This is a genomic window from Reyranella sp., from assembly GCF_004297265.1.
Lineage (GTDB): Bacteria > Pseudomonadota > Alphaproteobacteria > Reyranellales > Reyranellaceae > Reyranella.
In genome coordinates this window covers 55,594-111,251 of sequence record NZ_SCUT01000030.1, presented here as the reverse complement: position 1 = coordinate 111,251, position 55,658 = coordinate 55,594, and the positions used below count along the sequence as shown (strand labels likewise).

Below are 55,658 nucleotides of genomic sequence, written 5' to 3'. Positions count from 1 at the left end.
CCGGTAGCCGGCGATACCGGCCGCCTCCGCCGCCTGCATGTCGATGTCGCGATCGCCGATCATGAATGATCGATCCCAGTCGATGTTCCACTCTCTTCTGATCTTGAGGATCATCCCCGGTCCCGGCTTGCGCATCTCGGAAACCCGTCGATATCGCTCGACGGTACCCTCGGGGTGATAGGGGCAGTACTCGAAGCAATCCACGTGTGCCCCGGCGGCCTGCAGTTGGCCCTGCATCCAGGCATGGAGCGAGTTTACGGCGTCCTCGCCATAGTAGCCGCGCGCGACTCCGGCCTGGTTCGTGACGGCGAACACATAGTATCCGGTATCGTTCAGCCAGCGGACCGCCTCTTTCGCGCCGTCGATCCAGCGTATCTGCTCCGGCCGATGCACATAATTGTCGTCGTGATTGATCACGCCATCCCGGTCGAGGAAGGCCGCCGGCCGGCGCGTGAAGGCCGGCATGGCCTGCTGTGAACGCGCAAAATCGTCGGGAACACCGATGTCGATGAATGTGCCCTCCGCGGCGGTTCCCAGGAGTTCGCCTTCCGAGGCGAGAGGCGGAAGAATATCGTCCTCGAGCGAGCAGGGGATTTCCCGGATCCGGTCGAGGATCCGGCGCCGGACGAGATACACGCCGGCATTTATCGGCAGGTCGCTATCCGCCTTGGGCAGGAACCTCGATATGCGATTGCCCCGGGTTTCCAGGCGACCGTAGCGTCCTCCCCGGACGCCGCGCGCGAGCGCGAGATGGACCGTCCAGTCGTCCCGGTCCAGCGCCGGCACGAGGGACAGCCAGTTGAAGCCGAAGAAGGAATCGCCGTTGGCCAGGAAGAAGGTCGGATCGAGCGAGGCCGCGGCATTGGCCAGAGCACCGGCAGTCCCCGCGGGAGCCGTTTCGACGATCACGTCGATCGACAGTCCGCCGACGACCTTGCCGGCATAGTGCCGCACGACTTCGCCGGCACTATGCCCGGCCAGCAGCAGCAGTCGCTGGAGGCCGAAGCGGTTTGCCTCGTCGATCAGATAGTCGAGGAAGGGGCGGCCGCCGACCTCCAGAAGAGGCTTCGGCATGTTCTGGGTGAGCGGGCCGAGGCGGGTCCCGCGACCGCCGACCAGGCAAACGACCTGCCGGACGGTCATGGCGTGTCCCAGGCGGCGCGAACCACGGTCCGATCGGACAGTGACTCGCGGGCCAAGCCCCAGTCGGCATCGTTCGTGACGAGGGAGGTGTCGTTCTTCGCGTATCGAGCGGCTTTGGCGACGAAGTGGCGTTCGATCGAGGGAGCCAGAATCTCCTCCAGGCCACGGACGCGCCGGCGGGGATAGTTGAGCCACACCCGGAGATTCATCGCCAGCTCCCGCCGGTGGCGCAAGATCAGGTAGTGGTCAAGTTTGAGTTGCCAGTCCTTCCAGATCGTGGCCACGCGTTGCGCGTGGGTGTTTCCATGCACCACCTTGTAGATGCACTCTTCCTGCCAGTGGACCTCGGACGCTCCATGCGCGGCCGCGGCATGGAGCGCGATCGAGTCCGAATCCAGACAGAGGACCGTCGGATCCTTCTGGTACCCACGGATTTCGTGCCACCGCGGCGTGGACATGAGGATGAAGTCACCGCAGGCATTCGTGTGAAGGTCCCGCATCTTCCAGTCGATGCTGTGGGTCAGCCGCCCGTTCCTGAGGACGACATGCCGTGCCAGCGCGGCCAGGAGTTCGTCATCCGCAAGGTCGAGCCAGGACTCGGCCTCCATGCGTGCATCGAGCCTGTCACAGCGATAGACGCGCCGGTCGTCGAGATCGAGCCGGCCGATCGTCGAGACGAGCTTGTCCGAATAGAAGGTATCCAGGGCTTTGGGCGTCACGAAGCGCCCCCGAGCCCGCCGGAAGCCGACATTCGCCGCGTTGTTCACGTGCATCCCGCGCTTCTGCCAGCCTCGCGGGCCACGATGGAATTGCGGGGGCACGACGATGAACCGCACGCTGGCGTGGGATGTGCCGCCGAGGAAACCATTCATCTGGTCTGCGAGAAGAGGACTCCCCGGCGGCGGGTTCCATTCCACGACGATCACCTCGGAGGGGATCCTGTGCCTGTCGAGCTGGCGGACGAGAAAGCCTATGGAGTGTTCGAGGCGTTTTGCGTAATTCGGCGTGTAGCCGTCGTTCCGTGCCCAGCCAACGATGCTGAGATAGGGCGGGGCATTCATTCGTTGACACCTGCTCGGACGGCTGAATCGCCGGTTATGTGGGCCGGTTTGTTATCGGCGCGGTAGAATTCCGTCAATTGCGCCGACGGGGCGACGCACCTTGTGGGCGATCCGGGTGCCTTGACGTTCCCGCGACGCTAAGTTAGCGGACAGGCCGAAATGGCGGTTTTGGCGGGTCATCGGAGCTTTCCGGCAGTTCTGCGTGTGATCTCGGGGCAGAATAGGGCCCCCACCGTCTTGGCGGCTTATTCGGTCCCGTACCGTGCAGGAGCATTTGTGTGAGTAACTCAGGGATGTTGTTGCGCTTGTCGGGAAGCCTGCGAGAGGTGCTGGGGACGCGGCGACGGCAATCGGCCGACGAATGGGTCGCGGGCAGCAACGGCGGCGAAGCGGAACATCTCTTCCTGCGGGCGACCGCGCTTTTTCGCACCGGTGACGCCGAGACGGCCATCCGTCTGCTTCGGCAGGCGATTGCAATCTCCCCTGCTTTTTCGGATGCGATCGAGGCCGAAGGCGAGGCCCTCGACATGAGCGGCGACACGGCTGCGGCTTCGGCGAGATACGAGCAGGCCCGCAAGCTCAGGCAGGCGGGGCGGGCAGGGGCGCCCGACCGGCACTTCGTCCTGCGCCAGCAGGGATCGCACACCGCCGAGATCGTCGCCTACACGAGGGTCCTGAAGTCCCTCAAGAAATTTGCCCTGCCGCACCTCGCGCGCGGGAATGCCTATCTTGCCGACGGGCAGCCCGATCTTGCGCTGGCCGACTATGAACGCACGCTGAAGCTTCATCCCAATTCGCTCGACGCCCTCGCGCTGAAGGGCGAGGCCCTGTCCGCGCTTGGCCAGTACGCGGCCGCCATCGAGGCCCTCGACCGGGTACTCGCCGCGCGGGCGAAGGACGCGGAAGCCTTGAATGCCCGGGGGATTGCGCACATGGCGCTCGGGCACATCGACCAGGCGAACGCCGACTGGCGGCAGCAACTCGGGCTGCTGGGAGGGCGTCCCTCCGCCGCCGCCTATGTCGCCCTGCGCCTGGCCGACTATGATGCCGCGTTGCCCCATCTCGAGATGATGGTGAGGAACGACAGGCGTGATCCCTACTGGACGGTGTACCTGCGCACGGCGTTGCTCCGTCTTGGGCGGCCTCTGTCCTCCGACGGCATCGTCGACGGGGATTCCTGGGTCGCGTCGCTGCTGGCTTTGCAATCCGGAGCGGCTTCTGAATCAGAGCTGCTGGGCCGGGCCGACACCGCCGGTCGTCGTGCCGAAGCGCTGTTCCAGCTCGGCGTCGCCGCCCATGGCAGGGACCGGTCCGCTGCCCGTTCGTATTGGCAGCAGGTGGTGGACATCGGCCTCCCGACGCTCGTGGAGTATGCTGCAGCCCGCAACGAGCTGGCACGTTCCGCTTCCTGACTGATCGCCCGTCACGCGAGGTCCCATGTTTTCCGTCATCATCTACGGCCGCAACGACACGCACGGCTACAACCTGCACAAGCGGGCGGCCATCAGCTTCAATGCCCTCGCCGAAGTGATGTCGGATCCGGACGACGAGATTCTCTTCGTCGACTACAACACGCCCGACGATCATCCGACGTTTCCCGAGGCGATCCACGACACGCTGACCGAGAAGGCCAAGAAGGTCATCCGGATCCTGCGGATTCGCCCCGAGCAGCATGCGCATCTGAAGTCGAAGACCCACCTGGTCGCGCTGGAAGCCCAGTCGCGCAACGTGGCGCTGCGCCGGTCGAATCCGAGGAACCGGTGGGTCCTCTATACCAACACCGACATGCTTCTGGTTTCGCGCACCCCGGGCGAGTCGCTCAGCGATATCCTGGGCTCTGTGCCGGACGGCTTCTACCAGATCCCGCGCTTCGAGTTGCCGGAGATGCTGTGGGAGGCGGCCTTCGATCGCCGCGATCCCGCCGGCAATCTCGAGAAGTTGCGGGACTGGTCGGTCCGCTACCATCTCAATCAGGTCGTCCATAACTTCATGCCCATGAAGTACGACGCGCTGGGTGATTTCCAGGCGGCGCTTCGCGAGGACATGTTCGCCATCCATGGCTTCGACGAATCGATGCTGCTGGGCTGGCATTGCGATTCGAACCTGGCCGCGCGCCTTGCCCTGTATCGCGGACGCGTGGACACGCTGATCGACAAGGTCTTCGGGTATCACTGCGATCACACCCGCGTCGCCGCCGCCAACAACAAGGGCCGGCAGACGCGGATGAACGACCAGGACCAGTACATCTGGAACGTGTCGACGCCCTATGTGCCGGAGCAGGCCGATAACTGGGGCTGGCCGGATGTCGAGATCGAGGAAGTGAGGCTCGACCGCGAGACGTCCTACCAGCGCTTCACGGCAGGGCTCGATGCGGCGCTGAAGCCGGCCAAGGTGCCGTACACGTCGACGAGCCTCGAATGGTTCCTCTACGACGATCTCACCTACGATATCGACCACACGCTGCCCTTCGTGGCCGATCAGATGCTGACCTATCCGCGCTCGACATCGGTGATGATCGTCGCAACGCGCAAGGAGTTCGTCGAGCGGTTCCTGACGGCGTGGCGGGCCATGGGTTTCACCGGTCCGATCCTGGTGCCGAACGAGTGCGAAGGGCTGCCGTCGGATCTGGAAGGACTGGAGAGGGGGGCCTTCGAGGATCTGCTCCCGCGGGCCGAGATGTTCATCTTCGAGTTCGGCCTGGCGACGCAGAGTCCGGAAGAGCCGATCCGGATCGGACGGCAGGCCGGCCCGCTCGACGCCAGGCGCCTCAAGGTCGTGACGAAGCTCTTCAGGCAGGCGACCTCGACCGAGGCGGAAACGCGGCCCCCGGGCCGGCGGACCCCGCGTCGCTTCGTCGGCGTGAACGTGATCTACAACCGGTTCTGGCCGCTGTTCACCGACTATGTCGGGGCCAACATCAACCCGTTCTGCAGCCAGGTGCTTGCCGGCCTGCCGCGCGTCGATCCGAGCCTGCGCGGCAAGGTGCTCCGCTTCCGCGGACGTCGCGCGATCTGACGTATGGGCCGAGCGAAGCTCGGCCCGTTGAGCGACAGGCTGCGGCTTGGCTACAAGCCGCCAAGCTTGCAATGTCCGAGAGCGCCGAAGGACGAACGACCGCCTCATGACCCCTCCGTCGACGTAGGACGTCGACACCTCCCCATCTGAATGGGGAGGCTGACGATTTTGCTTCGCCGCGCTTGTCCGGGAGGGCATGAAAAAGCCCGCACGTGGCGGGCTTCGTCATCCGATGAGGGCTCGGTCCTACCGGCCCGATCCGAGATACAGGAGGTCGGCGACTTCCTCGAACGTATCGGCGGGGAGGGTGCGCCACAGGTCCAGTACGGTCAGGCGCTGGCCGTTGCGCTTGCACCAGGCCGGGTCGAGTTCCTTGTATTGCGGCCAACCGGTCGCGACGATCAGCAGGTCGCATTCGCGGACCGCGCCTTCGATCGAGGAGGCGCCGACCACTTTGTCACCCAGAACGGCCAGCGCCGCATCCTGCGCCAGCGGATCGTGCACGGTGACGACATAGCCCGCGTCGGCAAGCTTGGCGGCGAGCTTCACGCTGTGGCTCTCTTCCACCACCGGCGTCTGCGGCTTGTAGGAAAGGCCGAGTATGGCGATGCGCGTGCCCGCCTTCGCGAACTTCGAAACGAGGGTGGAAAGACGCTCCACCTGGAAGTTGTTGATGCGGTCAGTCGCCTCGGCCACATCGGCGCGGGCGCCGATCTTGCGGGCGAAGGCGGCGAAGGCCACGTTGTCGCGCGGGAAGCAGGGGCCACCGTAGCCCATCGCGCCCTTGAGGTACTTCGCGCCGATGCGGGTGTCGGCGCCCAGCGCCTTGGTCACCGCGTCAACGTCGGCGCCGGGGATGCGGTCGCAGATGTCGGCCAGCATGTTGGCGTAGGAGATCTTGGTGGTGACGTAGGTGTTGACCGAAATCTTGGTGAGTTCGGCGTTCACGAAGTTCATGCGCTGCACCGGCGGCTTCTTTTCACACATCTGCAGGTAGATGGTCTGCAGCATGTCGCCGGCCTTGGTATCGCTCTCGCCGATCAGAATCGAGTCGGGGAAGAGCATGTCGCGCACGACGCTGCCGAGCGCAATGAATTCCGGATTGTAGCAGAGGCCGAGATCCGGCCCGACCTTGCGGCCGGAGGCCGCCTCGAGGGCGTCCTTGATCTCCGTGCCGGTCGTGCCGGGCATCACCGTGCTGGTGATGACGACCATATGATAGCCCTGCTTGTTCTTCAGGGCCTTGCCGAGCGTCTCCATGGCCTGGAGCACGAAACGGTTGGAAAAGAACCCGGTGCTGTCAGACGGGGTCGGGACGATCACGAAGCTGGCGTCGCTCTTCTGGATCGCCTCGTTGGCGTCCATGGTTGCCGACAGACGCTGCTTGTTGGCGGCGATCAGCTCGTTGAGCTGCGGCTCGACGATCGGCATCTTGCCGGCGTTCATCGCGTCGACCAGCGTCTTGTTCACGTCGAGGCCGATCACGTTGAAGCCGCGGCTGGCGAGAACCGCGGCCAGAGGGGCACCGAGCTTGCCGAGACCGACGACCGAGACGCGAGGCAGAGTTGCTGAGGTCATTTCCATGTCCGTTTTGAGGGCCGGTACTGATACTGGTGCCAGCGGCCGGATGCCACTCCGATTTTGCAGGGGCGCGGCGGCCAAACGCAGCTTGCGCGGTCCCGTCGCAGGGGTGAAATATTGGATTAAACGAGGCGCCAGGCGCAGGGGATGTGGATGAAAGTGGAGTTTTCGGCCTTTCCGAAGGCCTTTGCCGGCAATGTTGCGGTGTTTGTTGGCGCGGAGAAGCAGCTTCTGGCGACGGCTGAAGCCGTCGACCAGGCGGCCGGCGGGGCCGTCACCCGCGCCCTGGAGGCGGGGCGCTTCACCGGAGCCAAGGGCCAGACCCAGACCGTCCTGGGCCAGTCCGGCGATATTGCACGCCTGCTGCTGCTTGGCGTCGGCAAGGGGCAGGATCTCGATGCGCGGGCAGCCGAGGAACTGGGCGGCGTGGTCGCCGCCGAGGCCAATGCCGCCGGCCATACCGCCGTGACCGTGGTCGTCGACCCGGTCAAGGGGAGCCGTCTGTCGCCGGCGCAGTTGGCCGCTCATCTCGCGCTGGGTGTCCGCCTGCGCAGCTACCGTTTCGACAAGTACAAGACCAAGGACAAGCCGGATCAGAAGTTGTCGCTCCAGCGCCTCACCGTCGTCCTGGCCACACCCGCCGATGCGCGGAAGGCCTACGGCCAGCTTGAGCCGGTGGTGGATGCGGTGTTCCTGACTCGCGACCTGGTGAGCGAGCCGCCGAACGTTCTCTTTCCGGCGGAATTCGCCCGCCGCGCCAAGGAGCTCACCAAGCTCGGCGTGAAAGTGGAAATCCTGGGTGAGGCCCAGATGAAGAAGCTCGGCATGGAGACGCTGCTGGCCGTTGGGCAGGGCAGCGGCCGCGACTCCCAGCTCCTCGTCATGAAGTGGATGAACGGCCCGAAGGGGCAGGCTCCTGTCGCCCTGATCGGCAAGGGCGTGTGCTTCGATACCGGCGGTATCTCGCTGAAGCCGGCCGCCGGCATGGAAGACATGAAATGGGACATGGGCGGCGCCGGTGCGGTCACCGGTGCGATGCGCCTGATCGCCGGCCGCAAGGCCAAGGCGAATGTCGTGGCGGTGTGCGCGCTCGTCGAGAACATGCCCGACGGCAATGCCCAGCGTCCGGGCGACGTCGTGAAATCGATGTCGGGACAGACGGTTGAGGTCATCAATACCGACGCCGAAGGCCGGCTGATCCTGTGCGACGCCATGTGGTACGCGCAGCAGAAGTTCAAGCCGCAGGCGATGGTCGAGCTGTCGACGCTGACCGGCGCGATCATCGTCGCGCTGGGCCATGAGCGCGCGGGTCTGTTCTGCAACGACACGGAGCTGTCCAACCGGTTGCGCGCGGCCGGTTCCGGAATCGGCGAGAAGCTGTGGCGCATGCCGCTCGGACCGAAGTACGACAAGCTGATCGAGTCCGAAATCGCCGACATGAAGAATGTGGGCGGCGGGCGAGATGGCGGCTCCATCACGGCCGCGCAATTCCTGCAGCGCTTCGTGCAGGAGGGGGTGGCCTGGGCGCATATCGACATCGCGGGCGTCGCCTGGTCGGGCAAGGGCGACACCACCACGCCCAAGGGTGCGACCGCTTTCGGCGTGCGCCTGCTCGACCGGCTGATCGCCGAGAACTACGAGCGCTGATCCGCCGATGGCGACCGAGGTCAACTTCTACCACCTGACCCGATCGTCACTCGAAGACACGCTGCCACGCCTGCTGACCAAGACATTGCAGGCGGGGGAGCGGGCGGTGGTGATGCTCGGATCGCCGGAGCGCGTGGACGCGTTGAACACGCATCTCTGGGTCTACGATCCCAACGGCTTCCTGCCGCACGGTGCCGCGCGCGATGGCGAGGCCGATCGCCAGCCCATCTGGCTGACGCATTTGGACGAGAATCCGAACGGCGCCGCATTTCTCTTCGTCGCCGACCGGGCAAAGTCCGGGAAGGTCGGCGATTACAAGCGCTGCTTCGAATTGTTCGACGGCCGGGACGACACCGCGGTCGCCGATGCGCGCGAGCGCTGGAAGGAATACAAGAGGGCGGGCCACACCGTGGCCTACTGGCAGCAGACCGACACCGGCGGCTGGGAGAAGAAGGCTTGAGCTAACGCCTGTCGCGCGGTCTCAGATAGGCCTGCCAGGCAGCGGCGAGACGCTCGCGCAGGGGTATCGGCCCCTCGGGCCGGTAGAAGTCCGGCGGATCGGATTCGAAGCGGGCCATGTAGCTTCGATAGTCCAGTGGCCGGGCGCGGTCGCCCTGGGCCTGCGCCGCGAGCAGATCGAGACCGCGGTCGACATCGATCACCGGCTTCAGCCTGTCGCGACAACCGAGCAGAATTTCGGCGGCGGCATCGGGCACGTCCCAGGCCGACAGGATCGCCGCCAGCTTGGCCACTTTCTCGGCACTGAGGCTCGCAAGCCTTGCCGGACCGTTCGGACCCAGGAGATCGAGTGCGTAGTAGGCTTCACCCTGGAAGGGTCGGCCGGAATGAGTCTCGGCCGGGGTCGGCCAAATGTACCGGGCAGGCAGCGCGCGCGAGGAGTAGTTGCGAACGTCGAGCCGGAAGAGATCGAAGCCATGACGGCGCATGAAGCGGTCGGTGTTGTGGAAGGAATGCTCGTCGTCGGCGCCGTCACCCACGAAGTTCACTTCCATCTGCACGGCCAGGAGGTTCGCGGGCAAGCGGCCCTCGAAGCTCTGCAGGATCTGCCAGTCGATGCCGTCGGTATCGATCTTCATGTAGTCGAGATCGGTCCAGCCACGTTCCGCCAGAAGGTCGGGCACGACCACCGGCTTGTTCGGATCGGCGAGCCCGGTCAGTTCCCAGGCATTGTGCCGGAGCTGTTCCTCGGTCGACGCGGTTCGTAGCTTGGCGTCGCGGATCTCGCGCGTCCGCATGAAGCTCATGCGATCGCGCATCATCATGATCAGCGGCGCCGCCGGGCCGGCCGACAGGTCGATCGGCTCGTCGGCGCGGGGGCTCACGAAGGCCGCGACGTACGAAACTTCCGGATTGCGCTCGGCGGCGGCGAGACGCTCGCACTCGCTCGCGCTGGCATCGATGCCCAGCGCCTTCAGTTGCTCGCCGAAGGCGCGCCATTTCAGATCGAGGCCGCCGGAGCAGCCGATGTCCAGCAGCGCGAACCGTTCCGCCTTCAGCCCTCGAGCGACGAACGCCGGGAACGACATCGCGATGGCCAAACTCAGACCGTGGCGACCGGGGTCGCAGGCGAGCCGACCGCGCCCGGAAGACGCAGTGGCGGCGCGGTCAGCAGGAAGCGCGAGCGCTTCCGGTCGCGCAGCCACAGGGCAAGGTCCTTCAGCCACCAGATCTCGCCGAGGTTCAGCCCCAGCTTGAACAGGCAGTGATTGTGGATCGGCAGTGAGGGGTGCTCGGAATTCTCGGGACCAGGCTTCGCCGGAACGGCCTCGACGCCGTAATTGTCGGCGATCAGGGCCGAGATCTGGCTGTCGGTGATCCACTGCAGCAGGCGACTGTCGCGGCCGTCGAGGACGCAGCACATCGCATGCGCGCGCGCCGGGTCGACGTTCTTGTTCATCTTCATGATCTCGTCGGTGAAGCCCGTATAGAGCAGCAGCATGTCGCCGGGCTCCACGATCACCTTGTCGGTATCGAGCACGCGCTTGAAGTCGTCGTAGCTCACATACTTATGGTCGCGGCCGTAATGCTTCTCGAGGTCAACGAGAACGGCGCGGCCCTGGATCGCCTTGGCCGCCATGTTCTCCACGCCGAGCTTGTGGGCATAGGAAAGGTGGCCGCAGCCGTCGCGGCCGGCGTCGGGTTGCGGCCCGACCACGTCGGAGCCGGCCTTGAAGCCATTGTAGTAGAGCGGTTCGGGCACACCGTCGCCGTCGGCGTCGAACAGGCCACCGACATGCGCCAGCGTGTCCCACTGCGTCGAATACTGCAGCGTCAGGATCACCCGGTCGTCGCTCGCCACGTCCACGAACTGGGGATTGAGGCTGTTGGTGAGGAAGTTGAAGCGCCAGCCATTCTCGTCACCGGTGGGGGAAAGGACCGGCGGCAGGCGGCGAGGGTTCAGCACGTTGCCGCCCGGAAAGTCGAGCGGCAAGCTCAGGCAGAATGAAATGCCTTCCTTCACCTCGGCGATGCCCTCCATCACCTTCTTAGGCGTGATCAGGTTCAGGCGGCCGAGCTGATCGTCGTCACCCCAGTCGCCCCAGGTCGATCCTTCAGGGCGATGCTTCCAGCGCTTCATGATGCGTTTCTCCCTTTTGCCGGCGGGGACACTACAAGGCCCGCTGCAGCCCGTCATTACATGCGCATGGCTCCCCCGCGCATTTCCGCCAACGTCCGCGATGCGGATCGCCTATGATGGAAACGAGAGGTCTTCATGTCCGCTGCAACCACTGCACCGCTCCAGCATGATTTCAGGGTGATCAGCCTGATCGGCGTCGCCCATGGCGCCAGCCACTTCTACCAGCTCGCCTTCGCGACGATGCTTCTGATCGTTCGCCAGGAGGCGGGACTCACCTATGCCGATGTCGGTCTGCTCGCAGGCACCTTCTACGGTGTCTCCGGTTTGGCGCAGACGGCGGCCGGCTTCGCCGTCGACCGTTTCGGCGCCCGGCCGATCCTGGCCGGTGGTCTCTTCGTGGTCGGTCTCGGCCTTGCGTGCATCTCGGTCGCGCATTCCTTCGTAGGCTTCGTCGGCATTGCGGTGATCGCGGGACTGGGGAACTCGGTCTTTCATCCGGCCGACTTCGCGTTGCTCAATGCCTCGGTGAACCAGAACCGTCTTGGCCGTGCCTTCAGCATCCACGGTCTCGGTGGTTCGCTGGGCTGGGCCGCGGCGCCGGTGATGTACTTCCTCGACAGCCTGTTCGGCTGGGTCGGCGCCGCCCTGATTGGCGCATTGCCCGGACTCATCCTGTCGGGCCTCGTCCTGATCCATCGCGAGCAGCTGGTCGACCATCGCGTCAAGGTGCGGGCCGCGGCCGCGCAGCACGGCGCCAAGCCCGCATTGGCGCTTTTCCTGCAGCCCGCACTTCTGCTCTGCCTTCTCTATTTCGCGCTGATTGCGGCCAATACCATCGGCATCCAGCAGTTCGCGGTTCCGGCCTGGAGCGGCATGTTCGGCGTCACCGAGAACTACGCCGCCTTCTGCCTGATCGTCTTCATCGTCGGTTCTGCAGCCGGCATCCTGGTGGGCGGCTACTTCGCCGACCGCGTGCGTCGGCACGACCTTGTCGCGTCGTTTGGCCTGTTGGCCGCCGCCTGCCTCACGGTGCCGATCGCCACGCAGACCGTGTCGCCGACCTTGCTGCCGTTCCTGCTGGCGCTGGCCGGTGCGGCGGGCGGCGTTACCAATCCGTCGCGCGACATGATCGTGCGCAATGCGACGCCACCGGGCGCTTCCGGCAAGGTCTTCGGCTTCGTCTATTCGGGGCTCGATATCGGCTCGTTCGTGGCGCCGCCGCTGTTCGGCGTGCTGATGAACGTGGGCCTGCCGACGGCGATTTTCTGGATCGCAGTCGGGCTCTATACGGTCAATGCCGGCCTGGTGATGCTGATCCGGCAGAGCGCCGCGCCGAAGGCCTATCCGGCCGTCGCCGAGTAGGATTCAGGCGGCCGCTTCCAGCGCTTCCTGGGCGGTCAGCCAGCGCTTCTCGGCGTTGGCGACCTCGCGCTCGAGGCGGGCCTTTTCCTTCTGCAGGTCCGTGACGACGCTGCCGGGCCCCGCATAGATCGCCGGGTCGGCGAGCTTCGCCAACACGCCGTTCAGCTGGTCGGTGAGGCGGGCCAGCATCTTTTCGGCGCTGTCGACGGCCTTCTTCAGCGGGGCCTTATTGGTGCGGTTGTCCGCGGCGGCCTTGCGCTGGTCCTTCCTGCTGCCTGCATCGGCGGGCTTCTCGGCCTTTGGCGGACGGGCGCCACGCTCCTTCAGCAGCTTGGCCTGATACTCATCGATGTCGCCGTCGAATGGCTTCACCGTGCCGTTCTGGACCACCCACAGCGCGTCGGCGACCATCTTCACCAGATGCGTATCGTGACTCACCAGCACGACCGCACCCTCAAAGTCGTTGATGGCGTCGACCAGCGACGCGCGCGCATCCATGTCGAGATGGTTGGTTGGCTCGTCGAGCAGCAGCAGGTGCGGCGCGGTCCGGGTGGCGAGCGCCAGCAGCAGGCGGGTCTTCTCGCCGCCCGACATCACGCCGACCTTGAGGTTGGCACGGTCACGCGAGAAGCCGAAGCGGCCGAGCTGGGCACGCACCTTGGCCTCGCCGGCGCCGGGCCCGAGCGCGCGGGTCATGTGGTCGAACGGTGTCGCCTCGAAGTCGAGGCTTTCTTCCTGGTCCTGCGAGAAGTAGCCGACCCGAAGCTTCGGCGTCTTCTTGAGCTGGCCCTCGCGCGGCTCGAGCCGCTGCGAGATCAGGCGGATGAAGGTCGACTTGCCGTTGCCGTTCTGGCCGAGCAGCGCGATGCGGTCTTCCATGTCGATGCGCAGGTCGAGGTTGCGCAGCACCAGCGGTCCGTCGGGATATCCCACGGAGACCCCATCCAGCGTCTCGATCGGCGAGGCGAGGATGTCGGGCGAAGGGAAGTTGAACGAGATGCGCTCGTCGATCGGGACCGAGGCGATGGGCCCGAGCTTCTCGATCATCTTCATGCGCGACTGCGCCTGGCGCGCCTTGCTGGCCTTGGCCTTGAAGCGGTCGACGAAGGCCTGCATGTGCTTGCGCTGCGCGGCGACCTTGGCCTGTTGGGCGGCGTCGTTGGCGAGGCGCTCGGCGCGGGTGCGCTCGAAGAAGTCGTAGTTGCCGGTGTAGGCGACGAGCTTCTGCTGGTCGATGTGCACGATGTGGTCGCACACGTCGTTCAGCAGGTCGCGGTCGTGGCTGACCATCAGAACGGTGTTGCGGAAGCGCTTCAGGTACTCGGTGAGCCAGATCATCGCTTCGACGTCGAGGTGGTTCGACGGCTCGTCGAGGATCAGGAGGTCGGGGCTGCTGAACAGCGTGCCTGCCAGGGCCACGCGCATGCGCCAGCCGCCAGAGAACTCGCCGCAGGGACGGGACTGCTTCTCGTTGTCGAAGCCCAGGCCGTTCAGGATCGAGGCTGCGCGCGAGGGCGCAGCCGCCGCGCCGATTTCCTCGAGGCGGGCGTGGATCTCGGCGAGGCGCACGCCATCCTGGCAGGTCGCGTCCTCGGCCAGCAGAGCGCTGCGCTCGACGTCGGCCGCCAGCACGGCATCGATCACCCTGATGTCGCCGCCGGGCGGGTCCTGCGGCACCGAGCCGACGCGGGTGCGGCCCATCAGGTTGATCTCGCCGCTGTCAGCCTCGATCTGGCCCTGGATCAGGCGCAGCAAGGTCGACTTGCCGGCGCCGTTGCGGCCGACGAGACCGACCTTCCAGCCGTCGGAAAGGGCTGCCGAGGCGCGGTCGAAGAGCACCCGCTCGCCGTGGCGAAAGGAGATGTCACTGATGTGGAGCATGGGCGGCGGGCATTTACCATGCGATTTGGCCGCAAACCAAGCGCATTGGCCGCGCTTGCGGGGTCCAAACCCCGCGTCTATAAGGCGCGCCCAAGCGCTGAAATCACTGCCTCCACGAGGGAATTCATGGCCGTCGAACGTACTTTCTCGATCATCAAGCCGGATGCGACCCGCCGGAACCTGACCGGCAAGATCAACGCCCGGTTCGAGGAGAAGGGCCTGCGCATCGTCGCCCAGAAGCGCATCCAGATGAGCCGCCAGCAGGCCGAGCAGTTCTACGGCGTGCACAAGGCCCGTCCGTTCTTCAACGACCTCTGCACTTTCATGACGTCCGGCCCGGTCGTCGTGCAGGTCCTGGAAGGCGAGAATGCCGTCGCGAAGAACCGCGAGATCATGGGCGCCACCAACCCGGCCAACGCCGACGCCGGCACGATCCGCAAGGACTTCGCCGAGTCGATCGAGGCCAATTCGGTGCACGGCTCCGACTCGCCGGAGAACGCGGCCATCGAGATCGCCTACTTCTTCGCGGGCTCCGAGATCGTCGGCTGACGCGAAACGGCCCGGATACGAAAAAAGCGGCCCGAAAGGGCCGCTTTTCTTTTGGTCGATCCGTTTCCGGACGTCAGTTCAGGACGGCAAACGCAATCAGGAGGGCGATCGAGCCGCCGACGCCCAGCAAGAGGCCGAGGAGCGGCAGATGGCCGACCAGGCCGAGGGCCATGGATACCAGCAGGAGGACGATCCAAAGAATCCCGAACGTCACCAGTTTGTTGAAGGACGTGTAGGTCGCCAAATGAGCCGGATAGTCATCCGTTGCTTCAGCCATATCTCATCCCCGCTTGAAATCGTTGGCGATCTTATATCGGACTAGGCTTCTCGGGAAAAGAGGAGCGTGGCGTCGCATGCCACGCCCTTGACCGCGACGCTGTGCCCGTCGATGGCGATCCGCCCTTCGGCAAACCAACGCACCACCAGCGGATAGAGGCGGTGCTCCTGGCGCAGGATGCGTGCCGATAGCTTTTCCTCGCTGTCACCGGCCAACACCGGTACCGCCGCCTGCGCGATGATCGGGCCGGAATCGAGATCCGGGATGACCAGATGGACCGTGCAGCCGCTCACGCGGACGCCGGCCGCCAGCGCCTGCCGTTGCACGTGTGTCCCCTTGAAGGCCGGCAACAGCGATGGGTGGATGTTGATCAGCCGGTTCGCCCAGCGCGCGGGAAACCAGGGGCTGAAGATGCGCATGAACCCGGCCAGCACGACCAACTCGACGCCATGGCGCTCGAGTTCCGCCGAGACGGCGCGATCGAAGGTCTCGCGGTCGGGATGGTCGCGGTGCGAGACGATGGCCGTGGGGATGCCGGCCGCGGCGGCGATCGAGAGGCCGGGCGCCTCGGCCTTGTTGCTCACCACACAGCCGATTCCGGCGGGATAGTCCGCGGCTCGTGCCGCCTCGATCAGCGCAGCGAGATTGCTGCCGCGGCCGGAGATCAGAACGCCGACCTTCAGCTTCGCCATAGGCTTTCGGCGTGGTCGACGACGCAGTCGGCCTCCTCGGTCGGGGCCGCTTCGATGACGCCGATCTCGCTCACCGTTTCGCCGGCGTCGGTCAGCGCCGTGGCGACGCGCGTGGCATCTTCCCTCGCCGTCACGACGATCATGCCGAGACCGCAATTGAAAGTCCGCAACATATCGTCGGTTGGCACCTGGCCGACCTCGCGCAGCCATTGGAAGACGCGCGGAGCCGTCCACCGACGCGCATCGAGACGCGCCCGCATCCCGTCGGGGAGGCAGCGCGGCACGTTGCCGGGCAGGCCGCCGCCCGTGATGTGCGCCAGCCCCTTGATAGCACCGGTCGAACGGATGGTTTGCAAGAGCTGCTTCACATAGATGCGCGTGGGCTCCAGCAGCGCCTTGCCCAAGGTCGCGTCGGCGAAGGGCGCCGGGTCGGTGTAGTTCAGGCCGCTGCGCTCGACGATTCGGCGCACCAGCGAATAGCCGTTGGAATGCGGGCCGCTCGACGCGAGACCCAGCACGACGTCGCCAACCGCAATGTCGCTGCGCGGCAACAGCGCGTCGCGCTCGGCGGCGCCGACGGAAAAGCCGGCGAGATCGTAATCGCCGTCGACATACATGCCGGGCATTTCGGCCGTTTCGCCACCGACGAGGGCACAGCCGGCGCGTCGGCAGCCCTCGGCGATGCCGGCGACGACGCGGCGTCCGACATCGACGTCGAGGCGGCCGCTGGCATAGTAGTCGAGGAAGAACAGCGGCTCGGCACCCTGCACGACGATGTCGTTGACGCACATCGCCACGAGGTCGATGCCGACCGTATCGGGGACGGCGGCCTCGATCGCGACCTTGAGCTTGGTGCCGACACCGTCGGTGCCGGAGACCAGGATCGGGTCGGTGAAACCCGCGGCCTTGAGGTCGAACAGCCCGCCGAAGCCGCCAAGTCCACCCATCACGCCGGGGCGGTTGGTGCTCTTCGCCAGCGGCTTGATGCGTTCGACGAGGTCGTCGCCCGCATCGATGTCGACGCCGGCGTCCTTATAGGTGAGGGGGGGCCGATTGTGGCCGGGGGCGTCGGGCTTCAAGCCAGCCTCATTCGTGCTAGATAGGGTGCGCGAACATAGCCAAAAACCGGACCCCCGCAATGCCGATAGGCCGCGTCTTTTCCACGATTGCTGCCGCGTTCCTGGCGGTCCTCGCCGCAAACATCACCCTGGCGCAGTCTCCCGGAGGCACCGGCTACGACGTCACAGGGGTCGAAATCGACGTCAGCGGAGCGGATGCCGTGCAGGCCCGTGCCCAGGGCATCCGTGAGGCGCGGCGCAAGGCGTTCGGCCTCCTCGTGAACCGCATGGTGTCGGCGGAAGACCGTGCGCGATTGCCGCAGATTGACGATGCACAGCTCGAGAACATGGTGCGCGGGGTCGAATTCGTGCGCGAAAGGCCGGCGCCGGGGCGCTACAGCGCCACGCTGAACGTGGTTTTCGCTCCGGATGCCGTGAAATCCTATCTGAGTGGAGCGGGGATCAGCGGGGTCGAGACGGTGCCCCGGCCAGCCCTCGTGATTCCGCTCTGGAAGGGACCCGCCGGCGTCGAGCCGCTCAACGACCGCAATGCGTGGCGCGAAGCCTGGCAGCAACTCGACAGCGCCGGCAGCGCGGTACCCGTGACCCTGCTGCGTGGCGACCCGACCGACCAGGGCGCGCTCTCGGCGGAACAAGCCTATGTCGGCGACGTTTCGGCGCTGGCGCGACTCAACGAGCGGTACCGGGCGCCGACCATCATCGTGGCCACGGTCGACGGCGACAAGAACGGCGGCGCGCTGACGGTCGGCGGCATGCGTTACGACACCCAGACCGGCGCGCGTAGCGAGATTCCGCGCATGCCCGTCGCCAGCGCGGCCGATCTGCCGGCTGCCGTGAAGGCGATCCACGCCAAGGCCGACCAGGACTGGCGCGGTATCGGCACGGTGCGACGCGACTCGCAGGCCTCGCTCGACGTCTTCGTGCCGATCCGCGCCCTCGGCGACTGGGTCCAGGTCCGGCAACGCCTTGGAGCGATCCCGGCCGTGAAGTCGGTGACGGTGAAGACACTCGAGGCCGATCGCGCGGACCTGAAGCTCGATTATTTCGGTTCGCCCGAGGAACTGCAGCGCACGCTGGCGCAGGCAGGGTTGAGCCTGTCCCAGGACGCGGGGCAGTGGCGATTGCAGGCGCGGTAGGCGCAGCTCGGGGAGTCTGATTGATGGGGCAATCCATCACGACGGGGCGCTGGATCTTCTGGGTCGCAGCGGCTGCGATCTTCCTGCTGTTGATGTGGCTGCTGAACGACATCCTGCTGCCCTTCGTCGTCGGCATGGTCGTCGCATACTTCCTCGACCCGGTCGTCGTACGCCTTCAGCGCACAGGCCTCTCGCGCACCATGGCGACCACGCTGGTGACGATTGTGGCGGCCCTCGTCGGCATCGGGGTGGTAATGGCGATCCTGCCGCCGCTCTTCGGGCAGATTCAGTCGTTGATCGCCAATGCACCCGAATATGTGATGAAGGCCCTGAGCCGCATTCAGCCCTTGATCGAGCCGCTGCGCGACAGGCTCGGCCTCGATCCGCTCAGTGTCCACGACCTGCAGTCCGAGGCGACGCAGTGGGCCGGGAAGGGGCTCGCCTTCGCGGGAGGCGTCGCCGGCGCACTGGCCGAGCGCGGCGTCGCGATCGTCAACCTGCTCGGGCTGCTGTTCATCACGCCGGTGGTGACGTTCTACCTGCTGCGCGACTGGGAGAAGGTGCTGGCGGCGATCGACAGCACGCTGCCACTCGACCACGCCGACACGATCCGCAAGCTCACACGGGAGTCGAATGCCGCCATCGCGGGCTATGTGCGCGGTCAGGCGCTCGTTGGCCTGGCGCTCGGCTCCTTCTACGGCATCGGCCTGACACTGGTCGGGCTTCAGTTCGGGTTGGTCATCGGTTTGATCGCGGGTGCGATCTCCTTCATTCCCTTCGTCGGCACCTTCGTCGGGGCCGTCATGGCGCTCGGCATGGCGCTGGCGCAGTTCCCGCCGGAATGGATGGGAGTCGTCAAGGTTGCGGCAGTGTTCGTGGTGGGCCAGATGATCGAGGGGAATTTCCTGTCGCCGAAGCTCGTCGGCGACCGCGTCGGCCTGCATCCGGTCTGGATCATGTTCGCGTTGCTGGCCGGCGGCTCGCTGTTCGGCTTCACCGGCGTGCTCATCGCCGTGCCGGTGGCGGCGGTCCTCGGTGTTGTCGCGCGCCACTTCATCGCGCGCTATCGCGAGAGCGATCTCTATCGCGGCAGGGCGCACGGTTGAGCCGGCCCATGGCCAACCAGCTCACACTGGATCTCGCATTGCCGCCGCCCACCTATGCGCGGCAGGACTTCGTCGTAGCCGATGGCAATCGCCAGGCGCTGGCCTGGATCGACCGCTGGCCGGACTGGCCGGCGCCGGCCCTGTCGCTCAACGGCCCGAGCGGATGCGGCAAGACCCATCTCGGCCACATCTGGGCCACCCGCAGCAATGCGACCGTCATGACCGGCGCCGACCTCGACGGAATGAGCGTGGCCGATCTCACGAGCCTCGCAACGACATCGCCGGCGATCGTCATCGAAGGGGCGGAGCGGGCGCCCGAGCGCGGGCTCTTCCATCTCTACAATCTGATGCGTGAGCGCGGCGGATTTCTTCTGCTGGTTTCCGCCGAGCCGCCGGCACGCTGGTCCATTGCGTTGCCCGATCTCGCTTCGCGGCTGCGGGCGGCGCCTGCGGTCGCGGTCGAGCCTCCCGACGACGAGCTCCTGGGGTCGATCATCCTGAAGCAGCTGGCCGACCGGCAATTGCACGCAGGTCCTGGCGTCGTGCAGTATCTCGTCTCGCATATGGAGCGTTCGGCGGAGGCGGCTCGACGGGTCGTTGCGGCCCTCGATCGGCGTGCGTTGACGGAACGGCGAGAGTTGGACCGCCGGCTGGCGGCAGACGTGCTGGCCGACATTGCCGGCACGAGCTGAAGGGAGGACGACGATGAAGATGCTTTTGACTGCCTTCGCGCTTTGCGTCGCCGCCGCGACGGCATCGGCCCAGCAGGGGACGGTGATGGGAACCTGGCTCTCCGAGTCGGGCGTCGCGCAGATCAGGATCGGCGCCTGCCCGGATGCCGCAAGCGGCCCGATCTGCGGCTTCGTCGTCAATCTCATCAACCCCAAGGGGCCGGACGGCGTTGCCGTCGCACCCGATGCCGCCACCGATTATCGCAACGAGAACCCGGCGCTGCGCACGCGCAAGGTCATCGGCATGCCGCTGATCTGGGGCTTCAAGCAGGCCGCTGCGCCGAACACGTTCGAGGACGGCAAGATCTACAATGGCGAGGACGGCAAGACCTACAGCGCCAACATCAGCCTCCAACCCGACGGCAAGCTGCGCTTGCGCGGTTTCGTCGGCACGCCGATGTTCGGCAAGACGCAACTCTGGACGCGCGTGAACTAGGAGAGGAAACGCAAATGGATATGGGAATCAGGGGCCGGAAGGCCATCGTCTGCGCGGCGAGCAAGGGACTGGGCAAGGGCTGCGCGATGGCGCTGGCGGGTGAGGGTGTGGACCTCGTGATCAACGCGCGCACTAAGTCGGAGCTCGAGGCGACGGCCGGGGAGATCAGGAAGAAGTACGGCGTGGAGGTCACGCCGGTCGCCGTCGACGTCACGACCGAGGAGGGCCGCAAGCAGGTCCTGGCGGCCTGTCCCGAGCCCGACATCATCGTCAACAATGCGGGCGGCCCGCCGCCGGGCAATTTCCGGGACTGGAACCGCGAGGACTGGATCAAGGCGCTGGACGCCAACATGCTGACGCCGATCGAGTTCATCAAGGCGAGCGTCGACGGCATGATGAAGCGCGGCTTCGGCCGCATCGTGAACATCACCTCGAGCTCGGTGAAGGCGCCGATCGACATTCTGGGCCTCAGCAACGGCGCACGCTCGGGCCTCACGGGCTTCGTGGCCGGCGTCTCGCGCACGACGATCCGCTACGGCGTGACGATCAACGGCCTGTTGCCAGGTCCGTTCGACACCGACCGGCTGCGCGGCACGACGAAGGCGCGCGCGGCCAAGGCCGGCCGCAGCTTCGAGGAGGAGTATGCGACCGCCGCAAAGGCGCATCCTGCAGGTCGCTTCGGCACGGCCGAGGAGTTCGGCATGATGTGCGCCTTCCTGTGCAGTGTCCACGCCGGCTACATGACGGGCCAGAACATCCTGATGGATGGCGGCCAGTATCCCGGCACCTACTGAGTCGTCAGCGCGGATCCAGATCGCGCGGCCGGACAAAGGCCAGAAGCTCGCAGGTCCCAGGAGCGAGGGTGCTCCAGGGGCCTGAAGGCGGGCGGAGCGTGGCGAGGGCCGCCGTCGGATACTTCTCCCGGAGGTGTTCCAGCGCCTCCTGCGGCCCACGTACCGCGAGGGCGGCCGCGAGTTCGCCTATCCCTTCATTGTGCCCGATCAGCAGCACCGTCCCGGTTTCCTCGGACAGGGCCTGCAGGCGCTCCAGCAGCTCTTGCTCGGAGGCGAGGTAGAGTTCCTTCTCCAACGAGATCGGCGGCACAGGGCTGCCGAGGGCCTTCACCAGGGGCGCCAACGTCTGGCGCGTCCTCGCCGCCGTGGAACAAAGGATCAGGTCGGGGCGAGGGGAGCTGGCGACAAGGTGGCTCGCCATGGTCCGGGCGGCACGCTCGCCGCGCTCGTTGAGAGGGCGGTCGTGATCGCTCTGGTGCTGCGTGTTCCAGGCCGACTTTGCGTGGCGCAGGAGGAGAATGGTCTTCACGCCGGTTATTCCAATAAATACAGTCAGAACAATGGTTTAGTGAAATGCCATGACATGGTCATGTAGAGACGCTACCGTTCCTGTGCATAATTTCAGGGAGAGTGCCCCGCAGGGGTCCACATGGACGCGCTCAACTCTGCCGATCCGGCTTCGCTCGAAATAACACTGCATAGTCCCCGACGCTTCATCAATCGCGAACTGTCGTGGCTGGCCTTCAACACGCGGGTGCTGGAAGAAGCCACCAACAAGCGCCATCCGCTGTTGGAGCGGGTGCGCTTCCTGTCGATCTCGGCGGCCAATCTCGACGAGTTCTACATGGTCCGCGTCGCGGGGCTGGTCGACATGCTGCAGACCCGTTCGAGCTTGCTGAGCGATGACGGCATGACTCCGGCCGAGCAGCTCGCGGCGATCCGCGACCGCGCCTCGATCCTGATGTCTCACCAGCAGGATGTCTGGGCGTCCCTGCAGGATGATCTGCGCCAAGCCGGCATTGCAGTGCTGGATTCGGGCGAACTCACGGAAGCGGAGCGGAGCTGGCTCGATACCTACTTCATCGACCAGGTCTTCCCGATCCTGACGCCGCTGGCGATCGATCCGGCGCACCCCTTTCCGTTCATTCCCAACGGCGGCTTCTCGGCCATCCTGAAGCTGCAGCGTCGCGACGACCGCCGGCCGCTGATGGCGCTGCTGCCGTTGCCGCCGCAGGTCGATCGCTTCGTGCGTCTGCCGGGACCGGACATCCGCTTCCTGCCCCTCGAGGATCTGATCGACATCTACCTGCCGCGCCTCTTCCCCGGCTACGAAGTGATCGAGCGCGCCTTCTTCCGCGTGATCCGAGACAGCGACGTCGAGATCAACGAGGAAGCCGAGGACCTCGTCCTGCTCTACGAGAGCGCGCTGAAGCGCCGCCGCCGCGGCGACCTGATCTCCATCTCGGTCAACAGCGCGATGCCCGCCGAGCTACGCGACTTTCTGTTCGACCAGCTGGAGATTCCGGAGCAGACCCAGACTGTCCACGTCTTCCACCTCGACCGCATGCTGAACATCGTCGACGTGAAGGCGGTGATCGTCGACGACCGGCCTGATCTCAAGTTCGAGCCGTACAATGCCCGCTTCCCGGAGCGCATTCGCGATTTCGGCGGCGACTGCTTCGCGGCGATCCGCGCCAAGGACATCGTCGTCCATCATCCCTACGAAAGCTTCGATGTCGTGGTGCAGTTCCTGCGCCAGGCGGCGCGCGATCCTGCAGTCGTGGCGATCAAGCAGACGCTCTATCGCACCAGCGCCGATTCGCCGATCGTGAAGGAGCTGATCGCGGCGGCCGAGGCGGGCAAGACGGTTTCGGCGCTGGTCGAACTCAAGGCCCGCTTCGACGAGGAGGCCAACATTCGTTGGGCGCGGGATCTGGAGCGCGCCGGCGTGCAGGTGGTCTACGGCTTCATCGATCTCAAGACGCACGCCAAGGTCTCGATGGTGGTGCGCCGCGAGGCGCAGTCGATCCGCACCTACGTGCATTTCGGCACCGGCAACTATCACCCGATCACGGCGCGCATTTACACCGACCTGTCGTTCTTCACCTGCGATCCGGCGATGTGCCGCGATGCCGCGCGCCTGTTCAACTACATGACCGGCTACGCGCGGCCCGAGCAGATGGAGAAGATCGCGTTCGCACCGGTGACCCTGCGGCCGACCCTCTACAGCCTGATCGATGCCGAGATCGCCAACGCCAAGGCCGGCAAGCCGGCCGCTATCTGGGCCAAGCTCAACTCCCTGGTCGATGGTGCGCTGATCGATCGCCTCTATGCGGCATCGAACGCCGGCGTCCAGATCGATCTGGTCGTGCGCGGGATCTGCTGTCTCAGGCCAGGCGTTCCGGGGCTGAGCGAGCATATCCGGGTCAAGAGCATGGTCGGCCGCTTCCTGGAACATGCGCGCATCATCTGCTTCGGCAACGGCAAGGCATTGCCGTCACTGGAGGCCAAGGTGTTCCTGTCCTCGGCCGACTGGATGCCGCGCAATCTCGACCGCCGCGTCGAGTTGCTATGTCCGGTCGAGAACCCGACCGTGCGCGAACAAGTCCTCGACCAGATCATGGTCGCCAATCTCAAGGATGACGGCCAGAGCTGGTTGATGTCACAAGACGGTAACTATCACCGGCCGCAGACTGGCAAGGAACCGTTCATTGCCCATCACTATTTCATGACGAACCCGTCGCTCTCGGGTCGCGGCAGTGCGCTGAAGCTGAGTGGCGCGGTGCCGCGGCTGGTGCTGAGTTCCTGACGTGAATTCGCGACGGGGCCAGCGGCGTCGGGTCGCGCCCATTCCGGCGCTGTAATCCCTCGCGGTTTCGGGTAGACCGGGCACGCATGGACGGCCACCCGACCGCAGGCGCCTCCGCCGCGCGCAGCCCCCTCGAAAAAGGTCGCGTCGGCATCATCGACGTCGGCTCGAATTCGATCCGCCTCGTCGTCTATGAGCGCGCCAGCCGCGCCCCGTTGCCGGTCTTCAACGAAAAGGTTCTCTGCGGCCTGGCGCGCGGCCTCGACGCCACCGGACGTCTCAACCCGGAAGGGGTGGAGATGGCTCTGGCCAACATCGATCGTTTCGTCACGCTCGCCCACAACATGAAAGTCGCGTCGCTCGACCTGCTGGCGACCGCTGCCGTGCGCGACGCCGCCGACGGCGCCGACTTCATGCGCGAGCTGGCAAGCCGTCCCGGCATCGTCGCCCATACGGTGAGCGGCCAGGACGAGGCTCGCTTTTCGGGGTACGGCGTGATCTGCGGCATGCCCGACGCCGATGGCGTCATGGGTGACCTGGGCGGCGGCAGCCTGGAGCTCGTGTCGCTGGCCAATGGCCGGCTCGGCGCGTCGAGTACGCTTCCGGTCGGACCGCTGCGCCTCATGTCCTCGGGGCGGGGCGATCCCCGCAAAACCGTGGTCGATGCCGTGGAGAGCGTGCGCTGGCTGCGCGAGGAGCAGGGCAGGACCTTCTATGCCGTGGGCGGCGCATGGAGATCCTTCGCGCGATTGCACATGGAGCAGGCCGGTTATCCGCTCCACATCATCCATCAGTACGAGATTTCGGCCGACGAAGCGCGGGCAGTCGCGCGTCTGATCGCGGTGCAGAGCGTAAAGTCTCTGGAGAAGATGCCGGGGGTGTCGCGGCGGCGCGTCGATACGTTGCCGCTCGCCTGCCTGGCGCTCGACAAGCTGCTGGCCGCGCTGAAGCCCAGGAACGTCGTCTTCTCCGCATTCGGCCTGCGCGAGGGCTTCTACTACTCACGTCTCAGTGAAGCCGAGAGGGCGCGTCATCCGCTGATCACGTTCGCCGAGGAGCAGGGTGAGGGCTGGCGCCGTTTCGATCTTTCGCCGCAGGAGGTCTTCGACTGGCTGACGCCGGCCTTCGCCGGCGAGAGCGACAGCGAGCGTGTGCTGCGCACCGCGGCCTGTCATTTGAGTGACATTTCGTGGGACGACCATCCCGACTATCGCGCCGAGCAGGCCTATTTCCGCGTGCTGCACCTGCCTGCACCGGGCATGAGCCATCGCGAACGGGCGATCCTCGCGATGGCGCTGACCTATCGCTACAAGAGCGACCCCAAGGCAGCGATGATCGATACGGCGTTGCGGCTGACCGACAGCAAGGGACGGAGCTTCGCCCGGCGCCTCGGGGCATGCCTGCGGCTGGCCTACAATCTGAGCGGTGGAGCGCCCGGGCTGTTGCCTCAGCTGCAGTTGCGCCGGACCGAACGCGAGTTGCGGCTGCTGGTGCCGACGGCACTGAAGAGAACCCTGGGAGACGTGACGGCACGCCGCCTTGAGACGGCGGCGCAGACCTTCGATCTCAAGCCGATGATCGTGTCGGCGTAGGGAGCGAGGGAGCGCGCGGCGGGGGCGGCGCGCGCCAATGAGCTTCAGGGTGTCGGTGGGAGCTGGATGAGCTTGGGCTGGTCGCCGCTCAGCGCCAGCGCGAGCCGGCCTTCGATCAGGTCGATGGCGTCGGCGCCGAACACTTCCTGCCGCCAGCCCTTCAGGGCCGCGATGTCGCGCTTGCCGGCGGCGAGCCGGTCGAGTTCGTCGGCGCTGGCCACCAGACGACCGGCCACGCCGGCCTGCTCGGCCTTGAGCCGCAGCAGGGTCCGCAGCAGGTCGACGATCGCGCCGGGCGCACGAATCTGCTCGGGAGTCTTGTCGCGGACCGGCAGCTCCGATTCCGGCAGGGCGCGCGCACGCTCGATGGCTTCCATCAGCTCGCGGCCCTGCCAGCCTTCGGCGAAGCCACGGCCGAGGCCACGCGTCGCGGCGAGTTCCTCGATCGATTTCGGCGCGTGGGCGGCGATCTCCAGGAGCTGTTCGTCGCGCAACAGGCGCTGGCGGGGGATGTCGATTCGTTGCGCCGTACGCTCGCGCCAGGCGGCCGCCTCCTTGAGGATCGCCATCACCCGAGGCGAGGCTCCGCGGGGCTTCAAGCGGCGCCAGGCCTGCTCCGGATCGGCGCGGTAGGTCGCCGGATCGTTCAGCACGGCCATTTCCTCGGCGATCCATGAGAAGCGGCCGGTCTTGTCGAGTTGCTTCTTGAGCTTCTCGTAGACCACCCGCAGATGGGTGACGTCGGACAGGGCGTACGTGATCTGGCGCTCGCTGAGCGGCCGGCGGCTCCAGTCGGTGAAACGGCTGGACTTGTCAATCTTGGCCTTGGCCAGCCGGGTCGCGAGCGATTCGTAGGAGGCGGCCTCGCCGTGGCCGCAGACCATGGCGGCGACCTGGGTATCGAACAGCGGCCCGGGAACCTTCTGGAGGCGCAGGTAGAAGATTTCCAAGTCCTGCCGGGCCGCATGGAAGACCTTGAGAACCTTGGGGTTGAGCATCAGCTCGTCGAGCGGGGCGAGGTCGATGCCCTCGGCCAGCGTGTCGATCGCGGCCGCGTCGTCGGGGCCGGCGACCTGGGCCAGGCAGAGCTTGGGCCAGTAGGTCCGCTCACGCATGAACTCGGTGTCGACGGCAATAAACTCGGTATCGGCGAGGGGCTTGCAGAATGCCGCCAACTCGTCGGTCGTTGTGATGAGCTTCATTGGGAACGATCTATAGACCCCGCGGCGCCTCCGGCAAAGTTGCCGTGAACGGAAACCGGCCATTCCCTTGACTTGCCTCGGCTTTCGGTGCCTTTTGCCGGGCCTCCAAACCCGGAAAATACGTCATGTCTTCAGTCTACCGAACCCATACGTGCGGCCAGTTGCGGCCCGAGCATGTCGGCCAGCAGGCCCGCCTTTCAGGTTGGGTGCAGCGCAAGCGCGACCACGGCAACCTGCTGTTCATCGACCTGCGCGACCACTACGGGGTGACGCAGGTGGTGCTGGACGTCTCGAGCCCGGTCTTCAAGACCGCCGAGGCCGTGCGGACCGAAAGCGTGATCACCGTTACGGGCAAGGTGGTGGCCCGCGAGGCTTCGACCGTGAATCCCAGGCTGGCGACCGGTGCGGTCGAACTCGACGCCGCCGAGATGGTCGTCCAGTCGATGGCCGAACCGCTGCCGATCCCGGTCTACCAGGAGAACGACACGACGCCGGAGGAGCTGCGGCTCAAGTACCGCTTCCTCGACCTGCGCAAGGACAAGCTGCACAAGAACATCATCCTGCGCAGCCAGGTGATCGCCAGCCTGCGCCGGCGCATGATCGACCAGGGTTTCACCGAGTTCCAGACGCCGATCCTTACCGCCGACAGTCCGGAGGGCGCGCGCTCCTACCTGGTGCCGAGCCGTCTGCATCCCGGCAAGTTCTACGCCCTGCCGCAGGCGCCGCAGATGTTCAAGCAGCTGCTGATGGTGTCGGGCTTCGACCGCTACTTCCAGATCGCGCCCTGTTTCCGCGACGAGGATGCCCGAGCAGACCGTTCGCCGGGCGAGTTCTACCAGCTCGATTTCGAGATGAGCTTCGTCACCCAGGAAGACGTGTTCGAGGCCATCGAGCCGGTGCTGGGTGGCGTTTTCCAGGAATTCGCGTCGTTCAACCGCGAGACTCCGCGCAAGGTCTCGCCCTTTCCGTTCCCACGCATTCCCTTCGCCGAGGCGCTGCTGAGCTTCGGTACGGACAAGCCCGACCTGCGCAATCCGCTGCGGATCTTCGAGGTGGGCGAGGTATTCGCCGGATCCGACTTCAAGGTGTTCGCGGGCATCGTCGCCAAGGGCGGGGTGGTGCGCGCCATCCGGGCGCCCAAGGCTGCCAGTCAGCCGCGCAGCTTCTTCGACAAGCTGAACAGCTGGGCACAGGGCGAGGGCAAGCCGGGTCTCGGCTACATCACCTTGGAGAACGGCGCCGGGAAGGGCCCGATCGCCAAGTTCGTGGCCGAAGAGCGGCTGGCGAAGCTGAAGGAGCTGACCGGTGCCGAGGACGGCGATTCGGTGTTCTTCGTGGCCGACACGGCCGACACCGCCTGGAAGTTCGCCGGCCAGGCGCGGACCAAGATCGGCCAGGAGCTGGGCGTGATCGACGAGGATCAGTTCGCCCTGTGCTGGGTCGTCGACTTCCCGATGTTCGAGTACGACGACAAGCTGAAGAAGATCGACTTCAGCCATAACCCGTTCTCCATGCCCCAGGGCGGGCTCGAGGCGCTCGAGACGCAGGATCCGCTGACCATCAAGGCGTGGCAGTACGACATCGTCTGCAACGGCATCGAGCTATGCTCCGGCGCGATCCGGAACCACAAGCCGGACATCATGTACAAGGCGTTCGGAATTGCCGGCTACAGCAAGGAAGAGGTCGAGGCGCGCTTCGGTGGCATGCTCAACGCCTTCAAGTTCGGCGCCCCGCCGCACGGTGGTGCGGCTCCCGGCGTCGACCGCATCGTCATGCTGCTGGCCGACGAGCCGAACATCCGCGAGATCATCACCTTCCCGATGAACCAGTCGGCGGTCGACCTGATGATGGATGCTCCGGCCGAGGTGCCGGCGGAGAAGTTGCGGGAACTGCACATCGGATTGCGTCTGCCGCCGGCCAGGAAGGAGTAGGTGTAGTAGAGGGAGTGCAAATTGACGGGACCAGGAATGTCCAGTACGATCAATGAGTTATAGTCTTTTTATAAAGAAGATTATGAGCTCATTTAAGCTCTCTTCCTTCATGATCCTGCCGCTGGTGGCGGGGCAGGCGCTTATGACGAGCGCCTGTGGCGTGCCCACCGCCGTTTCGGCGGCGAGCTACGCCGCCGATGGCGGTCTGCTGGCAGCCTCCGACAAGACCTCGACCGACCATGTCTATTCGGTCGTCACCAAGCAGGATTGTGCGATCTGGCGGATCTTCAAGGGTCGGCAGATTTGCACCGCGCGTGTCGACGGCAAGGACCCCTACAATACCGACTATACCGAGCCTCAGCGGACGGTCTCGGAGAGCGGCGTCGAGTATTCCGCGCCACTGCGTCCGGCTGCCAATGCACCGGCCGTGAGTTGGGATTCTTCCGTCTACCGGGCGCCGTCGGCCACGCCGCCGGCGGCGGAAGGGCCGATGACAGCCAATGTCGAACCGGCCGCCGAATCCGCGCCGCCGACCAAGGCAGCGGCCCCACCCAAGACGAAGAAGGCGAAAACGGCGCAGCGCTCGGCTAAGAAGCCTTCACGAGGTCCGGCGGCGTCTGTCCCCTGAGCAGGAAGGCCTCGAGATTGTCGAGCGCCTTGAAGCCCATCGCATTGCGGGTCTCGACCGTGGCGGAGCCCATGTGCGGCAGCAGGAACGCGTTCTCGAGCCCGTAATAGCCCTGATGGATGCGCGGCTCGCCATCGAACACGTCGAGACCGGCCGAAGCGAGGTGACCGCTCTTCAAGGCGGCGATCAAGGCCTCGTCGTCCACCACGCCGCCGCGGGCCGTGTTCACCACGATGGCGCCCTTGGGCAGCTTGGCGATGCGCTCGGCATTCACCCACTTGGCAGTCGCGGGCGTCATCGGCGCGTTGATCGAGAGGAAGTCGCAATGCGGCAGCATGTCGTCGGGGTTGGCGTGGAACACCGCACCCTTTTCGAGGTCGGGCGCCAGGCGGCTGCGGTTGGAATAGTGGATCTGCATGCGGAAGGCGCGCGCGCGATCGGCGGTCGCCTGGCCGATGCGGCCCATGCCGAGGATACCGAGTCTCTTGCCGGTAACATGGGTGCCCATGAGCTGCGTCGGCGTCCAGCCGACCCAGTTGTGGGTCCGGAGCATGGTCGCGCCCTCGTGCGCCCGGCGCGCGGCGCCCAGCAGGCAGAGCATCGTGATATCGGCGGTGGCGTCGGTCAGGACGTCGGGCGTGTTGCTGACCACGATGTTGCGCCTGGCCGCGGCGGCCACGTCGACATGCTCGTAGCCGACCGAGAAGGTGGCGATCATGCGCACGGAGGCGGGCAGGGCGGCGATGGTCGCGGCGTTCAGCGCGTCGCCGGCGGCGCACATGATGCCGTCGAAGCCGGCCGATGCCTTGGCCAGGGCCGCGCCGTCGTAGAGCCGATCCTCTGGATTGAGCCGTGCGTCGAAATTTGCCGCCAGGCGGGACTCGACGTCGGGCGGGAAGTGCCGGGTCGCCAGGACCCTGGGCTTGCCGTTGCTCATTGAAGAAATCCCTCCCTGTGTAGCCCTGACGCAGGCAATCATTCTGGTATTCCGCGCGCATGGATATTACGCTTGGCAGCCCGGCTACAAGGCCTAGCCTCCCAAGCCCTCGTCAGTTGACCACGTATAGTTTTCGCCGTCCTCGCGTCCAAACAGCGGTCGTTCTCGCCGCCGTCGGCGTTCTCGTGTTGCTGGGCCTGTGGATAAACGGTGCCGACGCTCAGCAGCAGCAGCCGGATTCGCCGCTGGTGCCGCATCGGGCGACCTACGACATGAAGCTGTCCGTGGCGCGGCCGAACAGCGGCATCGTCGAAGTCAGCGGTCGCATGGTCCTGGAGACCGTCGAGGCCTGCGAGGGCTGGGAGGTCAAGCAGCGTATCAAGCTCACGTTCCTGCGCAACGACGGCGACGAGTTCACCACCGATTCGAGCTTTACCAGCTACGAAACGAAGGACGGGCTCTCCCTGCGGTTCAGCGTGCGCAACATCCAGGACGATGAGGTCGAGGAGGAACTGAGGGGGCACGCCGACCTCGATGCGCCCGGCGCCAAGGGGCGGGCGAACTTCTCGTTGCCGGAGGCGCGGAGCTTCGAGCTTCCCGCCGGGACGCTGTTTCCGACCACGCACCTCGCCCTGATTCTTCGTCACGCCCGCGACGGCGACAAGTCGGCGTCCTACCTCGTGTTTGACGGCGCGCGTCTCGATGGCGCGTTCCGGGTGAACGCGGTGATCGGCAGGCCGCCGCGGCAGACCGGGGCGCCGGTGGTCCGCGGCGATGTTGCCCTCCTGCGCAATCAACCCGCGTGGGGAGTGCGTTTCGCCTTCTTCGCGTCCGGTGACCAAGGCGCCCCTCCGGAGTACGAATTGGCCCTCGACTTGCTCGGCAACGGCATCGCCCGTTCCATGCTGCTCGACTATGGCGAGTTCGCCGTGGATTCCCGTCTCGTTCAACTCCAAGCCCTGCCGAGGCCAAGATGCTGAAATGCCGCCTGCTCGTGCCCGTCGCCAGCTTGGTCGCCTTCGCGGCGCCGGCGATGGCGCAGGAGATGGCGCCTCACCGCGCCGTGTATGAGGTTGGCACGATCGAGAACGGCAAGCCGACCGGCAACACGCCCGGGACCTACGCCTACGAGCTGAAGCAGACCTGCGACGGCTATGTCATCTACCAGCGGCTGCGCCTGGAAGCTGCGGGCCAGCGCTCGGCGGTTGTGACCGAACAGCAGACCCAGATGACCGAGAGCAAGGACGGCAGGAAGCTCATCTTCGAGCACCGGTCCGTGACCGGTGGCAAACAGACCAGCCTGATCAAGGGCGAGGCGATCATGTCCGACGACGGCACCGGCCAGGCGCGCTTTACCGACCCCGAGAACCAGACGGTGAGCCTGCCGTCCGGGACCCTGTTCCCGGTCGCCATCGCCCGCGCTACGATTCGCGCCGCCAAGGCCGGCGAGAACGGGCTCGATGCCCTGTTCTTCTTTGGCGACAAGGTGAAGCCGCCGCAGCGGGTCAACGCGGTGATCGGCAAGGTGCCGAGGCGGCTCGCCGACGTGAAGATCCCGGAGGGTGCGGAGGAGCTGGTCGACGGCCGCACGCGCATCTACTACCGCGCCGGCTTCTTCGATGGCGACGCGAAGGGCCAGGGCGAACCCGCCTTCGAGATGAGCAGCGTCACCCTCGACAACGGCGTCGAACTCTACGGCACCCACGAGCAGGGAGACGGCGGCATCGAATACCGCATCACGCGCCTGGAAGCGTTGCCGAAGCCTGAATGCAAGTAAGGCAAGGCCTCACTTCAATCTAGACAGGCCACAACCACGCGGCGCCCCGGACGCCGCTCGAGTCGCCGTGTTTTGGGGGGCACAGCTTCGTCGCGATCCTGTCGCGCTCGGAGAAGATGTAGTTCTTCCACAGTTCGGGAACGCGCTCGTAGAGCTGCGGAATCTTGGAAAGGCCGCCGCCCAGCACGACGACGTGCGGGTCGACCAGGTTGACGACATTGGCGAGCGCGCGAGCGAGGCGATCGCAGTAGCGGTCCAGGCACTCGGTCGCGATCTTCTCGCCGTTTGCTGCGGCCTCGGCGATGTCGGTGGCGCGCAGCTCGCGGCCAGTTGCGCGTGTGTACTGGGCCTGGAACGCCGGACCGCTCAACCATGCCTCGACGCAGCCCTTGCGGCCGCAATAGCAGGGTGGGCCGGGGCGTTCGTCGTCGCGAGGCAGGGGAAGGGCATTGTGGCCCCATTCGCCGCCGATCGCCTGGGCCCCCACCAGCGGCTTGCCGTCGATCACGATGCCGCCGCCCACGCCGGTACCGAGGATGACTCCGAACACGATCGGGGCGCCGGTGCCCGCACCGTCGGCCGCCTCGGAGACGGCGAAGCAGTTGGCGTCGTTGGACAGGCGCACCTCGTCGCGGCCCAACCCATGCTTCAGGTCGACGTCGAGCGGCCGGCCATTCAGCCGTGTCGAATTGGCGTTCTTGATCAGGCCCGTCGCGGGCGAGAGAGCGCCGGGGTGGCCGATGCCGACGCGGCAGCGCACACCCACGCGCGTCTCGAGTTGGCGCACCACGCCGACGACGGCGCCGACTGTAGCCTCGTAGCTGTCCTGCGGCGTCGGCACGCGCAGTCGCGCACGTTCGGCACCGTCATCGCCGAGGACGAGCCCCTCGATCTTGGTGCCACCGAGATCAATGCCGATGCGCATGTCAATTCGGCGAGGCTGGGAGGAACTTGAAAGGCTCGGCGGGCTTGAAGTCGCCGGCGACCTCTCCGGAGAAGATTTCGCCGTTCTGAATGGTGAGTTTCTTCGCCGGGGCACCAGGCTTGAAATCGAGCTTCTCGAGCGACACCCAGAAAGTGTTCGGACGGGTCGCCGAGTCGAAATAGTAGACGAGGTTCTTCTGGTCCGCGACGCTCCGCCATAACGTCGATGCAATGTTGGGTTCGTTCGGGGTCTTCAGGCCAAGCGGAACGCTGACCGATCGCATGACGCTCATCACGCTGGCGACCGCCTGGTACGCGAAGGTCTGGTCCGGAACGCTCTTTATGAAGTTCTTGTCGGCGCTCCTGGGAATCGCGCCGAGGAGGAACGAGGTGCGGACGAAGCGATCGGAGGCCCGCGCCGTTCCCGGCAGGAACGTCGTGCCGCCCACTGTCTTCCAGTACTCATCGAGCGCGAGCTGCTGGTCGTAGGACGGCGAGTTGGTCATCACCGCATATCTCTTGCTGTGGTGGATGACGAGCTTGCCGTCGATATACTCGAAGATCGCCGAATCGCCTGTCGGGTCGGAGATGGAAAGATGCAGTGCGGCCGGCGCGCCATTGGGCAGGGTGGGTGCGACGACCGTGAAGGGTTCCCGGCGCAGTGCGTCCACCGCCTCGGCGACGGTGGCGTAATTGTCAAGCACGTACTGTGGCCAGGCGACGATCGAGAGATTGGGCCGGCCGGCCGCCGCCGGTGTGTATTTCGATTCGGCAAGATAGAGGAGGTTGGCGACCAGGCCCTTCTCGTTCATGCCGTCGGCGCTGCCCGCTTCGTAGCCGGACACCACGACGCTGCCATGCCGGGAGCTCCATTCGATGGAGTTGGCGCCGGCTGCTCCGTTACGCTTCATGCCCGCCGGAAATACCCACAGGTTGGAGTACATGTCCTCGTCCCAGTCCATGTTGCGGCCGGTCAGCACGAGGTCGCCGTCGCCGACATAGAGCGCTCGCGTGCATGACAGCGACGGTGCCGCGAAGGCGGTCGCGGCGAGGGCGATTGCGGAGATCCCCGACAGAAGACGTTTCATGTTTTCCGTTGCTCTTGTTAGTCGACCTCGATCTCACAGGAAGCGCGCGCGTATGTCGATGCTGTTCTCCACGCCGATCTTATCGAACGTCGAAGCCAGCCACGCGGTTGCGGAGGCGCGGCCGGCCTTGAACAGATGATCGAGGAATTCCGGCTCGATGTTGAACTTGCTGACCGCACCGAGCGGCGCCAAGGTCGGGGCGTCTGTGATCGAGTGGATCAGCAGCTTCTTCAGGCGATCGCCGAACGCGCCGGTCACCGCGCCCTTGTCGATCAGTTCCTGCACGAAGGCGATGGCGCGCATCTCGGCCATCAGCGCGCCGCCGAAGGTGATCTCGTTCAGCCGGTCGGCGATCTCGGCATTGGAGGTCGGGACGCCTTCGCGGTGCGGCGGATCGACCTCGATCATCACCACGTCGGCGCTCTCGCTGTTGTAGATGAAGGGCCAGATCGGCGGGTTGCCGCGGAAGCCGCCGTCCCAATAAGGCTCACCGTCGATGACCACGGCTTCGTGGATGCTGGGAAGGCAGGCCGATGCCAGCAGCGCGTCGATCGACAGCTCCTCGCGCGTGAAGATGCGCACCTTGCCGGTCGCCACGTTGGTCGCGGCGATGAAGGCCTTGATCTGGTGGCAGGCGCGCACCGCCTCCTGGTCGAAGTGCCGGGTGAGGAGGTCGCGCAACGGATCGAACTTGAGCGGATTGCGCTGCCATGGAGTGAGCGTGCGCTGGATCAGGTCGGCCCACAGGGCGCCGGGCGAATCGTCGAGGTTCCAGTTACCCTGCAGGCGGTCGAGCGGTGTGCGGCGGATCGGGCTGGCGATCGACATCTGCCCGAGTTCGCTCCAGAAAGCGGCCAGGGCGGCGCGCGCGCCGGCGCCACCGCCCTTGGCCCAGCCTTGCAGCATGATCGCGGCATTCATCGCGCCGGCGCTGGTGCCGCTGACAGCTTCGATCTCGAGTCTTCCATCCTCGATCAGCGCGTCGAGCACGCCCCAGGTATAGGCGCCGTGGCTGCCGCCTCCTTGCAGAGCGAGGTTGATGCGCTTGGTATTCGTCATGCGTCTATCCTCGCAGGCGATGCGGCGTTAGGGTCATCGTTCTGTAAAGAGCGGGCGGAGCTGGCGGCATTATGGCGAAGGAGAGGGCAGAGGAACCGTGGCGAAAGCGCCCGTCGACCATTCTCTGGATGCTTTCGCTGGGCCAGCTCGTCACCTGGGGCATCGTCTACTACACCTTTCCGCTGTTCGTCGTGCCGATGACCCAGGAGCTCGGCTGGACCCGAAGCGAGATGTTCGGCGCGCTCTCGGCCGGCCTCCTCACGGCAGGGCTCTGTTCCATTGCCGTCGGCGCCTGGATCGATCGCGGGCACGGCCGGCTGCTGATGACCGGCGGCTCGGTACTTGCTGCCGTGCTTCTCGTCCTGTGGTCGAGGGTGGATTCGCTGCCGGTGTTCTATGCGCTGTGGATCGGGCTGGGCGCGTGCCAGGCGGTGACGCTCTACGAACCCGCCTTCGCGGTGATCACCCGCGTCTACGGCCCGCGTTACAAGCAGGCAATCCTGCTGATGACCTTCCTCGGCGGGTTGGCCAGTACCTTCGGTATTCCCTTGGCGCAGTTTCTGATCGAGCAGATCGGATGGCGGCCGGCGCTCGACGTGATGGCGGCCATCGTCCTGGGCGTTGCCGTCATGCATTGGCTGATCGTGCCGGGCCCCGACGAGAAGGCGGTGCCGATTGCAGCACCGAAACCGCCTGTGGAGGGCGCCGCCAAGAAGAGCCCGCTCGCCACCGCGGTCCGCGTTCCGGCCTTCTGGGGATTGATCGTCGCCTTTGCCGGTTATGGACTCGCCTTCTCGGCCATGAGCTTCCATCTCATTCCGCTGCTCGACGATCGCGGCGTGCCGACCGGAGTCGTCATGGCGATCATCGCCTTGATCGGCCCCATGCAGGTAGTGGGGCGGGTGCTTCTGATGGTGGGGCAGAGGCACATCACGACCATTCAGCTCGGCGCGATCATCTACTTCGCCTTTCCGGTCTCGATGGCCTTCCTGGCAACCGGCATCACCGACGTCTATCCGCTGATCCTGTTCGCGGTCGTCTATGGCGTGGCGAACGGCCTCGTCACCATCCTGCGCGGCATGGCGGTACCGGAATTCATCGGCCCCGAAGGCTACGGCGTCGTGTCCGGCGCGCTGACGATGCCGACCAACGTCATGCGGGCCGCCGGCCCGCTGATGGCGTCGCTCGCCTGGGGATATTTCGGCGGCTACGCGCCGGTGCTATGGGGGCTGGCGGGCATCATGCTGGTCGCGGCCTTGGGCTTCGCAGCCGCGGCATTTCTCTCCAAACGGGTCTGAACGGCCAGCTTTTGCCACAATCGCACATCAAGTGAATTCGCGTCTTTGGACCAAAGAAGCGAGGCCTCATGTTCAATGCGAAGCAGCTCCTTGATCAGTTCGTCGGCGGCAGCCCGGGTGGCGGCGACTTCCTGCGCGGTGCCGGCGGCGGTGCCCTGGCGGGCAGCCTGGCGGCGCTACTGATGGGCAGCAAGACCGGCCGCAAGATCGGCGGCGAGGCTCTCAAGCTCGGCGGTATGGCTGCGGTCGGAGCGCTCGCCTACAAGGCGTACAATGACTGGCAGGCCGGGCAGGCGGCGCCGGTCACGCAGGCGCCGCAGGCTCCGGTCCCGATGTTGCCGGCGCCCAGCGGAACCCCATTCAACCCCTCGACCGAGGCGGGCCAGCAGACGCTGGCGCGCCACCTGTTGCGTGCCATGATCGCCGCCGCCAAGGCCGACGGTCATGTCGACGCGCAGGAGCAAGCGCGGATCTTCGCAGAGATGGACAAGCTGCCGCTCGGCGCCGACGACAAGGCCTTCGTGATGGACGAGCTTCGCGCCAAGCTCGACGTCGACGCCGTCGCGGGCGCGGCGGCCACGCCCGAGGAGGCGGCCGAGATCTACACCGCGTCGCTGCTGGCGATCGACATCGACAACGCCGCCGAGCGCGGCTACCTCGCCATGCTGGCCGCGCGGCTGAAGCTCGACGACGCTCTGGTGGCGCACCTGCACGGCAGCGTCGCCTCGGCGACCGGCAAGAGCGTGCCAGTCGCTGCCTAGCAGAATCACGGGCGGCAGAGTTACTCTGCCGCCAGTTTTGCCATCCTGGGCTTGAGGTGCTGCACCTTGGGCATCACCTCCTTCGACAGCAGCTCCAGTGAGTGCCGCCAAGCCTGCGGGTTCTCGACATAGTCGAAGCCGAAGACGAGCAGCTGGCCGAAGCCGCCGACCTCGTCGTAGATCTTCTCGATCTTCTCGACGACGGTCTTCGGCGAGCCGACGATCCAGTTGTGTCGAGCGCAGTATTCCGGCGTCACGTCGGAGTCCGCCGCATTCGGATCGTGCTTCAGGTATTCGAAGAAGCCGAACTGGGAGAGCAGGGGCAGGAAGTATTCCCGCATCATGCGGCCTATGTGCGAGCCGACCGACAGGCGCATCGCCTCTTCGTCGGTGTCTGCCACGAAGACCTCGCGCACCAGGCGCCACTGGTTGCGGTCGGGTGTGCGGCCAGATTTCGCGGCCCCGATCTCTACCGATTCCCAGTGGCTCTTCACGTAAGCCGGATTGAGGTTGAGGCTCATCGGGATGTAGCCCTTCTCGCCCGCGAGCTTCAGCGTGTCGGATCCCTTCGAGAGACCCGCGACACCGATCGGCGGATGTGGCGCCTGAAGCGGCCTGATGTGCGGCTTCAGGAAGCCGAACATCGTGTCGGGCTTGGTGACGTGCCAGTACTTGCCCTTGTAGTCGAACGGTTCGGTCGAGGACCAGAGCTTGAGGATGATGTCGAGGGCCTCGCGCGTCATCTCGCGGTTGGTCCCCGACATGCCGTCGACGTTGAACATCGCCCAGTCGCTGGGTAGCCCGGATGCGGCAATGCCGAAGTTCAGCCGGCCGCCGGAAATGTGGTCGAGCATTGCGACCCGGTTCGCGAGTTCGGCCGGGTGATGATACGGCAGCAGGAAGCCGCCGGGCCCGAGGCGGATGTTCTTGGTCTGCATCAGCGCCTGCGCCACCAGCAGGTCGGGCGACGGATGGGGCTCCCACGGCGCGGTGTGGTGCTCACCGATCCAGGCCTCGGTGAAGCCGAGTTCGTCGAGCCAGCGGATCACCTGGAGATCCCATTCGTGCCCGTCCTTCAGGGAGCGCTCGGGCGGATGCGAGGGCATCGTGAAATAGCCGAATTGCATCGTTTCCTCCTGTTCTGGTTGAGGGCAAGTCCACTACCATTGCGCGCAAGGCGCAAGGGGGCAGGGATGCATGGCTGAGGACGTTCTGATCGTGATCGACCAGCAGAAGGCGATGGATCATCCCAAGTGGGGATCACGCAACAATCCGGGCGCAGAGGCCAACATCGCGCGGCTGCTGGCCGACTGGCGCCGGCGCGGCGCGCCGATCGTCCATGTGAAGCATGACAGCACCAGCCCCGACTCGCCCTTCCGGCCGGGGCAGGAAGGCAACGACTTCCTGCCGTTGACGGCGCCTCGCGAGGGCGAAATGGTGGTGGCGAAGAAGGTCCACAGTGCCTTCATCGGCACCGATCTCGCGGCGGGCCTTCAGGCGACGGCCGGCTGCGGCGGGGACAAGCCGCCGCTGGTGATCTGTGGCGTGCTGCTCGCCAACTCGGTCGAAGCCACGGTGCGAGTGGCGGCCAATCTAGGCTTTGAGGTCCGGCTGCCGGGAGACGCTTGCTGGTCGTGCGACAAGCGCGACCTGACGGGCCGGCTATGGCCGGCGGAAGACGTCCATCAGCTCACGCTGGCGCTTCTCGATGGCGAGTATGCCGAGGTCACGACCGTCGATTCGATCCTCGCCGGCACGCGCTGATGCCGCTCAGACGATCTCATCGGTGATGACCTTGAAGCTGACCAGCGTGTTGGGACCGAATGTATGGGTGATCGGTACGTCGGCGGCGTCGCGGCCGCGGCCAATCAGGATGCGACCGATGCGCGGCATGTTGTTGCGGGGGTCGAACGTGTACCAACGCCCGCCAAGATAGGCTTCGAAGGAGCCGGCAAAATCCATTGGCGCATCGACCGGCGGAACACCGATGTCTCCCAGATAGGCCGTGCAGTATCGCGCCGGGATGTTCATGCACCTGCAGAAGGCGATCGCCAGGTGAGCGTAATCGCGGCACACGCCGTTGCCTTCGTTGAAGGCCTCCCACGCCGTCTTGGTCGGCCGGGCATACTCGTACCCGAAGGTGATGTGGTCGTGCACGTAGTCGCAGATCGCCTGGACACGGGCCCAGCCAGGCGGCCCGGTGCTGAACAGGCTCCACGCTATTTCGGACAGACGGTCGGTGTCGCAATAGCGGCTGCCGAGAAGATAGACCAGGGTATCGGAGGGCAGATCCTCGACCGCATGCTGTGGCGCCGCGTGGGGCACCTCTTCCGGTACGCCCGAATCGCGGACGATTCCGTTGCCGTAGAGTCGCACGCGCCCGGCCGGAGCCACCAGGCGGCTGCACATATTGTCGAACCCGTCGCGATAGCGGGTGATCGGTACGGCTGGATCGGTTTTTAGGCGGTCGGGCTCAATGAGGTCGCCCGAGCGGGTGGGATGGGCACCGAGAATCATGATCATCGGCGTGGGCTGAGGTAAGTCGTAGACGATCTCGTAACCGATGCGGATCTTCATCCGACGCCCCCACGGTAATGCGGCGGAGATCGATCAGGCCGTCTCGGCCGGATGGGGCGTGACGCTGACGTGAACCACCATGCCAAGTGTGTCGGCCCGGGAGCCGACGAAGGTACCGTGCAGCGGTAACGCCTGCTCGGGATCGCGCACGACCGCCACCGTAACGAGACTGGCCTTGCCGACGTTGCCGGTGGTCGGATCGAAATCGACCCAGCCGGTGCCGGGCAGGTAGACCTGCGCCCAGGCATGCGTTGCCCCGTGCGCCTCGGTCGGCGCCACGTTGGGCATGGTCGCGAGGTAGCCCGACGCGAAGCGGGCGGCGAGCCCCAGCGAGCGCGCGGCATCGATCATGAGGAGTGCGAAGTCGCGGCAGCTCCCGTGGCCGAGTTCGAGCGTTTCGAGCGGTGGCTGCACACCCTTGGCCTCGCGACGGCGATAGAGGAAACCGTCGTGGATGCCCCTGGAGAGACGTCTCAGGAGTTCGAGGGCGGGGATTTGATCGTCTACGGGCAGGAACCGGCGTGCCCATCGGGCGACGGCGTCATCGGGCCCGAGGTCGTGGCGATGGATGCAATGGGCGAGGTCGGCCATCTCGTCGTCGGTGTAGTCGACCGGAAAGATGGCTGCGGCCTCGTCGAGGTCGGAGTGCAGGGCCTCGGCGGGCGAATGTTCGAGGCTGACGATGCTCGCGAAGGTGAGTTCGGCGGCGACACCGGCGAACTCGGCTATGGCAACGTGGTTTCCGAAATCGTCCTTCTCGTAGCGCAGGCTGGAGGGGGCAGGGTTGATATCGAGGCTGACCTCGATCACGCGCTGATCGTGCGAGTCGCGCGGCCGCAGCATCATGCGGTGTTCGCCGAAGGCAACCGGGTGCCGGTATCGGTAGGTCGTGACGTGCCGGATCGTCAGTGACGTCATGGCGACTCTCCTGGCCCCATCAAGCACGTTTCGAGCCAGACCGATACCGCAAACCAAACAAGGCGGCCCGCAGGCCGCCTTGCATGTGCTCAATTGGAGTCGGCTCAGCCGAGCTGGATCCAGGTCGTCTTCATCTGCGTGAACTTGTCGAAGGCGTGCAGCGACTTGTCGCGGCCGTTGCCCGACTGCTTGTAGCCGCCGAACGGGGTGGTGATGTCGCCGCCGTCATAGGTGTTCACCCACACGGAGCCGGCGCGCAGGCTCTTGGCAAACTTGAAGGCCTTGTTGATGTCGGCGGTGAAGATCGCCGATGCAAGGCCGTAGATCGTGTCGTTGGCGACGGTGAGGGCCTGCTCCGCGTCCTTGACCGGGATGACCGACAGAACCGGCCCGAAAATCTCCTCCTGGGCGATCTTCATCCGGTTGTCGACGTTGTCGAACACGGTCGGCTCGATGAACGAGCCGGCGTTGTCGATGTGTACCTGCTTGCCGCCCATCGCGAGCTTGGCGCCTTCCTTCTGGCCGGCGTCGATGTAGCCCATCACACGCTTGGTCTGGGTCTCGTCGACCATGGCGCCCATCTGCGTCTTCGGGTCGAGCGGGTCGCCCGGCATCATCTTCTGGCCGATCGCCATGACCTTGGCGAGGAACTCGTCCTTGATCTTGTCCTCCACAATCAAGCGCGAGCCGGCGGTGCAGACCTCGCCCTGGTTGAACCAGATGCCGAAGGCGGTGCGGCGTGCCGCGATGTCGAGGTTGGGAGCGTCGGCCAGCACGATGTTCGGCGACTTGCCGCCGCACTCGAGCCAGACCTGTTTCATGTTGGATTCGCCGGAGTAGCGGAGGAAGTACTTGCCGACCTCGGTCGAGCCCGTGAAGGCCAGCACGTCGACATCCATGTGACGGCCGAGCGCCTGGCCGGCGGTCTCGCCGAAGCCCGGCAGCACGTTGAACACGCCTTCGGGAATGCCGGCCTCGGCCGCGAGCTCGGCGAGGCGAAGGGCGGTGAGGGGCGACTGCTCGGCGGGCTTCAGGATGACCGAGTTGCCGGCGGCCAGCGCGGGCGAGATCTTCCAGCAGGCCATCAGCAGCGGGAAGTTCCAAGGTACGACACAGGCCACGACGCCGGCGGCCTCGCGGGTGATCATGGCGATGACGTTGCCCGGGGTCGGTGCCACCTCGTCATAGATCTTGTCGATCGCCTCGCCGAACCACTGGACTGTGTTGGCCGAGCCCGGGATGTCGACCGTGGTCGAGAAGGCGATCGGTTTGCCCATGTCGAGCGTTTCGAGCAGGGCCAGCTCCTCGCGGTTCTTCATCATGAGGTCGGCAAGCTTCAGCATGATCCGCTTGCGCTGGGCCGGCGCCATGTTGGCCCAGGTGCCCTTCTCGAAGGCGGCGCGCGCGGCCTTGACGGCGGCATCGACGTCGGCCTGCTCGCAGGCGGCGACCTTGGTCAGGACCTGGCCCGTCGCCGGGTTCACGCAATCGAAGGTCTTGCCGGTCAGCGATGCCGTGAACTTGCCGCCGATGAAGGCCTGGTTCCGGTAGCTGAGACCGCCGATGCGGCCTTTCCAGTCGTCGCGCGAAAGCTGGGCGCTCATGATCTCTCTCCTCCTTGCTGGATTGCGCGGGAGCCTATCCCACGAAAAAGCCGCCCGGAAGGGCGGCTTGGTCGTCGAGCCTGCAATGCGGTAGGCTATTTGATCTTCGATTCCTTGAACACGACGTGCTTGCGCGCGACCGGGTCGTACTTCTTGAGTTCGAGCTTCTCGGTCTTGGTGCGCGGGTTCTTCTTGGTCACGTAGAAGAAGCCGGTGTCGGCACTGGAAATCATCTTGATCAGGATGGAAGTCGGCTTGGCCATGGCAATTGTCCTTAAGCCCTGGAGGGCGAATTCGCAGAGGGGCGCAAAGTAGTCAGCGGGGCTGCCATGTCAAGCGCTCAGCTAGGGGCGGGCGGCAGCCTGATTGGTCGCCGATTGCACGGCATGGGCATAAAGGGCACGGTCCCGCAGCAAACGGACGGCAAGATCGACATCGGCTTCCGGTGCAGTCTCGCCCGGCGGGCAGATCTTGCGCAAATCCGCCACTTCCTGCGGCGTCGGATTGCGCAGCGCGTGCCAGCGCATCAATGAATTGTGGTTCGAATCCACCGATGCAACGCCTAGCTTGTTCGCGTCCCCGACCTTCGAGGTGCAGATGTTGGGCAACACGCCCAGCTCGTTCCAAGTGTAGCCGGACGGCGCCTGCAGGCGCGACCAGGTGAGGATCAGTTCGCCTTCGTTGGCCAGCCGGACGACGGTCTGAACAGTGCCTTTGCCGTAGCTGGTGGTGCCGATCACGACGGCGCGGCCGCGATCCTGCAGCGCGGCCGCCACGATCTCGGCTGCGGAGGCCGAGCCGCCGTTCATCAGGACGACGATCGGGAGCTGTCCCGTGGCGGCGCGGCCGTTGGCGCTGCGATAGGTGCGCTTGCTGTCGGGGTGGCGGCCATTGGTCGAGAAGATCGTGCCGTCCGCGATGAAGGCCTCCGAGACCGACTGCGCCTGGTCGAGCAGGCCGCCGCGGTTCGAACGCATGTCGATGATGATGCCGATGAGGTCTTTGCCGATATCGGCCTTGGCCTTGTCGAGGGCGGCGCGAAGATTGTCGGTCGTTGCCGTGTTGAAACCCGTCAGATGGATCAGGGCGACGTCGCCCCGGCGTTCGTAGACCACCGTGGTCGGGACGATGCGGCCGCGCTTCATCGGCAGGGCGAGCTCCGCACCCGTGGAGGCACGCAGCACGGTCATGGTCACCGGCGCGCCGACCGAGCCGCGGAGCTTGGCCACGACGTCGGAAAGCGGGCGGTCGATCATCGATTCGCCATCGATCGCCAGGATCTGGTCGCCGATCTGGACGCCGGCCTTGGCGGCGGGCGACCCTTCCTGGACGGCGCGGATCAGGATCTTCTTCTCGTCGGTGCGCTCGACGGTGATGCCAACGCCGCCGCCGCCGTCGCGCTGGAAACGGTTGTCCCTTGCTTCGTCGGGGTCGGCGTAGCGGCTGTTGCGGTCGAGCTGCTTGGTCGTGGCGGTCATCGCCTGGCGGATGAGCACCTGCCGGTCGATCTGCTGCAGAGCGGGTGAGGCGTCGATGGAACCGGCCATCAGTTCAGTCAGGACGCTGCCCCAAGCGCGACCGTCCGCCGTATCGGAAGGGGCGGGTCGGCTCACGATTTCCTTGCCGTCTCGCTTCACCGTGAGGCTGCTGTCACTGGCCTCCAGGACGAGCGTGGAATCGCTGCTGGCAAAGCCGCGATAGGCCTCGACCGAAAGGTTGCGGAAGTTGGGCTCATAGAGATGGCGGTCACCGATGGCCCGGTAGGCCTGGAGGACAACCCGTTCGATGCCGACATCGCCGGCAGCGGGGCTGCGACCGTCGGCCTGGCTGCTCGGCGTGTCGGGGGCGGTCGCGCAGGACACGACCAGGCAGGCGGCAACGAGCGACGCGGCCGCCCGCGGCAGCATCGAACGCAGAAAAGGGAATTGAGGCACTTCCATACGCGGCAGCCACCACAATAGCACAGGCCGTCGGCGGGCGGCCACGTCGTTCAGCCCGAGGGGTCCAGGCTCCCGGTCACGGGCTTCGGCGCGGCGACCTTCTGCGCCCAAAGCAGCGCAATTACGGCGCCCTTTATCCGCGGCAGCAGAATCAGGGCGAGTGCGAGAGAGAGCGGCAGCCACAGAAGGGCATGCACCCAGAGGGGTGGCTCGGCACCCCAGCGCTCGACCAGGAGGACCAGCGGCACGACGATGTGGCCGACAGTGAAGATGGTGAAGTAGGCGGGGGCGTCGTCGGCGCGATAGGGTTCGAGCGCCAGCTCGCAGGCCTCGCAATGGCCCTTCATCTTCAAATACGAGCTGAAAAGATGGCCCTTGTTGCATCGCGGGCAACGACCGCGCCAGCCCCTCAGCAGGGCGGTCCAGAAATCGACCGGGGCGTACTCCTCATCCATGATGGATAAGATGCGCTCGGCAACTACTTGCGTCGGCGTGACCCTTTGTCCCGTGACGGGCCGCGATGCGCGACCGGACGCCGCGGCGGCCCGCTGCGCTCCCTGCCGGAGGGTGAGCGGGAATGCCGCGGCGCGGGCTGCCGTTCGACCCGCTCGATCACGTCGACGATCTCGAACAGCAGGCCGCCGGTGGCCGTATCGGCCTCGACGAGTTTCAACTGCAGCCGGTCGCCCAGACCAAAGGTTTCGCCGGTGCGCTCGCCGATCAGGACCTGCCGCCCTTCGTCATGCCGGAAGAACTCCTGGCCGAGGGAGCGGATAGGGATCAGCCCATCGGCGCCTGTGCCTTCGAGCGTGGCGAAGAGGCCGAAGCGGGTCACTCCGTTGACGCGCCCGGGGAAGACGCCCCCGACATGGCCGGCCATGAACGCTGCCACGTAGCGGTCCATGGCGCCGCGTTCGGCGGCGACGGCGCGCCGCTCGCACATGGACAGATGCTCGCCGAACTCGGTGAACCGGCCCTTGTCCTCGGCGGAGAGGCCGCCTTCGCCCAGTCCGTAGGCGGCGATCAGGGCCCGATGCACGATGAGGTCGGGGAAACGCCGGATCGGGGAGGTGAAGTGGGCGTAGCGCGCGAGAGCGAGGCCGAAATGGCCGAGATTGTCGGGGCTGTAGACGGCCTGGCTCTGGCTGCGCAGGACCGTCTGGCTGACCAACTCGGAAACCGGCTTGCCGGCGACCTCATGCAGGACGCGATTGAGGTCGGCCGGGCGGAGCCGCTGACCGGTCGGGACTTTGATGCCGAGCGTGCCGAGGAATTCGCGCAGGGCTTCGAGCTTGGCGAGGTCGGGCTGGTCGTGGACGCGGTAGAGGCAGGGTGCATGGCGCTGTTCCAGAGCCTGGGCCGCCGCCACGTTGGCCAACACCATGAACTCCTCGATCAGCTTGTGGCTGTCGAGGCGTTCGCGCACGCCGATCGTGGCGATATGGCCGTCCTTCCCCAAGGTCACCTGCCGCTCGGGCAGGTCGAGGTCGAGCGCGCCGCGGGCCTCGCGCGCCGCCAGCAGGACGCGGTAGGCGCCGTAGAGGGGCTGCACGACCTCGGCCATGAGCGGCTCGATCTCGGCGTCCGGCGTGCCATCCATCGCGCGCTGCACCCGGTTGTAGGTCAGGCGCGCGGCCGAGCGCATCATGGCGCGATGGAACGTGTGGCGCTTGAGATGGCCCTGGCCGTCGATCCACATCTCCGCCACCAGCACCGGGCGGTCCTCGTGCGGCACCAGCGAGCACCAGTGGTTGGAAAGCTGCTCCGGCAGCATCGGCACGACGCGATCCGGGAAGTAGACCGACGTGCCGCGGCGATAGGCGGCGCGGTCGAGCGGCCGGTCGTGGCGCACGTACCAGGCGACGTCGGCGATGGCCACGAGGATGCGCCAGCCGCCGCGATGTGCGGGATCGGGCTCGGCGAAAACGGCATCGTCGAAGTCGCGCGCGTCCTCCCCGTCGATCGTGACCAGCGGCACCCTGCGCAGGTCGAGACGGTGGCCGAGCGGGGCGGCCTTGGCCTTGTCGGCTTCCGCGAGCGCGGCCTCGGGGAAGTCGACAGGAATGTCGTTGGCGGCGATCGAGATCAGGCTGACCGTGCGCGGATCGCTCATCGGGCCGATGCGCTCGACCACACGCGCCCGCCGTACCAGCGCGCCGCCGGTCTCCTCGATCCAGACGATGTCGCCGGGCAGCGCGCCGTTCCTGTCGTTGGGCCGAACGTCGAACTCGCGGTGCAGCTTGCGGTCGGTCGGCGTGACGAGGCCGAGCCCGTGCCGGCCCTGGGGTTCCTCGTAGAGGCCGAGAATCTTCTTCGGGCCGCTCCCGAGGCGCCGGATGATCCTGGCTTCGTAGGCGTTCTTGCCACGACGCTTCAAGCTGGCCAGCACGCGGTCGCCGACGGCCGGGGCGGGTACGGTGCGCGATGAAGGCGGCACGACCTCGATGCGCGGCGCGGGGCCGTCCTTCTCGTCATCGTGGCGGCGCGGCACGGCCAGCAGGTGGCCGTCATCGTCGACCGACACGATCTCGAGAACGGCGGTCTCGGTCAGGGCCTGCGGGTCACGGAAGGTCTTGGCGCGGTCCGGCGCGATCTCGCCGGTGTCGCGCAGGTCGCGCAGCAGTTCCTTGAGCTCGATGCGTTGGTCGCCCTTCAGCCCGTAGGCCCTGGCGATCTCGCGCTTGCCGACAGGCGTTTCGCTCTCGCGGATGAAGGCCAGCAGTTCGTCGCGAGTCGGGACCTTGCCCTTAGCCATCGGTGCCGGTGCGGGGCGGGGTGTCGTCCGTATTGTCCTTGTCTTTGGCCTTCGCCGCCTTCTTCTTCGCGGCAGGCTTTTTCCTTGCGGCCGCCTTCTTCGCCTTGGGCTTGGCGCCGGCGTCGTTGGCGGCTTCTGGCGCCGTCTTCCTGGCCTTGGCCGCCTTCGGCTTCTTGCCCCCGCCCTTGGCGGCCCGTTCGGCCAGCAGCGCGATCGCCTGGTCGAGCGTCAGTTCCTCCGGCTTGATGTCGCGCGGTACAGTGGCATTCACACCACCGTGCTTCACGTAGGGGCCATAGCGGCCGTCATAGAGTTCGACCGGCGCTTCGTCGGACGGATGCTTGCCGATGCTGCGGATCGGCTTGGCGGCGGCGCGACCGCGCGGGGTCTTCGCCTCGGCGAGCAGGGCCACCGCCCGGTTCATGCCGATGTCGAGCACGCTCTCGTCCGACGGGATCGATTTGTATTTCGGCCCGTGCTTCACGTAGGGGCCGAAACGGCCGACGCCCGCCAGGATGGTTTCGCCATCCTCGGGATGCGGCCCCAGCTCGCGCGGCAGCGAGAGGAGAGCCAGGGCCTTTTCGAGCGTGAGGTCGCCCGGTGTCATGTCGCGCAGCAACGACTGCCGCTTGGGTTTCTCCTTGCCCTCGGGTTCGCCCAGCTGGACGTAGAGACCGTAGGGACCCTTGCGCAGGGTGACCTGCTTCCCAGTTGCCGGGTCGACGCCCAGGATCTTGGGGCCGTCGAGATTCTCGCCGCTCGCCGCATCGGCGTCGGCATCGACGATACCGAGCTTTCGCGTGAAGCGGCATTCCGGATAGTTCGAGCAGCCGATGAAGGCGCCGAACTTGCCGAGCTTCAGGCCGAGCCGGCCGTTGGCGCAGGACGGACAGTCGCGCGGATTCTTGCCGCCATTGTCGTTGGCCGGGAAGAAGTGGGGGCCAAGCTCCTCGTCGAGCTTGTCGAGCACTTCCTTGACCCTGAGTTCCTTGGTCTCGCCGACGGCGGCCGAGAAGGCCTTCCAGAATTCGCGCAGCACCTCGTGCCAGTCGATCTTGCCGCTGGAAATATCGTCCAGCTCTTCCTCGAGATGGGCGGTGAAGCCGTACTCGACATAGCGCGGGAAATAGGTCTGCAGGAACGCGGTGACGATGCGGCCGCGATCCTCGGGAATGAAGCGCTTGCGGTCGAGGCGCACGTAGTTGCGGCGCTGCAGGACCTCGATGATGCTGGCGTAGGTCGAGGGACGGCCGATGCCGAGCTCCTCGAGCTTCTTCACAAGGCTCGCCTCCGAATAACGCGGCGGCGGCTCGGTGAAGTGCTGCTCCGGCACGACTTCGCGCCGCTCCAGCGCCTCGTTCTCGCTGACGTCGGGCAGGATCGCGCCCGATTCTTCGTCGTCGCTCTTGTCGTCCTGGCCCTCGTCGTAGAGGGCGAGGAAGCCGTTGAACTTCACGACCGAACCGGTGGCGCGCAGCTGCACGGTCTTGTCGCCGCTGGCAATGTCGACCGTCACCTGGTCGAGCACGGCGCTCTCCATCTGGCTGGCGACGGTGCGCTTCCAGATCAGCTCGTAGAGCCCGAGCTGGTCCTTATCCAGGTAGGCCGCGACGTCCTGCGGCGTGCGGAAGAGATCCGTCGGCCGGATCGCCTCGTGCGCCTCCTGGGCATTCTTGGCCTTGGACGTGTAGATGCGCGGGCTGGCGGGCACATAGGACGCGCCGTACTTGGTCTCGATCAGGCGGCGGGTCTGGCCGATCGCCTCGGGCGCCAGCTGTACGCCGTCGGTACGCATGTAGGTGATGAGGCCGACCGTCTCACCGCCGATGTCGACGCCTTCGTAGAGGCGCTGGGCGATGCGCATGGCGGTGGCGGCGCCGAGGCCGAGCTTGCGCGAGGCTTCCTGCTGCAGGGTCGAGGTGATGAAGGGCGGCGGCGGATTGCGGCGAACCTGGCGACGGTCGATCGAGGAGACCGCGAAGGCGCGGCGCTCGATCGCATGCTTTGCCTGCTCGGCGCGTTCCTTCGTGTCGAGGTCGAACTTCTCGAGCTTGCGGCCGTCGAGGTGGGTGAGGCGGGCCTTCAGCACCTGCTTCTTGGCCGTGCCGAAATAAGCATCGACCGTCCAGTATTCGCGGCTTTTGAAGACCTCGATCTCGGACTCGCGCTCACAGATCAGCCGCAGCGCCACCGATTGGACGCGACCGGCCGAGCGGCTGCCGGGCAGCTTGCGCCACAGGACGGGGGAGAGGGTAAAGCCCACCAAGTAGTCGAGGGCACGGCGTGCCAGGTAAGCATCGATCAGCGGCTGGTCGAGGTCGCGCGGGTTGGCGACGGCGTCGAGGACCGACTTCTTGGTGATGGCGTTGAAGGTGACGCGCTTCACGTCGACATCCTGCAACGCTTTCTTGCGCTGCAGGACGTCGAGTACATGCCAGGAAATGGCTTCGCCTTCGCGATCCGGGTCGGTCGCGAGGTAGAGCTTGCCGCCCTTGCTGACCGCCTGCGCGATCGCGTCGATGCGCTTCTGGGACTGGGCGTCGACTTCCCAATCCATGGCGAAGTCTTCGTCCGGCCGCACCGAGCCATCCTTGGGTGGAAGGTCACGGACATGACCATACGAGGCCAGCACGGTGTAGCCGGGGCCCAGATACTTCCCAATGGTCTTTGCCTTGGCCGGGGACTCGACGACCAGTACGTCCATCGCCGGTGCATGCTCCAGTTCGACATTCAATACCGGAGCTAAATCACTGATCTAAATCAGAGATACGCGGTTACCCCGGTGCCTCTCCAAGCGGCCCTCCAGCTCGAGAGCCATGAGGACCTCCGCCATGGAGGCGGCGGACACTTGGCACCGGCGCACCAGTTCGTCAACCGCAGTGGGTACAGAGCCCAAGGCCTGCATGATCCGTGCGGAAGCTGTGTCGGCGGGCATTTCGGTCGGTTTTTCAAGATGTTGGGTCGTCGCCTTGGGGCAACCCAGGACGCTTAGAATATCGTTCGCGTCCCGCACCAGAATGGCCCCATCCCGAATGAGGCTGTTGGATCCGGCGTATCTCGGGTCCATTGGCGAGCCCGGCACCACGAACACCTCCCGGCCCTGCTCGGCCGCCCGCTGGGCGGTGATGAGGGAGCCCGACCGGGCAGCCGCCTCGATGACCACAATGCCGGCCGAGAGGCCGCTCACGATCCGGTTGCGGCGCGGGAAGGCGCGGGCGATGGGCGGCGCCCCCAGGGCCACTTCGCTCAGGACCAGGCCGCGCGCGGCGATCGCGTCTTGCAGGGCGGCGTTCTGGGGCGGGTAGACCTGATCGACGCCGCAGGCCAGCACGGCGACCGTCCCGCTGTCGAGGGCAGCGTCGTGAGCGGCCGCATCGATGCCTCGAGCGAGACCCGAAGCGATCACGAAGCCGGCTGCGCCCAGTGTAGCGGCGAGCTCGGCAGCAAACTGGCGCCCGGCCAGCGAGGCCTCGCGGGCGCCCACGATGGCCAGGATCGGCCGACTGAGAAGAGTGGGGTCGCCGAGGACGGACAGGACCGGCGGCGCGTCGGGCAGGGCGGCCAGCGCGGCGGGATAGGATTCGTCACCCACCACCAGGAAGCGTCCGCCGAGGTCGGCGAGCGCCTGCTCTTCGCGCTCGATCGCGGCCTCGGAAACGGTCGCCAAGGTGGCACAGGCTGAGAGGGCCGATCCGAAATGCGCCAGCGCCTCGTGAAAGGTGACGGGGCCGATCCGCGCACTGCGCGCCAGCCTCAGCCGGGCGCGACGCTCCGCCGGCGTGATCTCAGTGTGATGGGGGCCGTCGAACATGGGGCGACGATAGGCGGGCAATCCATGATTGTAAAACAACCAATAGTAGCAATCGGTTTCAGGAGCGGCTGCGCCGGCTGAGCACCGCGCCCATGGCGCCGGCCAGGGCGAGCACGGCGATGAGCGGGCCGAAGCCCTCGAAGCCGGCCGAGCCGATCATGGCGGCCCCCAGGGCGGCGGCCCCGATCCAGCCGACGCTGGCCGAGGTGCCGTTCAGGCCGAGTACGGTGCCGCGCACGTCCTCCGGCACGGAGGCGAGAGAGGCCATGTAGGATGGCCGTCCGAGTGCGTTCAACAGCACGTAGACGAAGCCCACGGCCACCGAAACGGCCGGGCCCGGATGCCAGGTGAACAGGACCAGCGCCGCCACGCCGGACAGCGCCATGGCCACGGCGAAGGTGAGGAGCCGGTCGCGCAGCCGGTCGGCGAGCTGGCCGCCCAGCACCGTGCCGGCGATATTGCCCAGCGCGAACACCGCCAGGGGAAGGGCGAGTTCGATCAGGGTCATGTGATAGGTGACCTGCATGAAGGTGGCAAAGTAGACCACCGCGAGCCCGTAGCAGATGCGTTCGGCGACGCCGGTGCCCAGCAGGCCCAGCACCCGCCTGGAGAGAGCCGTTCGCAGTGAGGGCCGCGTGCCGGCGGCACGCGTGTGGCCGGCACTGCCGCGGCCCACGGTCAGGAACAGGCTGATCACGGCGGTGATCGACAGGCCCGCGACGCAGAGCAGCCAGCCGCGCCAGCCGAAGATCGAGCCGACGGCCGCCGCCATCGGGATGCCGACCACGAGGGTGAGGGATTGGCCGCTCATGACCCAGCCGAGCGCCCGGCCCCGCTGGCTATCCGGCACGCGCGCGGAGACTTCGGCAAAGACGATACCGGTGAAGGCGCCGGCGCAGCCCCCGCCGACGGCCGCCCAGACCGCCACCCAGAAGAACGAGCCTGCCGCGGCCTGCGCCACCAGCGTGAGGGCCAGCGCAAAGGGCGCGGCGATCAGGATCGGCCGGCGGCCGATCACATCCGACATCCAGCCGCCGAGGGCGGAGACGATGCCCCAGGCCGTAGCTGTCAAAGAAACGAGATTGGCGACGAGCGGCATCGCCACATCGAGGTCGTGGGACATCTCCAGCAGGAAAGGGGCGCGCGTGGTCCCGCTCGACGTCGCGGCAAACGACCCCAGGCAGGCGGCGCCGATCAATGCCCAGGGCAGGCCGCGGGACGAGGAAACACTCATGCGCCGCTGCTATGACAGGAATGGCGGCGACCTGCATCGGCCGGATGGATATATGAGCCATGAACTTCTTGCTGCGAAGGAACGAGCGATGACGAGATGGTGGGCGGCAGTCGTTTGCCTGTTGGTCGCGACGTCCGCGGCGGCGCAGGATCGGACGCGCCTCGAAGTCTATTCGACCCTCGAGATCGAGAACCTCAACGACTTCAAGAGGACGTTCGAGGCCGAGAATCCCGACATTGAAATCCAGTGGAATCGTGATTCGACCGGCGTCGTCACGGCGAAGATCCTGGCCGAGCAGGGACAGCGGCGCGCCGACGCGATCTGGGGACTGGCCGTCACATCGATGTTGCTGCTCGACCGGCGTGGCCTGCTGGAGCCCTATGCGCCCAGCAACTTGGCCGCGATCAAGCCCGCCTTTCGCGATCCCGCCAATCCCCCGGCCTGGGTCGGGATGGAAGCCTGGGTCGCGGCGGTGTGCTTCAACACGATCGAGGCGCAAAAGCTGTCGCTGCCGAAGCCGCGATCCTGGTTCGATCTGCTCGACCCGCGCTTCAAGGGCAAGCTGACCATGCCGCATCCCGCTTCGTCGGGGACGGGTTACTTCCATGTCTCGGCCTGGATCCAGATGTTCGGCGAGGCCAAGGCATGGGAGTTCATGGACAGACTCCACGAGAACATCGCGGTCTACGAACATTCCGGCACGAGACCTTGCCGCCAGGCGGCGTCGGGCGAGTTCCCGGTCGGCATTTCCTACGAACTGGCGGCTGCCAGCGCCCGCCAGAAGGGGGCGCCGATCGAAGGGCTCATGATGATGGAAGGCGGCGGCTGGGACATGGATGCCGCCGCCATCCTGCGCGGCACGAAGAAGCCGGAGGCGGCGCGACGCCTCATGGATTTCGCGGCCAGTCGCAAGGCGAACGAACTCTATGCGTCGTTCGTCAGCCAGGTCGCGATCGCGGGCATCGCCAGCACTATTCCCGACTATCCGGCCGGTGTCGCCGAATCGATGATCAGGAACGACTTTGCCTGGGCGTCGGAAAACCGGGCGCGAATCCTCGCGGAATGGACGAAGCGCTACGAGGGCAAGGCGGCCCGCAAGTGATCAGGCCGCCTGCTTCTTCCCCTGCCCGATCTTGGGCTCCGTTCCGTTCAGCAGGCGCGCGATGTTCTCATGGTGGCGGACCCACACGAGCGGAACCAGCAGGGTGAGCAGCATCGCGGCCCGCGGGTCGGTCAGGAACCAGGCGGCGATCGCGGCGATCACCACGCTGAGCAGGGCGGCCAGAGAGGAGTAGCGGAAGGCGGCGGCGAACAGCAGCCAGGCGGCGCAAGCGATCGCGCCGACCGGCCACGACAGGCCCCACATTACCCCGAGCGTCGTGGCGACTCCCTTGCCGCCCTTGAAGCCCAGCCAGACCGGGAACATGTGGCCCAGCACAGCGCCCGCGGCAGCGCCGACGGCTGGGAGCTGACCCACCTGGTCGGCGATCAGCACGGCCACCACGCCCTTCAGGGCATCGAGCAGCAGGGTTGCCGCAGCCAGTCCCTTGCGGCCGGTGCGCAACACGTTGGTGGCGCCGATATTGCCGGATCCGACATTGCGGATGTCGCCCAGTCCGGCCGCGCGCGTCAGCAGCAATCCGAACGGGATGGAGCCCATCAGGTAGCCCATCAGGAACGGGCCAGCCATCAGGATCAGGGTCGAGACCATCGCCGCGTCCTACGGGCTTAGCAGCCTGCAGTTCGTCGAGTCGACATAGGCCGTGGTCGGCGGTCCGATCAGCTCGGTGGTGATCTGCTCGCCGGGCTGGATCGAGACCGGACCATAGTAGGCGTCCTCCAGCGCGCGGCTGCCGTTCATGAAAGTGCAGACCGCTTGCGTATCGATCGCGCGCTGGACGTTGGACTTCAGCACAATGGTGACCTGCCAGTAGCGTGACGGCCCGTAGGTCAGGTTGTTGGCACCGATCGTGACCAGCGGCTGTGGCGTCGCAAAGTTCGGCACCGGACGCGGCCCGCTGCGGCGGGCCTGCGGCTGCGGCTTCGGGCCCATGGCCTCCGGCGGCCGGTAGGTGGACTGGCTCGGGTCGAAGGCGGCGTTGGGATCGTAGGGCGCCGGGCCGGAAGATGCGGGCGCGCCGAGCGGCTGGGGGCTGCCCAGGGTCGCCGTGCCACCGCCGGGTACACCGAGCGGCTGGGGCGTGAGCGGCGCGGAATTGATGGAGGACCCGGTGCTCGGCATCGGTGAAAGAGGCGTGGGCGTCGCCTGCAGCGGCGTCGGCGTCGGGGTGGGCGTCGGGGCAGGCGTCGAGGCGACGGGTGCCGCCGCCGGGGCCTGGACGCCGCCAACCTGGGTCTGCAGGCGATCGTAACAGGACAGTCGCGCCTGGGTCTCGGTGATCTCGCTGCAGATCTGGATATGGCGCGTCAGCGCATCCAGAAGGTCGTCACGCGACCCGCCGCGCTGCTGGGCGTGGGCCGTGCCGGCGAGCGCGACCGTCGCGACGCCGAGAAGAAGTGAGTGCCGGAGCATCATCGGTTCCCCGTTTAAAGACGGAAACGACCATATCAGACCAGATGGCCGTTTGAAGGCATCGGTTAGGCGGCTGTGGCCGCCGCTGCGAAGCTGTCGTCGCGGTAGATCGTCCGGCCGCCGACGATCGTTGCAAGGGCGCGGCCCTGCACCGGGCGCTCGTCGAAGGGCGAGTTCTTGGTCTTGCTCCACAGATCGTCGCGATCGATCTTCCAGGCATAGTCGGCATCGAACAGGACCAGATCGGCCGGCGCGCCCTTTGCGAGCTTGCCGGCCGGCAGACCGAACAGCGACGCCGGCGTGGACGAGAGGAGCTGGAACAGCCGCGGCAGGGTGAGATGACCGCCGTGCACCAGTTCGAGCGAGATCGGCAGCAGGGTTTCGAGCCCGATGCCGCCCGGCTCCGCCTGGGCGAAGGGCACGCGCTTGCTATCCTGGTCCTGCGGCCGGTGATCGGAGACGATGGCGTCGATCGTGCCGTCCTTCAGTCCTTCGACGATCGCCAGCCGGTCCTTCTCGGCACGCAGCGGCGGCACCAGCTTGCCGAAGGTGCGGTAGTCGCCGACGGCGAGATCGTTCAGCGCAAAGTAGGGCGCGGCCGTATCACAGGTGATCTTGAGGCCGCGCGCCTTGGCGGCAGCGATCACCTCGACCGACTCTGCCGTCGAGATCTTGGTGAGATGCATGCGGCCGCCGGTCATCTCGGCCAGCCGGATGTCGCGCTCGACCATCATCACTTCGGCGAGCGGTGGGTTGCCCGAGAGACCAAGGCGAGTCGCCATCGCGCCGCTCGTCATGGTGCCGCCGGACAGCGTCGGCTCCTGCGGCAGGTGGACGATCAACGCATCGAACGTCTTGGCGTAATAGAGAGCGCGACGCATCACCTGGGCACTGCCCACGGCATGGTCGGCATCCGTGAAGGCCACGGCGCCGGCCTCGGCCAGCAGGCCGATCTCGGCCAGTTCCTTCCCTTCGAGGCCCACGGTGAGTGCCCCGTAGGCGTACATGTTGGCGAGCTTGACCTGGCGGGCGCGGCGGGCCACGAACTCGATCAGGGACGCGTCGTCGAACGGCGGCTCGGTGTCGGGCAGCAGCACCATCGAGGTGATGCCGCCGACGGCCGCCGCAGCGCCGGCGCTCTCCAGAGTCTCCTTGTGCTCCTCGCCGGGCTCTCCGGTATGCACGCGCGTA

The 55,658-nt window shown here is 66.2% G+C and carries 50 protein-coding genes (2 of these 50 only partly in view); 21 read left to right on the top strand and 29 right to left on the bottom strand.

What is annotated here, in order from left to right:
• Positions 1 to 1,143, bottom strand: partial view of an HAD-IIIA family hydrolase gene (locus tag EPO41_RS14390; protein ID WP_296326179.1) — the 5' portion only. It extends 75 nt beyond the left edge of the window; 1,143 of the gene's 1,218 nt are visible here — the first part of the coding sequence; its start codon is at positions 1,141 to 1,143; its stop codon lies beyond the left edge, outside the window.
• Positions 1,140 to 2,204, bottom strand: coding sequence for a hypothetical protein (locus EPO41_RS14385; RefSeq protein WP_296326176.1), 1,065 nt, complete (start codon positions 2,202 to 2,204; stop codon positions 1,140 to 1,142). Before EPO41_RS14385 ends, EPO41_RS14390 begins: the two co-directional genes overlap by 4 nt.
• 305 nt (positions 2,205 to 2,509) lie before the next feature.
• Here EPO41_RS14385 and EPO41_RS14380 point away from each other — a divergent pair, with 305 nt between their 5' ends.
• Both EPO41_RS14380 and EPO41_RS14375 read left to right on the top strand, forming a co-directional pair.
• Entirely contained in the window at positions 2,510 to 3,616 is a 1,107-nt protein-coding gene (locus EPO41_RS14380) for a tetratricopeptide repeat protein (RefSeq protein WP_296326174.1), read from the top strand.
• A gap of 25 nt (positions 3,617 to 3,641) precedes the next feature.
• A complete protein-coding gene (locus EPO41_RS14375) occupies positions 3,642 to 5,219 on the top strand; it encodes a hypothetical protein (RefSeq protein WP_296326170.1) in 1,578 nt (525 codons plus the stop codon).
• A gap of 246 nt (positions 5,220 to 5,465) precedes the next feature.
• Here EPO41_RS14375 and EPO41_RS14370 read toward each other — a convergent pair whose 3' ends face one another.
• Positions 5,466 to 6,797, bottom strand: coding sequence for a nucleotide sugar dehydrogenase (locus EPO41_RS14370; protein ID WP_296326167.1), 1,332 nt, complete (start codon positions 6,795 to 6,797; stop codon positions 5,466 to 5,468).
• A 156-nt stretch (positions 6,798 to 6,953) separates the two neighbouring features.
• Between EPO41_RS14370 and EPO41_RS14365 the strand changes: the two genes are divergently transcribed.
• Together EPO41_RS14365 and EPO41_RS14360 are read left to right on the top strand one after the other, a co-directional pair.
• On the top strand, positions 6,954 to 8,447 hold the full coding sequence (locus EPO41_RS14365) for a leucyl aminopeptidase (protein WP_296326165.1): 1,494 nt from the start codon (positions 6,954 to 6,956) through the stop codon (positions 8,445 to 8,447).
• 7 nt (positions 8,448 to 8,454) lie between these two features.
• On the top strand, positions 8,455 to 8,907 hold the full coding sequence (locus tag EPO41_RS14360) for a DNA polymerase III subunit chi (RefSeq protein ID WP_296326164.1): 453 nt from the start codon (positions 8,455 to 8,457) through the stop codon (positions 8,905 to 8,907).
• A gap of 1 nt (position 8,908) precedes the next feature.
• Here the strand turns inward: EPO41_RS14360 and EPO41_RS14355 are convergent, their stop codons facing one another.
• Both EPO41_RS14355 and EPO41_RS14350 read right to left on the bottom strand, forming a co-directional pair.
• Positions 8,909 to 9,994: a hypothetical protein gene (locus tag EPO41_RS14355; protein ID WP_296326162.1), complete on the bottom strand. Its 1,086-nt coding sequence runs from the start codon at positions 9,992 to 9,994 to the stop codon at positions 8,909 to 8,911.
• Between the two features lie 14 nt (positions 9,995 to 10,008).
• Positions 10,009 to 11,046: a cyclase family protein gene (locus EPO41_RS14350; protein ID WP_296326160.1), complete on the bottom strand. Its 1,038-nt coding sequence runs from the start codon at positions 11,044 to 11,046 to the stop codon at positions 10,009 to 10,011.
• 135 nt (positions 11,047 to 11,181) lie between these two features.
• Here EPO41_RS14350 and EPO41_RS14345 point away from each other — a divergent pair, with 135 nt between their 5' ends.
• Positions 11,182 to 12,408, top strand: coding sequence for an MFS transporter (locus tag EPO41_RS14345; RefSeq protein ID WP_296326158.1), 1,227 nt, complete (start codon positions 11,182 to 11,184; stop codon positions 12,406 to 12,408).
• A 3-nt stretch (positions 12,409 to 12,411) separates the two neighbouring features.
• On the opposite strand, the gene EPO41_RS14340 is transcribed toward EPO41_RS14345, so the two are convergent.
• Positions 12,412 to 14,289, bottom strand: coding sequence for an ABC-F family ATP-binding cassette domain-containing protein (locus EPO41_RS14340; protein ID WP_296326156.1), 1,878 nt, complete (start codon positions 14,287 to 14,289; stop codon positions 12,412 to 12,414).
• A 126-nt stretch (positions 14,290 to 14,415) separates the two neighbouring features.
• Here EPO41_RS14340 and ndk point away from each other — a divergent pair, with 126 nt between their 5' ends.
• On the top strand, positions 14,416 to 14,838 hold the full coding sequence (gene ndk, locus EPO41_RS14335; RefSeq protein WP_295136508.1) for a nucleoside-diphosphate kinase: 423 nt from the start codon (positions 14,416 to 14,418) through the stop codon (positions 14,836 to 14,838).
• A gap of 73 nt (positions 14,839 to 14,911) precedes the next feature.
• Here the strand turns inward: ndk and EPO41_RS14330 are convergent, their stop codons facing one another.
• From EPO41_RS14330 to purM, 3 genes are read right to left on the bottom strand one after another with little or no spacing between them, the layout of a single operon-like run.
• Positions 14,912 to 15,115 (bottom strand): aa3-type cytochrome c oxidase subunit IV, encoded by a 204-nt coding sequence (locus tag EPO41_RS14330; RefSeq protein ID WP_296326154.1) that lies wholly within the window; start codon positions 15,113 to 15,115, stop codon positions 14,912 to 14,914.
• A 41-nt stretch (positions 15,116 to 15,156) separates the two neighbouring features.
• Positions 15,157 to 15,807: a phosphoribosylglycinamide formyltransferase gene (gene purN, locus EPO41_RS14325; protein ID WP_296326152.1), complete on the bottom strand. Its 651-nt coding sequence runs from the start codon at positions 15,805 to 15,807 to the stop codon at positions 15,157 to 15,159.
• Positions 15,795 to 16,886 (bottom strand): phosphoribosylformylglycinamidine cyclo-ligase, encoded by a 1,092-nt coding sequence (gene purM / locus EPO41_RS14320; protein WP_296326151.1) that lies wholly within the window; start codon positions 16,884 to 16,886, stop codon positions 15,795 to 15,797. Before purM ends, purN begins: the two co-directional genes overlap by 13 nt.
• A 59-nt stretch (positions 16,887 to 16,945) precedes the next feature.
• Here purM and EPO41_RS14315 point away from each other — a divergent pair, with 59 nt between their 5' ends.
• Genes EPO41_RS14315 through EPO41_RS14295 form a run of 5 tightly spaced genes read left to right on the top strand, consistent with a single transcriptional unit; the run spans position 16,946 to position 21,089 of the window.
• Entirely contained in the window at positions 16,946 to 18,022 is a 1,077-nt protein-coding gene (locus EPO41_RS14315; RefSeq protein WP_296326149.1) for a DUF2066 domain-containing protein, read from the top strand.
• Between the two features lie 23 nt (positions 18,023 to 18,045).
• Positions 18,046 to 19,128: an AI-2E family transporter gene (locus EPO41_RS14310; protein WP_296326147.1), complete on the top strand. Its 1,083-nt coding sequence runs from the start codon at positions 18,046 to 18,048 to the stop codon at positions 19,126 to 19,128.
• A gap of 8 nt (positions 19,129 to 19,136) precedes the next feature.
• Entirely contained in the window at positions 19,137 to 19,820 is a 684-nt protein-coding gene (locus tag EPO41_RS14305) for a DnaA/Hda family protein (RefSeq protein ID WP_296326145.1), read from the top strand.
• A 13-nt stretch (positions 19,821 to 19,833) separates the two neighbouring features.
• Complete coding sequence (locus tag EPO41_RS14300; protein ID WP_296326144.1) at positions 19,834 to 20,295, top strand: DUF2147 domain-containing protein; 462 nt, start codon at positions 19,834 to 19,836, stop codon at positions 20,293 to 20,295.
• Positions 20,296 to 20,309: 14 nt separating this feature from the next.
• On the top strand, positions 20,310 to 21,089 hold the full coding sequence (locus EPO41_RS14295; RefSeq protein WP_296326142.1) for an SDR family oxidoreductase: 780 nt from the start codon (positions 20,310 to 20,312) through the stop codon (positions 21,087 to 21,089).
• Positions 21,090 to 21,093: 4 nt separating this feature from the next.
• Here EPO41_RS14295 and EPO41_RS14290 read toward each other — a convergent pair whose 3' ends face one another.
• A complete protein-coding gene (locus tag EPO41_RS14290) occupies positions 21,094 to 21,618 on the bottom strand; it encodes a histidine phosphatase family protein (RefSeq protein ID WP_296326140.1) in 525 nt (174 codons plus the stop codon).
• A 120-nt stretch (positions 21,619 to 21,738) separates the two neighbouring features.
• On the opposite strand from EPO41_RS14290, the gene EPO41_RS14285 reads away from it, so the two are divergent.
• Both EPO41_RS14285 and EPO41_RS14280 read left to right on the top strand, forming a co-directional pair.
• Positions 21,739 to 23,898, top strand: a complete 2,160-nt coding sequence (locus tag EPO41_RS14285; RefSeq protein ID WP_296326138.1) for an RNA degradosome polyphosphate kinase — start codon at positions 21,739 to 21,741, stop codon at positions 23,896 to 23,898.
• An 86-nt stretch (positions 23,899 to 23,984) separates the two neighbouring features.
• Entirely contained in the window at positions 23,985 to 25,490 is a 1,506-nt protein-coding gene (locus tag EPO41_RS14280; protein ID WP_296326137.1) for a Ppx/GppA phosphatase family protein, read from the top strand.
• Between the two features lie 44 nt (positions 25,491 to 25,534).
• On the opposite strand, the gene rnd is transcribed toward EPO41_RS14280, so the two are convergent.
• Positions 25,535 to 26,692 carry a ribonuclease D gene (rnd, locus tag EPO41_RS14275; protein WP_296326135.1) on the bottom strand — a complete coding sequence of 386 codons (1,158 nt, stop codon included), beginning with the start codon at positions 26,690 to 26,692 and terminating at the stop codon, positions 25,535 to 25,537.
• Between the two features lie 125 nt (positions 26,693 to 26,817).
• Here rnd and aspS point away from each other — a divergent pair, with 125 nt between their 5' ends.
• Together aspS and EPO41_RS14265 are read left to right on the top strand one after the other, a co-directional pair.
• Complete coding sequence (gene aspS, locus EPO41_RS14270) at positions 26,818 to 28,623, top strand: aspartate--tRNA ligase (protein WP_296326133.1); 1,806 nt, start codon at positions 26,818 to 26,820, stop codon at positions 28,621 to 28,623.
• A gap of 82 nt (positions 28,624 to 28,705) precedes the next feature.
• Positions 28,706 to 29,251, top strand: a complete 546-nt coding sequence (locus tag EPO41_RS14265) for a hypothetical protein (RefSeq protein WP_296326131.1) — start codon at positions 28,706 to 28,708, stop codon at positions 29,249 to 29,251.
• Here EPO41_RS14265 and EPO41_RS14260 read toward each other — a convergent pair.
• Positions 29,211 to 30,188: a D-glycerate dehydrogenase gene (locus tag EPO41_RS14260; protein ID WP_296326129.1), complete on the bottom strand. Its 978-nt coding sequence runs from the start codon at positions 30,186 to 30,188 to the stop codon at positions 29,211 to 29,213. The genes EPO41_RS14265 and EPO41_RS14260 overlap by 41 nt on opposite strands.
• Positions 30,189 to 30,373: 185 nt before the next feature.
• Between EPO41_RS14260 and EPO41_RS14255 the strand changes: the two genes are divergently transcribed.
• A complete protein-coding gene (locus EPO41_RS14255) occupies positions 30,374 to 31,168 on the top strand; it encodes a DUF1849 family protein (protein WP_296326127.1) in 795 nt (264 codons plus the stop codon).
• Positions 31,162 to 31,965: a DUF1849 family protein gene (locus tag EPO41_RS14250; RefSeq protein ID WP_296326125.1), complete on the top strand. Its 804-nt coding sequence runs from the start codon at positions 31,162 to 31,164 to the stop codon at positions 31,963 to 31,965. The genes EPO41_RS14255 and EPO41_RS14250 overlap by 7 nt, the downstream gene beginning before the upstream one ends.
• Before the next feature lie 19 nt (positions 31,966 to 31,984).
• Here the strand turns inward: EPO41_RS14250 and EPO41_RS14245 are convergent, their stop codons facing one another.
• From EPO41_RS14245 to EPO41_RS14235, 3 genes are read right to left on the bottom strand one after another with little or no spacing between them, the layout of a single operon-like run.
• A complete protein-coding gene (locus EPO41_RS14245; RefSeq protein WP_296326123.1) occupies positions 31,985 to 32,890 on the bottom strand; it encodes an ROK family protein in 906 nt (301 codons plus the stop codon).
• Position 32,891: 1 nt separating this feature from the next.
• A complete protein-coding gene (locus EPO41_RS14240; RefSeq protein WP_296326122.1) occupies positions 32,892 to 33,977 on the bottom strand; it encodes a linear amide C-N hydrolase in 1,086 nt (361 codons plus the stop codon).
• A gap of 33 nt (positions 33,978 to 34,010) precedes the next feature.
• Entirely contained in the window at positions 34,011 to 35,036 is a 1,026-nt protein-coding gene (locus EPO41_RS14235; RefSeq protein ID WP_296326120.1) for a patatin-like phospholipase family protein, read from the bottom strand.
• 128 nt (positions 35,037 to 35,164) lie between these two features.
• On the opposite strand from EPO41_RS14235, the gene EPO41_RS14230 reads away from it, so the two are divergent.
• Together EPO41_RS14230 and EPO41_RS14225 are read left to right on the top strand one after the other, a co-directional pair.
• Entirely contained in the window at positions 35,165 to 36,334 is a 1,170-nt protein-coding gene (locus EPO41_RS14230; RefSeq protein WP_296326117.1) for an MFS transporter, read from the top strand.
• A gap of 68 nt (positions 36,335 to 36,402) precedes the next feature.
• Entirely contained in the window at positions 36,403 to 37,095 is a 693-nt protein-coding gene (locus tag EPO41_RS14225) for a tellurite resistance TerB family protein (protein ID WP_296326115.1), read from the top strand.
• 20 nt (positions 37,096 to 37,115) lie between these two features.
• Here EPO41_RS14225 and EPO41_RS14220 read toward each other — a convergent pair whose 3' ends face one another.
• On the bottom strand, positions 37,116 to 38,222 hold the full coding sequence (locus EPO41_RS14220; RefSeq protein WP_296326113.1) for an LLM class flavin-dependent oxidoreductase: 1,107 nt from the start codon (positions 38,220 to 38,222) through the stop codon (positions 37,116 to 37,118).
• A gap of 70 nt (positions 38,223 to 38,292) precedes the next feature.
• Here EPO41_RS14220 and EPO41_RS14215 point away from each other — a divergent pair, with 70 nt between their 5' ends.
• Positions 38,293 to 38,859 carry a cysteine hydrolase family protein gene (locus EPO41_RS14215; protein ID WP_296326111.1) on the top strand — a complete coding sequence of 189 codons (567 nt, stop codon included), beginning with the start codon at positions 38,293 to 38,295 and terminating at the stop codon, positions 38,857 to 38,859.
• 6 nt (positions 38,860 to 38,865) lie between these two features.
• On the opposite strand, the gene EPO41_RS14210 is transcribed toward EPO41_RS14215, so the two are convergent.
• The 10 genes from EPO41_RS14210 to EPO41_RS14165 all read right to left on the bottom strand — a co-directional run bounded on the left by EPO41_RS14210 (position 38,866) and on the right by EPO41_RS14165 (position 51,934).
• On the bottom strand, positions 38,866 to 39,672 hold the full coding sequence (locus tag EPO41_RS14210; protein WP_296326109.1) for a transglutaminase family protein: 807 nt from the start codon (positions 39,670 to 39,672) through the stop codon (positions 38,866 to 38,868).
• A gap of 33 nt (positions 39,673 to 39,705) precedes the next feature.
• Positions 39,706 to 40,590 (bottom strand): transglutaminase family protein, encoded by an 885-nt coding sequence (locus EPO41_RS14205; RefSeq protein ID WP_296326107.1) that lies wholly within the window; start codon positions 40,588 to 40,590, stop codon positions 39,706 to 39,708.
• Positions 40,591 to 40,694: 104 nt separating this feature from the next.
• Positions 40,695 to 42,194, bottom strand: coding sequence for an aldehyde dehydrogenase (locus EPO41_RS14200; RefSeq protein ID WP_296326105.1), 1,500 nt, complete (start codon positions 42,192 to 42,194; stop codon positions 40,695 to 40,697).
• A gap of 95 nt (positions 42,195 to 42,289) precedes the next feature.
• Positions 42,290 to 42,457, bottom strand: coding sequence for a 50S ribosomal protein L33 (rpmG, locus tag EPO41_RS14195; RefSeq protein ID WP_020696277.1), 168 nt, complete (start codon positions 42,455 to 42,457; stop codon positions 42,290 to 42,292).
• An 81-nt stretch (positions 42,458 to 42,538) separates the two neighbouring features.
• Positions 42,539 to 44,101 (bottom strand): S41 family peptidase, encoded by a 1,563-nt coding sequence (locus EPO41_RS14190; protein WP_296326103.1) that lies wholly within the window; start codon positions 44,099 to 44,101, stop codon positions 42,539 to 42,541.
• A gap of 83 nt (positions 44,102 to 44,184) precedes the next feature.
• Positions 44,185 to 44,589 carry a DUF983 domain-containing protein gene (locus tag EPO41_RS14185; protein ID WP_296326100.1) on the bottom strand — a complete coding sequence of 135 codons (405 nt, stop codon included), beginning with the start codon at positions 44,587 to 44,589 and terminating at the stop codon, positions 44,185 to 44,187.
• Positions 44,590 to 44,612: 23 nt separating this feature from the next.
• Positions 44,613 to 46,889, bottom strand: a complete 2,277-nt coding sequence (rnr, locus tag EPO41_RS14180; protein WP_296326098.1) for a ribonuclease R — start codon at positions 46,887 to 46,889, stop codon at positions 44,613 to 44,615.
• The gene (gene topA / locus EPO41_RS14175; protein WP_296326428.1) at positions 46,882 to 49,593 is read right to left on the bottom strand and encodes a type I DNA topoisomerase; all 2,712 of its coding nucleotides are present in this window, start codon (positions 49,591 to 49,593) and stop codon (positions 46,882 to 46,884) included. The genes rnr and topA overlap by 8 nt, the downstream gene beginning before the upstream one ends.
• Before the next feature lie 51 nt (positions 49,594 to 49,644).
• The gene (dprA, locus tag EPO41_RS14170) at positions 49,645 to 50,700 is read right to left on the bottom strand and encodes a DNA-processing protein DprA (protein WP_296326096.1); all 1,056 of its coding nucleotides are present in this window, start codon (positions 50,698 to 50,700) and stop codon (positions 49,645 to 49,647) included.
• Between the two features lie 58 nt (positions 50,701 to 50,758).
• Positions 50,759 to 51,934, bottom strand: coding sequence for an MFS transporter (locus EPO41_RS14165; RefSeq protein WP_296326094.1), 1,176 nt, complete (start codon positions 51,932 to 51,934; stop codon positions 50,759 to 50,761).
• 88 nt (positions 51,935 to 52,022) lie between these two features.
• Between EPO41_RS14165 and EPO41_RS14160 the strand changes: the two genes are divergently transcribed.
• Positions 52,023 to 53,036 carry a putative 2-aminoethylphosphonate ABC transporter substrate-binding protein gene (locus tag EPO41_RS14160; RefSeq protein WP_296326092.1) on the top strand — a complete coding sequence of 338 codons (1,014 nt, stop codon included), beginning with the start codon at positions 52,023 to 52,025 and terminating at the stop codon, positions 53,034 to 53,036.
• Here the strand turns inward: EPO41_RS14160 and plsY are convergent, their stop codons facing one another.
• The 3 genes from plsY to pyrC all read right to left on the bottom strand — a co-directional run.
• Entirely contained in the window at positions 53,037 to 53,645 is a 609-nt protein-coding gene (gene plsY, locus EPO41_RS14155) for a glycerol-3-phosphate 1-O-acyltransferase PlsY (RefSeq protein WP_296326090.1), read from the bottom strand.
• Positions 53,646 to 53,654: 9 nt separating this feature from the next.
• Positions 53,655 to 54,470 (bottom strand): hypothetical protein, encoded by an 816-nt coding sequence (locus tag EPO41_RS14150; RefSeq protein WP_296326088.1) that lies wholly within the window; start codon positions 54,468 to 54,470, stop codon positions 53,655 to 53,657.
• Between the two features lie 62 nt (positions 54,471 to 54,532).
• Positions 54,533 to 55,658, bottom strand: partial view of a dihydroorotase gene (gene pyrC, locus EPO41_RS14145; protein WP_296326086.1) — the 3' portion only. 224 nt of this gene lie beyond the right edge of the window; 1,126 of the gene's 1,350 nt are visible here — the last part of the coding sequence; its start codon lies off the right edge, out of view — the gene reads right to left on this strand; it ends in the stop codon at positions 54,533 to 54,535.

Excerpts from the sequence above, each read along its gene's own strand:
- EPO41_RS14385 (WP_296326176.1), bottom strand. The coding sequence starts at position 2,204 with ATGAATGCCCCGCCCTATCTCAGCATCGTTGGCTGGGCACGGAACGAC.
- EPO41_RS14375 (WP_296326170.1), top strand. The coding sequence starts at position 3,642 with ATGTTTTCCGTCATCATCTACGGCCGCAACGACACGCACGGCTACAAC.
- EPO41_RS14370 (WP_296326167.1), bottom strand. The coding sequence starts at position 6,797 with ATGACCTCAGCAACTCTGCCTCGCGTCTCGGTCGTCGGTCTCGGCAAG.
- EPO41_RS14365 (WP_296326165.1), top strand. The coding sequence starts at position 6,954 with ATGAAAGTGGAGTTTTCGGCCTTTCCGAAGGCCTTTGCCGGCAATGTT.
- EPO41_RS14360 (WP_296326164.1), top strand. The coding sequence starts at position 8,455 with ATGGCGACCGAGGTCAACTTCTACCACCTGACCCGATCGTCACTCGAA.
- EPO41_RS14355 (WP_296326162.1), bottom strand. The coding sequence starts at position 9,994 with ATGTCGTTCCCGGCGTTCGTCGCTCGAGGGCTGAAGGCGGAACGGTTC.
- EPO41_RS14350 (WP_296326160.1), bottom strand. The coding sequence starts at position 11,046 with ATGAAGCGCTGGAAGCATCGCCCTGAAGGATCGACCTGGGGCGACTGG.
- EPO41_RS14345 (WP_296326158.1), top strand. The coding sequence starts at position 11,182 with ATGTCCGCTGCAACCACTGCACCGCTCCAGCATGATTTCAGGGTGATC.
- EPO41_RS14340 (WP_296326156.1), bottom strand. The coding sequence starts at position 14,289 with ATGCTCCACATCAGTGACATCTCCTTTCGCCACGGCGAGCGGGTGCTC.
- ndk (WP_295136508.1), top strand. The coding sequence starts at position 14,416 with ATGGCCGTCGAACGTACTTTCTCGATCATCAAGCCGGATGCGACCCGC.
- EPO41_RS14330 (WP_296326154.1), bottom strand. The coding sequence starts at position 15,115 with ATGGCTGAAGCAACGGATGACTATCCGGCTCATTTGGCGACCTACACG.
- purN (WP_296326152.1), bottom strand. The coding sequence starts at position 15,807 with ATGGCGAAGCTGAAGGTCGGCGTTCTGATCTCCGGCCGCGGCAGCAAT.
- EPO41_RS14315 (WP_296326149.1), top strand. The coding sequence starts at position 16,946 with ATGCCGATAGGCCGCGTCTTTTCCACGATTGCTGCCGCGTTCCTGGCG.
- EPO41_RS14310 (WP_296326147.1), top strand. The coding sequence starts at position 18,046 with ATGGGGCAATCCATCACGACGGGGCGCTGGATCTTCTGGGTCGCAGCG.
- EPO41_RS14305 (WP_296326145.1), top strand. The coding sequence starts at position 19,137 with ATGGCCAACCAGCTCACACTGGATCTCGCATTGCCGCCGCCCACCTAT.
- EPO41_RS14300 (WP_296326144.1), top strand. The coding sequence starts at position 19,834 with ATGAAGATGCTTTTGACTGCCTTCGCGCTTTGCGTCGCCGCCGCGACG.
- EPO41_RS14295 (WP_296326142.1), top strand. The coding sequence starts at position 20,310 with ATGGATATGGGAATCAGGGGCCGGAAGGCCATCGTCTGCGCGGCGAGC.
- EPO41_RS14285 (WP_296326138.1), top strand. The coding sequence starts at position 21,739 with ATGGACGCGCTCAACTCTGCCGATCCGGCTTCGCTCGAAATAACACTG.
- EPO41_RS14280 (WP_296326137.1), top strand. The coding sequence starts at position 23,985 with ATGGACGGCCACCCGACCGCAGGCGCCTCCGCCGCGCGCAGCCCCCTC.
- rnd (WP_296326135.1), bottom strand. The coding sequence starts at position 26,692 with ATGAAGCTCATCACAACGACCGACGAGTTGGCGGCATTCTGCAAGCCC.
- aspS (WP_296326133.1), top strand. The coding sequence starts at position 26,818 with ATGTCTTCAGTCTACCGAACCCATACGTGCGGCCAGTTGCGGCCCGAG.
- EPO41_RS14265 (WP_296326131.1), top strand. The coding sequence starts at position 28,706 with ATGAGCTCATTTAAGCTCTCTTCCTTCATGATCCTGCCGCTGGTGGCG.
- EPO41_RS14260 (WP_296326129.1), bottom strand. The coding sequence starts at position 30,188 with ATGAGCAACGGCAAGCCCAGGGTCCTGGCGACCCGGCACTTCCCGCCC.
- EPO41_RS14250 (WP_296326125.1), top strand. The coding sequence starts at position 31,162 with ATGCTGAAATGCCGCCTGCTCGTGCCCGTCGCCAGCTTGGTCGCCTTC.
- EPO41_RS14245 (WP_296326123.1), bottom strand. The coding sequence starts at position 32,890 with ATGCGCATCGGCATTGATCTCGGTGGCACCAAGATCGAGGGGCTCGTC.
- EPO41_RS14240 (WP_296326122.1), bottom strand. The coding sequence starts at position 33,977 with ATGAAACGTCTTCTGTCGGGGATCTCCGCAATCGCCCTCGCCGCGACC.
- EPO41_RS14235 (WP_296326120.1), bottom strand. The coding sequence starts at position 35,036 with ATGACGAATACCAAGCGCATCAACCTCGCTCTGCAAGGAGGCGGCAGC.
- EPO41_RS14230 (WP_296326117.1), top strand. The coding sequence starts at position 35,165 with ATGCTTTCGCTGGGCCAGCTCGTCACCTGGGGCATCGTCTACTACACC.
- EPO41_RS14225 (WP_296326115.1), top strand. The coding sequence starts at position 36,403 with ATGTTCAATGCGAAGCAGCTCCTTGATCAGTTCGTCGGCGGCAGCCCG.
- EPO41_RS14220 (WP_296326113.1), bottom strand. The coding sequence starts at position 38,222 with ATGCAATTCGGCTATTTCACGATGCCCTCGCATCCGCCCGAGCGCTCC.
- EPO41_RS14215 (WP_296326111.1), top strand. The coding sequence starts at position 38,293 with ATGGCTGAGGACGTTCTGATCGTGATCGACCAGCAGAAGGCGATGGAT.
- EPO41_RS14210 (WP_296326109.1), bottom strand. The coding sequence starts at position 39,672 with ATGAAGATCCGCATCGGTTACGAGATCGTCTACGACTTACCTCAGCCC.
- EPO41_RS14205 (WP_296326107.1), bottom strand. The coding sequence starts at position 40,590 with ATGACGTCACTGACGATCCGGCACGTCACGACCTACCGATACCGGCAC.
- EPO41_RS14200 (WP_296326105.1), bottom strand. The coding sequence starts at position 42,194 with ATGAGCGCCCAGCTTTCGCGCGACGACTGGAAAGGCCGCATCGGCGGT.
- rpmG (WP_020696277.1), bottom strand. The coding sequence starts at position 42,457 with ATGGCCAAGCCGACTTCCATCCTGATCAAGATGATTTCCAGTGCCGAC.
- EPO41_RS14190 (WP_296326103.1), bottom strand. The coding sequence starts at position 44,101 with ATGCTGCCGCGGGCGGCCGCGTCGCTCGTTGCCGCCTGCCTGGTCGTG.
- EPO41_RS14185 (WP_296326100.1), bottom strand. The coding sequence starts at position 44,589 with ATGGATGAGGAGTACGCCCCGGTCGATTTCTGGACCGCCCTGCTGAGG.
- rnr (WP_296326098.1), bottom strand. The coding sequence starts at position 46,889 with ATGGCTAAGGGCAAGGTCCCGACTCGCGACGAACTGCTGGCCTTCATC.
- topA (WP_296326428.1), bottom strand. The coding sequence starts at position 49,593 with ATGGACGTACTGGTCGTCGAGTCCCCGGCCAAGGCAAAGACCATTGGG.
- dprA (WP_296326096.1), bottom strand. The coding sequence starts at position 50,700 with ATGTTCGACGGCCCCCATCACACTGAGATCACGCCGGCGGAGCGTCGC.
- EPO41_RS14165 (WP_296326094.1), bottom strand. The coding sequence starts at position 51,934 with ATGAGTGTTTCCTCGTCCCGCGGCCTGCCCTGGGCATTGATCGGCGCC.
- EPO41_RS14160 (WP_296326092.1), top strand. The coding sequence starts at position 52,023 with ATGACGAGATGGTGGGCGGCAGTCGTTTGCCTGTTGGTCGCGACGTCC.
- plsY (WP_296326090.1), bottom strand. The coding sequence starts at position 53,645 with ATGGTCTCGACCCTGATCCTGATGGCTGGCCCGTTCCTGATGGGCTAC.
- EPO41_RS14150 (WP_296326088.1), bottom strand. The coding sequence starts at position 54,470 with ATGATGCTCCGGCACTCACTTCTTCTCGGCGTCGCGACGGTCGCGCTC.